This window comes from Paenibacillus kobensis NBRC 15729 (assembly GCF_004000825.1).
GTDB lineage: Bacteria > Bacillota > Bacilli > Paenibacillales > Paenibacillaceae > Paenibacillus_T > Paenibacillus_T kobensis.
Map to the genome: position 1 here is coordinate 1 of NZ_BILZ01000016.1, position 57,671 is coordinate 57,671.

Below are 57,671 nucleotides of genomic sequence, written 5' to 3' on the forward strand. Positions count from 1 at the left end.
GGGCCGCCGGTCAGCGTAATTCGTGTGCCGCCGTCGAAATCCTCAAACGTGACTTCATTGCGGACTTCGATCGGAAATTCGGATGAGAATGGCGGGCGTACTGCGTTGCCTTCTTCGTCAGAGAATGAATTAATGTAGACGATTCGGTTCGGCGCATCGATCTCCTCGTAGACGAAACGTCCCCATAGCGTGTACCCGTCGTTCGAGGACATGCTGTAATGAAACTTTCCGCCCGGACGAAAATCGAGCGTGGCTTGTCCCCAAGTCAATCCGACCGGCCCCCACCAATGTTGGAGATGCTCGATCTCGGAGCAAACTCTAAAAACAAGTTCTCTCGGCGCGTCGAAGGTACGAGTAATGATTAGCTTGCCGTCCTCTGTAATTGTCGTCGACTCATTCTTTTGAACATTTTGATCGTTGCTCATTCGAATTCCTCCATTTGTGTATTTAGATGACAGAAGTTGATTGTTGCATTTGCCCACTATTGTCCCCATTTCATTCTGTTCAGCTCGTCCTTCTGCTTGAACGCAAGTTCGAGATCGATTGCGTACACATTAGCAAGACTGATCGTGTAATAAAGGACGTCTGCAAGCTCCTCTTCGATCGTTCCTTTGATGCCTGACGAGTCTTGTCTGACATTCTTTCTCATGGCTTCCGCCAGTTCTCCAACTTCTTCAATCAACTTCAAGAAATATCCGTTAACGGCTTCCGGAATATAGTCTCTCCCTTTCACATAGGATTGAAGCTCCGCAAGTGTCAAAGGATAGATGGGCCGTTCAATCATTATCACATACGCCTCCGTCGTGGTATTAGTATTGTCGTAAGATAAGTTCGACTTGTCCATATCGGTTTCCTGTAATAAAATACCTATATCAAATAACAAATATGCAGCAAGCCAGACAGACAGGGAAAGCATCCCGGTACGCAGCGCATTCGCGCTTTGTGCCGGGATTTTTGCGTTATACACACAAGGGAAACGAAAGGGTGGCACGCATTGGAGCAAGAATATACGCAGTCAATCGGCTGGATGGAAGAAGAGCGAATGGTTGGCGGTCGGTACCGGATTGTCGGAGAGATCGGAAGAGGCGGCATGAGTACGGTGTACGCAGCAGAAGACATAAGGCTGCCAGGCAAGCTGCGTGCTGTGAAAGAACTGCGCCGGCCAGTGCCGGAATCGGAGCTGTCGGCGGAAGAAGCACGTCTTCTTATGCGATTGAATCATCCGAACTTGCCGCAAATCGTCGATTACATCCCTCCCAATTCGCACGGACTAGAGTACGTCGTAATGGATTATGTACATGGCGAAACGGTGGAGCAAAGACTACACCGGTGCGGCGGTTGCATGCGGTTCGAGGAGATCGCGTCTGTCGCTATTCAGCTGTGCGGAGCGCTCGCCTATTTGCATGACCAGTCGCCGCCGATCATTCACCGCGATCTGAAGCCGTCAAATATTATGATTGATGAGAGCGGCCACGTTCGGCTGATTGATTTTGGTATTGCGCGTTACTATAAGGCTGGCCAGCTGGAAGATACACTGCTGCTCGGCACGCCAGGATTTGCGGCGCCGGAGCAAATCCTGGGCACGCAGAGCGACGCTAGAACGGACATCTATGGTCTCGGCGCCGTCCTTTATTATCTGATAAGCGGAGGAGTTGGTTTCGATATGTTCCCAACCGGTCCTCCTGTCATACGGAACGAGGTGCCTGCGCCTTTCTTCTCTGCAGTTGCCCGAATGATACAAACCAATGCAGAATTGCGCTTTCAGACGATGCGGCAAACCGAAGAGGCTTTGGCTGCGGCCATTCCAGGCGGGCGGGGGGTGAATCGGCTCACGGACACTCGGGGCGGGGATAGCCGAATTCCTTCATTAACGGCGGTACTGTCCGTATCGGCGGGGGCAGGAGCGACATTTTTAACCATGACATTAGCACGTCTGCTTGCCCATGCTGGAACGCCGGTAACCGCCTGCGAGTTGACGGGACAATCGCTTGAATGGGCTGCATTGCTTGGGGTTATGACAGATGGCGATACACTCGGAAAGAACAGTTCGGCTGGCGGAGACGGCGGGTTCGTGCAACGGAAGGAGCAGTCAATCGAATGGTATTGTCAAATGGACGCCGGGCGGATGACGGAGCCGGGAGGGGAGGCAACGGTACGCCGTATCATAGAGCGGACGGTACAGTCGGGAAGAGCGGCTCTGCTCGATTTATCATCCCGATGGGACGATCGGCAAGGGATGTCGTGGCTCAGGCGGGCTTCGACAATCCTTGTGCTTGCAGATCCTTATCCGGCAAAATGGTCCGCACTCCGCCTCCAGAAGCTTCAAGTCGAGCTCGCAGCCGCGCGGGAAGAAGGAGCGGACGTATTGTGGATCGCAAACAAAGATACCTCGTTCAAGCATCGGCGCGAATGGCTGTCTCTATTCCCGGAGGAGCCTTCGGCAGTAGTGCCCCAAATCGATTATTCAGATTCACTCGATCTTATTTGGTCGGGACAATGGCCGACCGAGCGTGCAGCTTACCGGAAGCTGCTCGAACGGCCGCTAGTGCGGGTGCTTGCTGCGATTCGTGCGAAGCAGCCTAGAGCATAGCGTCATTTGGTTATCCACAATGAAGCTCTGTTATGGTACAATGATTCCGGCGCGATGATACAAAGTCCGCACTAATTCTACATTTGAATAAAGAAACGGAGTTCTATACATGAGTTTATTGACTGTCGAGAATTTGACGCACAATTTCGGTGACCGGACACTGTTCAAGGACGTGTCGTTCCGGCTGCTTGCCGGGGAGCATGTTGGTCTGGTCGGCGCGAACGGTACCGGCAAATCGACAATGATGAATATTTTGACCGGGTCGCTTCTCAAGGACAGCGGCCGCGTAGAATGGATGCCTAAGGTCCGCTACGGTTACTTGGATCAGCACACGAAGCTGGAAGCAGGCAAGACGATCCGCGACGTTCTTAAAGATGCTTATTTGCCATTGCTGCAACTGGAGCAAGAGCTCAACGATATTGCAGCGCAAATGGCGGACGCCGATCCGGATACACTGGAGCAACTGCTGGAGCGGATGGGTGAAATTCAAGAAGCGCTCGACATCGGCGACTTCTACATGCTGGACGTGAAAGTCGAGGAGATGGCGAACGGTCTCGGCCTGAACGCGATCGGCTTGGAACGTGATGTTACTGCGCTGAGCGGCGGCCAACGTACGAAGGTTCTGCTTGCCAAGCTTCTGCTGGAGAAACCGACGGTATTGCTGCTCGACGAGCCTACCAACTACTTGGACGAAGAGCATATTACGTGGTTGACCAACTATTTGAAAGACTATCCTTATGCGTTCATGCTGATCTCCCACGAAACGAGCTTCATGAACCAAGTCGTAGATATCGTTTATCATCTAGAGTTTGCGCGCTTGACGCGTTATGCCGGCAACTACGAGAAGTTCTTGCAACTTGCAGATATTAATAAAAACCAACATATTGACGCTTACGAGAAGCAGCAGGAGTTTATAAAGAAACAGGAGGACTTTATCCAACGGAACAAAGCGCGTTATTCCACGTCCGGCCGCGCGAAGAGCCGCGAGAAGCAGCTCGACCGCCTGGATCGAATCGATCGTCCGGAAGAAGCACAGAAGCCTACGTTTGGCTTTAAGGAAGCACGCACGAGCGGCAAGACGGTGTTCGAGGCCAAAGGGCTCGTTATCGGCTATGATCGTCCGCTGCTGCCGCAGATGGACGTCCTCATTGAGCGCGGCGATAAAGTTGCGATCGTCGGCTGCAACGGCGTCGGCAAATCGACACTGTTGAAGACGATTCTTGGCGTCATTGAACCGCTCGAAGGTAAAACATACCGCGGCGACTTCCTGCACCCTGCTTATTTCGCTCAAGAGGCAAAGGCGCCAACGCTGACTCCGCTTGATGATGTCTGGAATGAATTCTCGAGCTTGAACCAGCATGAAGTGCGCGCTGCACTTGCGCGCTGCGGTCTGAAGAATGAGCATATTACACGCGCTCTGAACCAATTGAGCGGCGGCGAGCAGGCTAAAGTGCGCCTATGCAAGCTGATGATGCGCGAAAGTAACTGGATTCTGTTCGACGAACCGACCAATCACTTGGATGTCATTGCGAAAGCCGAACTGAAGCGTGCGCTAACGGAATTCAAAGGTACGGTCATTCTTGTTTCCCACGAACCGGACTTCTATGAGGATTGGGTAACGAAAACGTGGGACGTCGAGCAATGGTCGATGCAAACGCAATAATATAACGGTCGAAGTGTAAAGTTGGCACAGGAGGCATAATAGATGCAAGGTGCTCCATTCGAGACGAGTAACCCGCAATCTCCGGTTCATCCATCAAGTGCCGCACCTGCACCAATCTCGAACCGGGTTCACGCATGGACCGTATTTACAGCTGCACTCAGGCTTGGATTGACATCCTTCGGTGGCCCCGTGGCGCATATCGGCTACTTCCGCGTGTATTATGTCGTTCGCAGGCAATGGCTGAGCGACAGCGAGTTCGCCGATTATACGGCGCTATGCCAGTTTCTCCCCGGTCCAAGCAGCAGTCAGTTAGGGATGGCGATCGGCCTGCGCAAGGCTGGACTGCTTGGAGCCCTTGCTGCTTGGCTGGGCTTTACACTTCCTTCTGCACTGCTTATGCTGCTGTTCGCATTCGGCGTCGGCGCTTCGGAAAGCTCGTTATCCGGCGTGCTGCATGGCCTTGAGCTTGCAGCTGTTGCGGTCGTCGCGCAAGCCATATTCAGCATGGGGCGATCGCTCGCGCCGGACCGGAACCGGTTCACAATGGCTGCTGCGACTGCCGCGTGCGCTTTGTTGTTCCCCGGCATCGGCGGTCAGCTTGCTCCGCTTGCAGTATGCGCCGTAATCGGCGTCGTGTGGTTCCGGACATCCTCTAGCGGGACTAAGCAAGATACGGCTTATGAAGAGCCGCCGGGATTGATGCGCCGGTTCGGCATGCGGATCGCAGCCGCTTCGCTTGTTCTTTTTGCGGCGCTGCTAGTGCTGCTGCCATGGTGGACAAGCCAGACGAATTCGCCAGCTGTCTCCATAGCCGATACCAGTTATCGGGCAGGAGCACTCGTATTCGGCGGCGGACACGTCGTCTTGCCTATGTTGGAGCAGGGGACCGTGCATGACGGACCGAATGGTCTGACGGCGGATCAATTTATGGCAGGCTATGCCGCTGCACAGGCGGTGCCGGGTCCTTTGTTTACTTTCGCTGCTTATATCGGCGCATCAATGGCTTCGGGCTTGAAGGCTGTAGGGCTGGCGGCAGTGGCGCTGGCGGCGATTTTTCTTCCTTCGTTGTTGCTTATTACGGGAGCATTCCCGCTGTGGAACCGTCTGCGCAATCATTCAGCCGCCCGCGGAGCGTTGACAGCAGTCAATGCAGCGGTAGTCGGCTTATTGCTGGCAGCATTTTATGATCCGGTATGGAAGACGGCGGTTCGAGAGCCTCTCGATTTTGTTGTGGCGTTAGGCGCTTTCGCCGCGCTCCAATGGTGGAACCGGCCGGCATGGCAAGTGGTGGCTGTCGCTGCGGCTGTAGGCGCATTATTATGGTAACGTAGTTGTAGTCGGTCGGACATGGAATAATCGAATAACCGAAGAGCAGAAAGCAGGTGAAACTTCATTGAACGAACGGATATTGGTTATCGAAGACGAAGAAGGTATTTCGCGCGTGCTTCAGCTGGAGCTGGAGCATGAGAGCTATACGGTCGGCGTCGCGGCAGACGGACGGACCGGACTTGAGATGGCGCAATCGGGCGAGTGGGATTTGGTGCTGCTTGATGTCATGCTGCCTGGCTTGAACGGCATTGAAGTGCTTCGCAGGCTGCGGCAAGGCGGCAATACGGTTCCTGTCATATTGTTGACGGCGAGAGATACGGTCCCTGATAAAGTGAGCGGCTTCGAGCATGGAGCAAGCGATTATGTGACGAAGCCTTTCGCCATGGAAGAACTGCTGGCGCGCGTACGCAACATTTTGCGTATCTTTGCCCAGCATACGAAAGAATCGGAAGGTTCGGACATCCTGAAAGTTGGCGATCTCACGATCGAGCTGCGGACACGCAAAGTATTCCGCAAGGAGCTGGCGGTTGATTTGACGCCGCGAGAGTTCGAACTGCTGGTCTATTTGGCTGAGCACAAGAATGAGGAAAAGTCGCGCGAAGATATTTTGTCCGAAGTATGGGGATACGATTTTATCGGCGAAACAAATCTAGTTGACGTCTACATCCGTTACTTGCGCCAGAAAGTGGACAAAGGGTTCCGCTATAAGCTCATACATACCGTCCGAGGGGTCGGTTATATGCTGAAGGAGCCGAATGGATGACGCTTCGTAAACGATATACGCTTTTTACGATTTTCTGGATTATCTTTATTTTGCTGCTGTTCAATATCTTCGTATATTTGTTCGTCATCAATATTACGACTCGAAGCGAGGAGCAGTCGCTAACCGATAAGGTGAAGCTGTTGCTTGAGAATGCTCACCCGCAGAATGCGGCGATCTACAACAACCCGAATTTGCTTAATGACTTTTATAATGTGAACGAGCTGATCCGGATCGTAGCTCCTTCGGGCGAAATATTGAATGAGGAAGGCTCCGACAAGGAGTTGATGGATCAGAAGGCAGTATACTACCAGACTCATGATTCCGGATTAATGACGATCGGCGGCAAAAGAGTGCTGTATATGCGCGTTCCGCTATACGACGGACCAGAGCAAGTGGCCAGTCTCGAGATCATGCGGAAGCTGAATTCGCTCGATACGTATTTGCAAATTTTAGTCGTGGCGCTGGCTGTAACGAGCGCGGGCGCGATTTTGTTCGCCATATTCGGCACTTATTGGTTCACCTCCAGGCTGACGTCGCCGATTCAGCAGATGGTATCGACGATGAGAGAGATTGATCGAAGCGGTAAGCTTCGCAAGATCGAATCGAAGCCGGAGGACGATTCCGCCGAGATGCAGCAGCTCGTACGGGCATTCAATCAAATGATTGCACGTCTAGACCGTACGTTTGCTCGTCAGAAACAGTTCGTGGCGGACGCCTCCCACGAGCTTAAGACGCCGCTAACGGTCATTAGCAGCTATGCGGGCATGCTCAAACGTTGGGGCCGGGATGATGCGGCTGTACGCGACGAAGCGATTGAAGCGATCGCGCGCGAGGTTGAGCGATTGCAGAATTTGACCAAGTCGATGCTGACGCTTGCCGATGCGGAGCAGGAGGACTGGCTGAACGTCGAGACGTTCGACCTTGTTCCGATCGTTGACGAGCTTGCAGAGATGATGCATGTGACGTTCGGCAGAACGATCCGGGTCAATGCAGCCAGCGGCAGCGTGAAGATGAAGGGCGACCGGGACAAAATCCGGCAACTCCTCGTCATTCTGATCGACAACGCGATCAAATACAGCAAAGATTCGATTGACGTAACGGTAAGCGCGGTTAAGCAATCCATCCGGCTGTATGTGACGGATAAAGGCATAGGCATTCCAGAGAATGAGATTCCTTACCTGTTCGAACGGTTCTACCGTGTCGATGGTGCCAGAAGCAGGGCGACGGGCGGTGTAGGCCTTGGATTATCAATCGCGAAGCGAATCGTCGATTTGCACGAAGGCCAGATCGAGGTCATTAGTAAACCGGAACATGGAACGACGATTATGCTTCAATTTCCGTTCAGAAGGGCGTAAGCGGAATAGGGAGTCGTTTGTTGCAGGATGAGGTAAGGCGAGTAGAGGGGCTCTGTTGCGGCGGGGCCTTTTTGCTTGTTGTTGTGAAATGTGGACACAAAAAGACGACGTCTTCATCCGGTATCGTCTTGGTGGATTGAATAATCGTCGTCATGTGGGTTCGTGCTGCTATTCGTTATTTGAGGACTCGGCGGGCAGTGACATAATTTTTGGACCAGTAGGCGGAGCCTAGGCTCGAGATTGTCACGCCGCTGCTGCTGGAAGCGTGCAAGATTTTGTTGTTGCCGGCGTAGATCGCAACATGCGATATTTTACTGGTGCCGGTCGTACTAAAGAAAACGAGATCGCCTTTGCTTAAGTCTGCTTTCTTTACTTTCGTTCCTTTGGCTGCCTGTTCAATCGAAGTACGCGGGATTTCAATTCCGCTCTCCTTGAATATGTATTGGGTGAACGAAGAACAATCGAATGCGGAAGTTAGTCCGCTAGGTGCTCCGAAGCGGTAAGGAACGCCCAAATACATCTCGCCAGTGGACAATAGCTGCTCGGATTCAGGCGTTGCAGCCTGAGCCTGGCCGGAGAATCCGAATGCAAGCGCCGTTAATCCGATGGTCGCGCTGAGCAGGATGCCGACAATACGTTTGAGCCATGGTTTCGTGTGCATGTTCATCAATCCCTCCGTAGCTTAAGTTCAGCAATTGTTGGGATAACTATAACATACGGCGAACCGCCTAACGTTTACCAAGAAAAGCGGAAAACACGGTATATCAGCAGTTTGAACGCCTTTATGAGATTTCGGTGAGAAAATTCTCATGGAGGTATGATAATAATGAGAGCGGTGGAAGGAGAGGCTCAGCGTAATGAAATTGACTTTTCGCGGTACCGGCGATTCTATGGGAGTCCCGCGTGTGTATTGCGATTGCGGCGTTTGTGAGGAAGCGAGGGAAAGCGGGACTAACCGGCGCTATCGCTCCGCGCTGCAGATCGAAGATGAGGAGCTTGGCCATACATGGATCGATTGCGGTCCTGACTGGGGCAAGCAGATGGAGGCGGCTGGAGTGCGGCTGCTCGACCGAATGCTGATTACGCATGCGCATTTCGATCATATTGGAGGCCTTGTGGAGTGGGCGGACGCCTGCCGCTGGACGGGAAGGCAAGGAGAAGCGTTCGCGCCAGCGGAGACGATTGGCGAGATTACAGCAAGATTCCCGTGGCTGCCAAGGCAGATCGCGTTCCAGTCATCGGACGACGGAATGACAATCGGAGGGTGGCATATTCGAACTTGGCGCGTGAATCACGGGAAGAATGGTTATGCGTACGCCTTCCGGTTCGATCATTCAGGGTCCGGCACAGCGTGGGCTTACTGCTCAGACGCCATTGCGCTGACCGAGGAGCAGTTGGAACCGCTTTACGGGCTCGACCTGTTAATCCTCGGCACCAGCTTTTACGAAGAGCCATATCCATTCGAGACGCGTTCGGTCTACGACGTTAAGGAAGCGCTCGTATTAATTGAAGAGCTGCGGCCAGGCCGTACGCTGTTCACACATATATCGCATGATATTGATCTGCGGAACAGTTATTCTCTGCCAGAAGGCGTAGACTTCGCGACCACGGGAATGACTGTTACGATATAGAGGTTTTGGTTATACGGAAGTAATGGAAATGCTGCGAAAATTGTCGTCTTGCGTGAATGTGCGGAGGCGATTACAATGATTGATGGACGATACCGGCGCCCATACGCCGGTCGAACAGAATCGGAGGCAATGAGAGAGCAAGTGGACATGGACATTTTCGGCGTGTTCAGTATTATCGGTACGATCGCCTTTGCAGTCAGCGGCGCGATTGTGGCTATGGAGGAAGAGTACGATATTTTGGGCGTATTCGTGCTTGGCCTTGTAACGGCATTTGGAGGCGGGGTTGTACGCAATCTATTGATCGGAATTCCGGTGTCGACGCTGTGGAACCAAAGCGATCTGTTCAAAATCGCAATGATCTCGATGATTATTGCATTCGTGATGCCAGTATCCTGGCTGAAGAAGTGGCGAAGAAGCGAAGCGTTCTTCGATGCGATCGGCTTGTCGGCATTCGCGATCCAAGGTGCTCTCTATGCGACACACATGAATCACCCGGTGAGCGCGGTGCTTGTAGCAGCTATGCTGACAGGCATCGGCGGTGGGATGATTCGCGACGTGCTCGCCGGCCGGAAGCCGCTCGTACTGCGGGACGAGATCTATGCCGTGTGGGCAATGGCTGCTGGCTTGTGCATTTATTACAAATGGTTCGAAACGACGTTTGAACTGCTGTTGTTGTTCGTCATCATTATTGTGATGCGCATGCTGTCTGTCTATTACAAGTGGAGCTTGCCAAAGCGTTCGCTCAAGCATGCATTCTCGCAGTCGGTATACGAGCGTGCTGATCATCATCCGGAACAGGTGAAGCAGGCTGAGGGCGTTCAAGCTCATGCGGTTCTGCCGGTTGAAACAGGCGCAACGTTCGCTGCGGCTGCAGGCGAGTCAGGCGGCGGTTCGGTCAAGAAAGGCTGGTGGCATCGATGACACAGGTATTATTCGTTTGTTTGGGCAATATTTGCAGATCGCCAATGGCAGAAGCGGTATTCCGCCGCAAAGTAGAGGAAGCGGGTCTGACGGAGTCCATTCAGATCGATTCGGCCGGTACAGGTGACTGGCACATCGGCAAGCCTCCTCACGAAGGCACGCGCAAGCTGTTGGATCAACGCGGTATTTCGTATGCAGGAATGCGTGCCCGGCAAGTAACCGGCGGCGATTTCTCGAATTTCGATTATATCGTGTGCATGGACAGCAGCAATGAACAGAATATGAACGACATACGGCGCTCGTTGTCTGAGCAGAACATAGGCGGGGCTCAAATGCTTAAGATGCTTGACCTCGTGCCGGAGGCAGGGATGAGCGACGTGCCTGACCCGTACTATACGGGCAACTTTGAAGAAGTGTACGAGCTCGTCTCGACAGGCTGCGACCGTCTTCTAGCGAAGATTCGTCAAGAACAACAGGTGTAAAAGGAAGGCAGGACCGATTTTCGGTCCTGCCTTTTTCGTTTCTGACATGTTTGACGCCGCAATGCCCCTTGCCCCTCGTAAATCTACTAATCTTGCTCGATGGATGAACGCTATCTCCCGTGAACGAACCATAGAAGCTCTAAAGTGTACCAAAAGAAGAGTTTGGAGTTCTAACGAATCGTGGAAGCGTTATTTAATCGATATGAACCGGATATTCCTCGATCAGGAGCAAATAGCGTCGCTGGAGTTCGTTAGAGCGCCGAAAGCGCTTATTTCGTACAAATAAGGCTTTCTCGATTCGTTACCCCGCTCACGTGACAACGGAAGCGAACACTTCGCAATTACTAGCTGCGAAGCAGCGTCCACTAACTATATCAAAAAATTAAGGCCAGACAGTCGCAAGTGAAATGCGGCTGTCCGGCCTTAACACAATGGAAAGGGTGGGAGGTGTATCTCCTGTAGGAGCGGAGCGTTCGCCTTTGAAATCGTGAAATCACATTGGGATAATTGTTCAGAAAATTCACGATTTCAACAGCGACCGAAAGGAGATACACCTTCTGCCCCTATCGGTCCAAGAAATAAGCAAGCGCCGCCGGTAAATCTTTTTGCCAGAAGCCCCAGGTGTGTTTGCCGTCGCGCTCCAGGTACGTTGTCTTCGCACCGCGTTCCTCGAACAGAATGCGTGCATTACGGTTGAGGGCGACAAAATCATAGATGCCGCGGTCGGTTTCATATGCGTTCTCTTGAAGGCCGACCGTCATGTAAATATCGAGCCAGGCTAAGTTGCTTGCTGAAGCAATCAGATTGCGCGAAGCCGGATAGTAGGCGCCGGATAGCGAGAGAACGCGAGTGAACAATTCCGGATGCTCGAGTGCGATATGGGTCGAGACCGTCCCGCCGAGCGAATCGCCTGCGAGCAGACGTTCTGACGGCTCGCGGCGGACAGGATATTTGTCTTCAATAAACGGAACAAGTTCCTCTGCAAAGAAACGGACGTAATTCGCGTACCGGCTGCCGTCTGGAGAATATTCGTCGGTACGCACGCTTTTATCAACGTCGACACCGACGATAATGAACGGCTCCACGCCTTCATCTAATATGAGTTGGTTAGCAATTGTCGCCACGCGTCCGAAGTTGAAGAAATCTTCACCGTCTTGGCAATATACAACTGGATAGCTTAATACTTCATTGTAGCCCGGCGGCAGAAAAACGCGAAGCTTGCGTTCGCCTTCCGGCAAATACCGACTGGAAACGGTCTCCTTATTCACTGTTCGCTTTAAATATTTGTCTTCCATCGAGTATGGCTCCTTTCGCCCTGCATGAGAACATCTGTTAGTGGGTAAACAATAGAGAGGAAGTGCGGCGCGCCGCAACGTTTTGCTGCTCTGTTGTACTATTCTGTATCACTAAAGTTGTTGTGCTGTTACATATACAATTTCTTTAAAAAACCGCCCGAAACATTAAAAATACGCGGTTTTTATGTTTTTTGCTTTGACCATTTTCTCAAAACAGGTTTATAATAATTCTATAACAGACGCATGCGATATTCAAATATTAATATGAGGTGAGCGTTTACGATGAGCAAAGTGGTGACTAAACAACCGTCTTACGAAGTTCAGTCCGAGCCTGTTCAACCGTTGTCCATTTTGTCGCCGGAAGGCGAAATCGTGGCACCGGATTTGGTTCCGAGTCTGTCCGACGAGCAGTTGAAAGAAATCATGTACCGGATGGTGTTCACCCGTACTTGGGATGAGCGCGCCGTCAACCTTGGACGTCAAGGCCGTCTCGGCTTCTACGCACCGGTATCCGGTCAAGAAGCTTCGATGGTTTGCAGTGAATATGCATTAGTTAAAGAAGATTTCGTTTGCCCTGGTTACCGCGATATGCCGCAGCTCGTATGGCACGGTCTTCCGCTGTACCAAGCATTCCTATACTCCCGCGGCCATCAGCATGGCGGTCAAATTCCGCAAGACGTTAACGTCTTGATGCCGCAAATCATCATCGGCGCACAAGTGCTTCATGCAATGGGCGTAGCGATGGCATTCAAGAAAAAAGGCGAGAAGCGCGTTGCGATCACGTACACAGGCGACGGCGGTTCGTCCGAAGGCGATTTCTACGAGGCGCTGAACTACGCTGGCGTGTTCAAGCTTCCGGTCATTTTCGTCGTTCAAAACAACGGCTACGCCATCACAACCCCGTATGCGAAGCAAACGGCGGCGCTGTCTGTTGCTCATAAAGCAGTAGCGGCAGGCATTAAAGGCGTTCAAGTCGACGGCATGGATCCGCTTGCTGTATATAAAGCAGTATCCGAAGCAGCAGAACGCGGCCGCAATGGCGAAGGCGCGACGCTGATCGAGCTGATTACGTACCGCTACCGTCCGCACTCGATGGCAGACGACACGACGAAATACCGTACGAAAGACGAAGAGAACGATTGGGCTCCGCGCGATCCGCTCGTACGCTTCGGCAAATACCTGGAAGCTAAAGGTCTCTGGTCGGAAGAAGACACGAACCGTGTCAAAGAAGAGGCGAAAGCTACAGTTAACGAGCACATCAAAAAGGCTGAGCAAACCGAGAAAATGACAGTTTCGGGTCTGATCGACACGATGTTCGAGAAAACGCCTCAGCATCTGGAAGAACAGAAAGCTGACTTTCAATAATAACGACTAAACTGCAGAAGGAGGATTCCATCGATCATGGCTCAAATGAATATGTTAGAAGCGTTGCGCGATGCGATGCGCGTTGAATTGAAGCAGGATCCTAACGTTCTTATTTTCGGTGAGGACGTTGGTAAGGTCGGCGGTGTATTCCGTGTAACGGAAGGGCTGCAAGAGGAATTCGGCGAGGAGCGCGTATTCGATACGCCGCTCGCCGAATCCGCAATCGCTGGTATGGCGGTCGGTATGGGCACGCAGGGCTTCCGCCCGATCGCTGAAATCCAGTTCGTCGGCTTCATCTACGAAGCACTGGACCAAATGTTCGTACAAGCTGCCCGCATGCGTTACCGTTCCGGCGGCCGTTACAACTCGCCAATCGTATTCCGTACGCCATTCGGCGGCGGCGTTAAAGCGGCTGAGCTGCATACGGACTCGCTCGAAGGTCTTGCAGTTCAAACGCCTGGTATCAAAGTTATCGTGCCTTCGAACCCTTACGATGCGAAGGGCCTGATGATTTCCGCGATCCGCGACAATGACCCAGTATTCTTCATGGAGCACTTGAACCTGTACCGTGCATTCCGCGACGAAGTTCCAGAAGGCGAATACACGATTGAGATCGGCAAAGCAAATGTCGTTCGCGAAGGTAAAGACGTGACGATCATTGCTTACGGCATGATGGTTCATACCGCGAAGAAGGCAGCTGAAGAGCTGGCTAAAGAAGGTATCGAAGCAGAAGTTATCGACCTTCGCACGCTGCTCCCGCTTGACATCGACACGCTCGTGAAGTCGATCCAGAAGACGAACCGTGCAATCATCGTACAAGAAGCGCAGAAGACGTCCGGCGTTGCTGCTGAAGTCATCGCGCAAATCAATGAGAAAGCCATTCTGCATCTCGAAGCACCAGTTCTTCGTGTTGCGGGTCCAGATACGGTCTATCCATTCGCACAGGTCGAAGATGCATGGCTTCCGTCGCCTGAGCGCGTCGTGAAAGCAGCTAAACAAGTATTGAACTTTTAATGCCCTATCAATCGGGTACGTTTATAGAGCACATGAGGGAGGAACATTCGGATGGCTAAATTCGAATATCGGTTCCCGGAGCTAGGCGAAGGTCTGCATGAGGGCGAAATCGTCAAAATGCACATCAAGCCAGGCGACGAGGTTAATGACGAGAGCATCTTGATGGAAGTACAGAATGACAAGGCAATCGTAGAAGTGCCTTGTCCGGTAGAAGGCAAAATACTTGAAGTGTTCGCGAAGGACGGTCAAGTATGCCATGTCGGCGAAGTCGTTGCGATTATCGACGTAACGGGTGAATTGCCGGAAGGCGCAACGGTTGCAGCGGACAGCGCACCAGCTCCTGCAGCTGAAGCGGCTGCTCCAGCAGCAGCGCCGGCACAAGCGGCAGCAGCAGTTCCTGCTCCACAAGCAAGCAGCGCGCTTGTACTTGCAACGCCAAGCGTACGCAAATATGCCCGTGAGCAAGGCGTAGACATTACGGCTGTAACGGGAAGCGGCAAGAACGGCAAAGTAACGCGCGACGATATCAACGCATTCAAATCCGGCGGCGCAGCAGCAGCACCTGCAGCGGCAGCAGCTGTGGTTGAAGCGGCAGCTCCTGCACAAGCGGCAGAAGAGCAAGCAGCTAAGCCAGCAGCACCTGCAGCAGCGGGAACGGCTCATCGTCCGGAAGAGCGCGTGCCGTTCAAAGGCATCCGCAAAGCAATCGCAAGTGCTATGTCGAAGTCGATGTACACGGCTCCACACGTTACGCTGATGGATGAAGTTGACGTAACTGAACTTGTTGCACTTCGCGCGAAGTACAAACCGTTCGCAGAGAAGAAGGGCGTTAAGCTCACTTACCTGCCGTTCATTGTGAAAGCATTGGTGGCAGCATGCCGCGAATTCCCGATCATGAACGCTACGCTGGACGAAGCGAATCAAGAAATCGTTCTGCGCAAATATTACAACATCGGTATCGCAACCGATACGGACAACGGCCTGATCGTTCCGGTTATCGAAGATGCTGACCGTAAAAATATTTACAAAGTTGCAAGCAGCATCAGCGATCTGGCTGTACGCGGCCGGGACGGTAAGCTTGCTCCGAACGAGATGAGAGGCAGCACGATTACGATTACGAACATCGGATCTGCCGGCGGCATGTTCTTCACGCCTGTCATTAACTTCCCAGAAGTGGCAATCCTCGGCACGGGCCGCATCTCCGAGAAAGCTGTTGTTAAGAACGGCGAAATCGTAGCTGCACCTGTCATGGCATTGTCGCTCAGCTTCGACCACCGTCTCATCGACGGCGCAACGGCTCAAAACTTCTTGAACTACATTAAACAGTTGTTGGCGCAGCCTGAACTGTTCATCATGGAGGTGTAACGTAATGGTAGTAGGAGACGCGTCTCTTGATATCGATACATTAGTCATTGGTGCTGGCCCAGGCGGTTACGTAGCCGCAATTCGTGCAGCACAACTCGGTCAATCCGTCCTTTGCGTAGATAAGGCAACGGTTGGCGGCGTATGCTTGAACGTTGGTTGTATTCCTTCCAAAGCACTGATCTCGGCAGCTCACCAATACGAAGCAGCTTCCCACGGCGAAGCGTTCGGCATTACGGTCAGCGACGTGAAAGTCGACTGGAGCAAAGTGCAAGAGTTCAAAAACGGCGTAACGAAAAAGCTGACGGGCGGCGTTGCATCGCTGCTCAAAGCGAACAAAGTTGAATATTTCAACGGTGAAGTGATGTTCATCAATGCGAACGAAGCACGCGTATTCAACGACCAAGAAGCGCCGCGCTACCGTTTCAAGAACTGCATCATCGCGACGGGCTCACGTCCGATCGAGCTGAAAGCATTCCCTTACAGCGGCCGCATTCTGTCCTCGACAGAAGCACTGTCGCTGCCTGAGATTCCGAAGAGCCTCGTCGTTATCGGCGGCGGCTACATCGGTATCGAGCTTGGCCAAATGTACAGCAAATTCGGCACGAAAGTGACGATCATCGAAGGCGCGGACGCAATCATGCCTGGCTTCGACAAAGATATGTCCAACATCGTGGCGAAGAAGCTCAAAACGAAAGACGTCAATATCGTAACGGGCGCTTCCGCAAAATCGGCTGAACAATCGGCTGACAGCGTAAAAGTAACGTACACAGTTGGCGACAAAGAAGAAGTCGTGGAAGCAGACTACCTGCTCGTAACGGTTGGCCGTCGTCCGAACACGGACGGTGAGCTTGGTCTTGACCTGATCGGCGTCGAAATGACGGACCGCGGTCTCGTGAAAGTCGACCACCAAGGCCGCACGAACATTCCGCACATCTTCGCAATCGGCGACATCGTTCCAGGCGCAGCACTTGCGCACAAAGCGATGTACGAAGGCCGCGTAGCAGCTGAAGCCATTTCGGGCCTGCCTAGCGTTGTCGATTACAAGTGCATCCCTGCCGTTGCATTCTCCGATCCAGAATGCGCAGCAGTCGGCTACACGGAGAAAGAAGCGAAAGAAAAAGGCCACAACGTGAAACTGGGCAAGTTCCCATTCGCAGCGAACGGCCGCGCTCTGTCGCTTAACGGTACGGAAGGCTTCGTGAAGATCGTATCCGATGCGGATAACGGCCTTGTGCTCGGTGCACAAATCGTCGGTATCGAAGCATCGAACATGATTGCTGAGATCGGCCTCGCGATTGAGATGGGCGCAACGCTCGAAGATATCGCACTGACGATCCATGCTCACCCTACGCTTGGCGAGATCGTTCTCGATGCGGCGGAAGTGGCGCTTGGCCACCCAATCCACGTTTTCGTGAAGTAATATATATGAAGAAGAGGTCTGCGGTGAATGTTGCCGCAGGCCTCTTTTTGATGGAAATCTACATATAATATAGTCATCGCATACAATCCAGCTGGCTAATAGGGAAAGGCGGCTTGAGAATGACTCATGAAACAGAACCTGCGAAAAGGTTGAAACGGGCTTCCGAATCCCGCGCCATCCTGACGGAAATCGTATTTCCTTCCGATACGAATCATCTTCAGACGATGTTCGGTGGAATCGTCATGGAATATATGGATAAGGTAGCCGCCATATCGGCTATGCGTCATTCCCGGACATCGGTTGTTACCGTGTCGACGGACAGCATTGATTTTGTGGCGCCGATTCGGGTAGGTGAAGCCATAATCGTCGAGTCGTTCGTCTCGTGGACACATCGAAGTTCAATTGAAGTGTTCGTGAAGGCGGTGACGGAAAATTTGAAGACTGGCATCCGCAATACAGCGGTCACCGCTTTCTTCGTGTTCGTTGCGCTTGGTGATGACGGCCGTCCAACACCTGTACCCGGTATATTACCTGAGACAGACGAGGAGCAGGAACTTCATATTACCGGCCTTGACCGCTATTTGCAGAGGCGGAAGAGGGTTGACGAGCGAAAAGGACAATCCTAAATCAAGATGTTCTCCGGTCTTCGTTGAAGCGGCTGATTATGATACAATTAAGCTATAATGTTCAAGACGATACCATGCAACGATCGGAGAATGATGCAGATGAGTCACAATGAAGAGCAATATTTGCAGCTGTTGCGGCATGTGCTGAACAACGGAACGCGCAAAGAAGACCGTACGGGGACGGGGACGATTTCGACGTTCGGTTACCAAATGCGGTTCGATCTTAATGACGGCTTTCCGATTCTGACGACGAAGAAAGTGCCTTTCCGTCATGTAAAGAGCGAGTTGCTCTGGTTTATGAAAGGCGATACGAATATCCGTTACTTGCTTCAGCATGATAATCATATATGGAACGAATGGGCATTCAAGCGCTGGGTAGAGAGCGATGCTTACGACGGCCCGGACATGACGAATTTCGGTCTTCGTTCGCAGACGGATGCAGAATTCGCTATTCAATATAAAGAGCAGATGGCACGTTACATTAAGCTTATGTTGGAAGATGACCATTTCGCTGCTCAATATGGGGAGCTTGGCGATGTATACGGCAAGCAGTGGCGCGCGTGGCAGACAACACAAGGCGAGACGATCGATCAATTGAAGGACGTCATTGCTATGATCAAGCGCAATCCCGATTCCCGCAGACTTATCGTATCCGCATGGAATCCGGAAGACGTGCCGACCATGGCACTTCCTCCTTGCCATACGATATTCCAGTTCTATGTGGCAGATGGGAAGCTGTCGTGCCAGTTGTATCAGCGGAGCGCGGATATTTTCCTCGGCATCCCGTTCAATATTGCATCCTATGCGTTGCTCACGCACTTGATTGCCCGCGAATGCGGACTAGAGGTTGGCGAGTTCGTGCATACTCTTGGCGATGCGCATATTTATATCAACCACCTGGACGCGATTGAAGAGCAGCTGACGCGCGAGCCTAAGGCGCTGCCGAAGCTTATTCTGAAGGGCGGCTGGGAGTCGGTCTTCGACGTCGAGGTGTCGGACATCGCACTGGAGGGCTATGATGCTCATCCGGCAATCAAAGCGCCTATCGCTGTCTAGCGCTTTGTGATCATTCAGTGAGACAGGAGAGAGGAGCCGACAATGACAATCAGCATGATTTGGGCAATGGACCGGGAGCGGGGCATCGGCATAGACAATAAAATTCCGTGGCGTCTTCCGGCCGACATGGCATTCTTCAAGGCGTATACGACGGGTAAGACCGTTGTAATGGGCCGCAAAACGTTCGAATCGTTCCCTAAGGCGCTGCCGAACCGCCGAAACGTCGTTCTGACACGTACCCCGGGGCTTGCGCTAGAAGGGGCGGAAACGGTCGGTTCGGTCGAAGAGGCGCTTAGCAAATATGGAGCAGCAGAAGAGGAATTGGTCATTATCGGCGGTGCGGAGATCTATGGTCAATTTCTCCCTTATGCAGACAAGCTGCTCATAACGGAGATTGAAGATACGTTTGCAGGCACCGATGCCTTTTTTCCAGCGTATGATGAAACGAAGTGGGCGCTAGCGGAAATGAGAGAGGGCGTGCGGGATGAGAAAAATCCGTACGTTTATCGCTTCCTTACCTATGAAAGACAGTAAATCACGAACATTGAATACAGCTGTCTGTACAACACTCAATGCGTAATAGTACAAATGATTGTACGGATAATCCATTTGTAGAGCCTGTATTATAATGATAATATTTTCCCTATCAACATTCATAACAGTCGTTCTTATGCAAAGATTGTTATTGAATAAACGTTCGATTCCCGCTATAGTTTATTTATTAGAATGGCTCTGAATCGGTACAATATTTACGGGGGAGTTGCGATCATGTCTACACCTACGGGATTTATGGAATATAAACGCGAACTGCCGGCAGATCGCGATCCAATTGAGCGGATTAAAGACTGGGAAGAATTCCATCTTCATATGAGCGACGAAGCGCTTCGCATGCAAGGCGCACGCTGTATGGACTGCGGTACGCCGTACTGCCATACGGGCATAGAGCTTGCAGGCAGCGTCTCTGGTTGCCCAGTCAATAACTTGATTCCGGAATGGAACAACTTAATCTACCGTGGTCTGTGGCGCGAGGCGCTGGACCGGCTTCATAAAACGAATAACTTCCCAGAGTTCACGGGACGCGTATGTCCTGCGCCATGCGAAGGTTCGTGTACGGTCGGTCTGATCGGACAATCCGTTACGATTAAGACGATCGAACAAGCGATCATCGACCGCGGCTTCGATGAAGGTTGGGTCGTTCCTCAACCGCCGAAGGAGCGCACGGGCAAACGCGTTGCTGTTGTCGGCTCTGGTCCTGCCGGACTTGCGGCGGCGGCTCAATTGAATAAAGCTGGCCATCTTGTAACGGTATACGAGCGCGCTGACCGAATCGGCGGCTTGTTGACGTACGGTATTCCGACGATGAAGCTCGACAAAGCGGTCGTACAACGCCGCGTTGATCTTCTTGAAGCGGAAGGCATTACGTTCGTGACGAACACGGAAATCGGCAAAGACATTCCAGCTCAGAAGCTCGTTGACGACTTCGATGCAGTAGTACTTTGCGGCGGCGCTACGAAGTCGCGCGACGTTTCGATGGAAGGCCGTGAACTGAAAGGCATTCATCAAGCGATGGATTACTTGAACGGCACGATCAAGAGCTATCTGGATTCCAACTTGGAAGACGGCAACTACATCTCGGCGAAAGACAAGGACGTTATCGTCATTGGCGGCGGCGACACAGGTACGGACTGCGTTGCGACGGCTCTGCGCCATGGCTGCCGTTCGGTTACGCAATTCGGTACGGTCGGCAAAGCTCCATTGGAGCGCGATGTCGTGAACAACCCTTGGCCTCAATTCCCGAACGTCTATACGCTGGATTACGCGCATGAAGAGGCGAAGGCGCTGTACGGCCAAGATCCTCGTGCATTCTCGGTACTGACGAAGAAGTTCGTCGGCGACGAGAACGGCAACCTGAAAGAGCTCCACACGGTTCAAATCGAGCGTACGGTTGATGAGACAGGACGCCGAATTTATACGGAAATTCCAGGCACGGAGAAAGTGTGGAAGGCGGATATCGTCTTGGTTGCCGTCGGATTCGAAGGTCCTGAGAACACGGTTATCAACGAGCTCGGTCTTGAGCAGGACCGCCGTTCGAACGTTAAAGCGCAGTATGGCAAATACGTTACGAACGTAGATAAAGTATTCGCTGCAGGCGATATGCGCCGCGGTCAAAGCCTTGTCGTATGGGCGATCAACGAAGGCCGTGAGGCTGCTCGTGAAGTGGATAAATATTTGATGGGTTCGTCGATGCTACCTTAATCGGATGATCCAGGCTTTCATAAAGCACAAACGTTCGTTTGGACGTTTGTGCTTTTTTATGTTTTCGACATCAATCCAATTGTGATAAGCTGTTATAGGACATGATAGGTGCTATGTAATGTGCACTGTGCGTAGGAGGCAGTAGTAATGATTCAATACGGTAATGATGATATAACGGAATTGAAATTTGTCGGATTTACGGCGCGGATGGAACGGCGCGATTCGCAATGGGTCGACATTGAACTTATTCCGCAGCTCTGGCCGGGAACGCCTGTACCGGCTGGGATACTAGACCTTTCGATCTACGTCGTAACGACATTAGGCGGGCAAATCGCTCAGATGGTTCCTTACGATGAGGGAACCGATTGCGAATTTCAGTTTACGGTGTCGGAAAAAGAGCAAATAACGGCCTACATAATGTCGGACGATATTCAGGTGCGCATTAGAAATCTCCCCTCCCCAACATGAGGAAAGATATGCTAAAATCGGAGTAATCGCTTTTCAGCCATGATCCGATCTTAGCGGAGGTAGGTCAATGCCCGCCAATAACGCCCTCATATTAACGCAGGCTGAAGTACGGAATATAAGACAATACGTCCAACATAAGTTTTCGGATTTGCCTCTCGACAAGCATGCCGACATTATCGCGGATGCGGTGAAGCGAATCGTCTTCAAACGGCTGCCTGAATTTCCGGACGCTATTCGGCAGCAGTTAACGTCCAGGCTCATCCGAACCGCTCTTGTTGAGCGTGCTGGCCCTGTCGGAACGGACGATATCGCAGAGGCATGCTTGTCGCTGGAACTGCAGGACGATGCTTTGTTCGAACCGTTTCACGCGTGGGTCGAACAGCAGTTGTACGGGACGGTGCATCCGGATGCGCTCCGTGAAGCGCTAAGCAGTGCCGGTCCTGTAACCGATACCGCGAACGGACAAGTTCAAAGGTGGTCATCGATAGCCGAACGATTGATGAAGTCGGCTGAACCGTTCGAGCCTTTACCGGAAGGACAAGCTATCGTTCTGCCTTTCATGAGACCGGAGCTGTTCGGCGAGAGTGGCGTTTCGTCCGATCAGTCTCCGGGGCATCCGACGGGACGATATCGAAGATGGGCGATATACGGAACGCTCAGCGCGGTACTGGTCGCAGCATCGCTTATGTATGGCTGGTCACTGGCTCGTCATTCAGCCGTTAAGCAGCCGGATGTGCCTGTCGTACAGGCCGTTTCGGTGCAGCCTAAGCTGAACTTGAATGAACTGCCGGCAATGCTGCAATACAAGGACGTGAACCGCGAAAGGCTCGTCCAGTATCTCGACTCGAAGGATTCCATGCTGTCGGAATCGGAGTATATGGAGCCGATCTTCGATGCGGCCAAGCAATTCGATATCGATCCGCTTCTGCTATTCGCTATTACCGGTCAGGAGCAAGCGTTCGTTCCTCGCAGCCATAAGAAGGCGGAGCAGATCATTAACAATCCGTTCAACGTGTTCCACAGCTGGCAGGAGTATAACACAACGATACGGAAGTCGGCGGAAGTCGCGGCAAGAACGATCGCGCGGTTAAGTAAAGACCGTCCGTCCGGAACCGATCCGTTCACCTGGATCAACCGTGAGTATGCGGAAGACCCGCATTGGGCGGACGGCGTTCGTTCGATCTGGAACGCAATAACCAAATACGTTCATTAATCAGAAGAACTGATTAAGGCTGCTGCGACGCAGCCTATTTTGCATGAGACGATTGGTGAAGGAGCGATTATTTGAAGACACTTATCATTGCGGAAAAACCGGATATGGGGCGTAACATTGCGGCCGCAATCGATCCGAAAGCGAAAAATTACCGTACGTATCTTGAAGGCGAACAGTATATTATTACATGGGCGATCGGTCACCTGATCGGTCTTGCTGAGCCTGATGCGTACGATGACAAATATAAGAAGTGGAATATAAATGATCTTCCAATTATTCCTGATTCGTTCAAGCTTGTCCCGAACCGGCGGACGATCGATCAACTAAAGGTCATTGCGGAGTTGGCGAAGCGCAGCGATATGCTGGTGAATTCATGCGATGCCGGGCGCGAGGGTCAGCATATTTTCTCCCTCATCCAACGGCACTTGAAGCTGAAACAGCCGGTCAAGCGGCTGTGGATATCCGATCTGACGCCTGAGACCATTCGCCGCGGGTTCGACGAACTGAAGGACGGCTCCGAATATGAGAATTTGACGAAAGCAGCGCGAGTGCGCAGCGAAGCAGATTGGCTGATCGGCATGAACGGTTCGCGCGCTTTTACGACAAAACATAACGTGCTGCTGTCCGTCGGGCGGGTGCAGACGCCGGTATTAGCACTTATCTATGACCGGCAGAAACAGATTGAAGCGTTCACGTCATTAAAATTTTTCGAGCTTGAAGGCCATTTCGCTCAATTGTCTATGTCGTATAAAGGAATGTGGCAGGGAGACCGATTGACCGACCGGGCGAAAGCGGATGCTCTCGCGGCGAAGGTGAAAGGCAAGCCTGCGCGTATAGCTTCGTATGAAGTGAAGGATACAAAGGAATATCCGAACAAGCTGTACGATCTGACGCTGCTGCAGCGTGAGGCGAACGGACGGTACGGTTTCTCTGCGAAGAAGACGCTTGATACAGCACAATCGCTGTACGAGAAGCATAAAGTGATTTCGTATCCGCGGACGAACTCTAACTATGTGAATGAACAGAACATTCCTGATATGCATAAGGCTCTGTCCGTGCTCCAAGGAACGGAATATGACGAGTTGGTCAGAGGTGCTAACCGCAATCTTGTGCATAAAGGAAACAAGTCGATATGCAATCCCGCTAAGGTTGAAGATCACCATGCGATATTGCCGACTCCGCGCAAAGCATCGGGGTTGAATCCCGACGAGAAGAAGCTGTACGATCTGATCGTCCGACGGTTCCTGTCGCAGTTCTATCCTCCCGCTGAATACAAGGTGCATACAGTGCTGACCGAGGTCGAGGGCGAAATGTTCAAGACGACCGTGAAGCAGCTGCTGGAGATCGGTTGGAAGACGATCTATGCCGGCATGCAGAAGGAGAAGGCGAAGCCAGCGAAAGGCAAGGAGAAGGAAGACGAGGAAGACGAAGAGATCGAAATGGACGAGCCTTTCTCGATCGAGCCGAATGCGCCGGTCACTTGCTCGGATGCGATTGTGAAAGAGAAGGACACGCAGCCGCCCAAGCATTATACGGAAGGTACGCTGCTGAAAGCGATGGAAAGCGCGGGCAAGCAGATCGAAGACGAAGAACTGCGCGATGCGATGAAGGATTCCGGGCTTGGAACGCCAGCGACACGTGCAGCGACGATCGAACGGTTGAAGCAGGTCGGCTATGTAGATATGCAGGGCAAGAAAATTATGATCACACTCAAAGGCCGCTCCGCCATCGAGCTCATTCGTGGAGCGGGCGTCGAATTGCTCACTTCGCCGGAGATGACCGGGCAATGGGAGCGAAGACTGAATGAGATTGCGCGCGGGTCAGCGTCCGATGAGCAGTTTATGGAACGAGTGAAGCAGTTCGCGTCCAAAATTGTCGATAAGGTTCGCCTGCAAGCACGTGCGGCGAGAACGTCATTCGAGAGTGAAGAGGATTCACGCTCCAGCGGCACCAAGGGGCGCAAAGGCGCGGGCTCGACCAAGTCGGGACGTGCAGCCAAGGCATCCGAAGCAGATTCGGCATCCGAGGAAGCGGGCAGTAAGAAGGCATCACGAAGCCGAGCGTCAAAGTCGAGCGAGGCGGCGGCCGGCAGCCAAAAGAGCGCTAGTGCCGGCCAGGAAGGTTCCGCCAGCACAGCTGCGCCTGGCGTTGTCGGTACCTGTCCGCGTGCGGGATGCGGCGGCACGATATTCATGGGGCGCAAAGGGTACGGTTGCTCTCATTTCCGTGAAGGCTGCAAATTCGTCATCTGGAAAGAAAGTTTTGGCCGCTCGTTAACGGATACGCAAGTAAAGGCGTTAATCGAGAAGGGGAAGACAGGCAAGCTTAAGCTGACGTCTCCGTACGGCGATCCTTTGGATGGGCGAATCGTGCTTGTCAACCGCGAAACCGGTGAGTTGTCAGTCGATTAATAACATAACAGATATTATGTAAAATATCGCCATTGTAAGGTAAGCAAAGGATACGGTTTCCGAACGTTGCGGACAACGAATAAGGCTTGCGGCACGTCCTGTTTCGGCAGACGGCTGCAAGCCTTATTTATTTACGGTGTTCATTATTGGCGCTGCTCCATATAACGATAAATCGCTGGGGGCACGTCAGGCAAGTGCTGGAGGGTTAAAAATGCGCCGCGGGGCTGAATCGCAATCTCCATATTGTTGTATGCCCATTCCGTATCGATCTTCATGTGAATCGCATGAATGCCGGCAGTTAGCGCAGGCACGACGTCGGTTCGAATGGAGTTGCCGATCATCCACGTATGCTCGCGGTCGAAATCACCTTCCAGAAGGATCGATTCGAGCGCTTCGTTGTTCTTATGCCGGCGTATATAGATACGCGAATCAAAGTATCGTTCCAACTGCAGCTGTTCGATTTTGCGCTGTTGAATGAGCAATTCTCCGCCGGTATACAGATGCAGCCTGTGTCCTGACTCGGCAAGGTTGCTCAGCGTTTCTTCCATGAACGGATACGGTTCAACCGCATGCTCGTATACGCTCTGGCCGAGCTTCCACAAAAAATCTTCCTCAACAGCGGAACGGCTGCGTCCTGTCATATCGGAGAAATACCTGTACGTGTCGATGAACGATTGAGGGAAGTGGTCGCTCTTAAAGCCGAGTACCTTGACGCCTGCAATGTCGATCTCGGTCTGCTTGTCCTTCACCGCTTGTGCCGTCACTTCAGGATAACCTTTGAACCAGGTCACAAGTGAATCGTTGAATTGCTCGATGACGAGGTGGAAGTACTTGTTGCAGTAGACCAGAGTATCGTCTAGATCGAAGAAAATGTTTTGTTTCATCTTGGGCACGACTCCTTTGTCAGAAAAAGATAACCGACGGTACCTTCCTACCACCGTACGTTCATCTGCAAACCAGCCGCCACCGTATGGACGGTCGGCGTGGTTGCGCTTTCCCTCCTGACACCAATCTACCGTATTGGGAGCCTGTTCGTCAAACGGAATAATGATACCCGGCGGAGCAAATGCTAACGAGCGGAGGTGAGGGAATTGCCTTATAATAAAAGCCGTAAAATTAACAATCAGCATAACGAGGCGAGTCTGAAGGAAGAAGCGCAGACGCCGAAGGCGAACAAGCAAGCAGAACGGCCGCCAAGCCTTAACGGCATTAATAAAGAGACGATTTAGTTTTAGCCTAAAAGGCCGCGAGTGGCACCTATATGAGGACGCGGCAGCTTCCATTCCTCGAGTGCAGGTTATCCCTGTTCAGCGTAGGATTGGAGCGAACAAGAAGCGGCATGCCCTTGGTTCGGCATGCCGCATTCCCTCATATACATGGTTAAGCATATTTCAGCTGCTTGGCTGCAAGATCGTTCTTAATATATTCGATACGTTTCCGTACATAGAAATCAAAGCTGTCCCTGCGCAATTCCTTCGGCGCAACCGAAGCGCCGGATTCATTGTCTAGGATGGTGAGCTTGCCGTCGGTATAAAATTTAAACGTGAGATCCCGAAAAGGACTATTCTTCTCCACATAACGATAATTCATGCAGCGCTTCATGATGATACGCCTCCTTTAAATGCATATTATGGGTTTGTTCGAACACTTGTTCTTGTTTTGATTATACCAAACATTTGTTCGGATGGAAACTGTTTTTTGTTTACCGTAAACTAGATTAATAGTTAAACAGAAATCGCTTCCTCCCTTATCGCGCTCCAATAACTTCATTATAAGAACGGAGCGGATAAGCGGACATTCGCGAGTGGTATAAAGGAGATCAAGCTATGATTCGAGTTTCGCATCTGACGAAGCAAATTCCTGGCGGCCCTAAAGTGCTGGACGACATCAGCTTCGAGATTGAGCCTGGCGAGTTCGTTGCAGTGAAAGGCCCAAGCGGCAGCGGCAAGTCGATGCTGCTTCGCTGTCTAGGCATGCGTGAATCGTGGACCAAAGGCACCTATCTTTTCGATGGCAAGGACGTCACGGCCAACCCTCTGACTGGACGAGGCAAAGTCCGGCGTGAAGCAGCATACTTGGAAGAGTCGCCTGTATTGTTCAAAGATAAGACCGGGCTTCGCAACGTCATTATCGGCTCCGTCAACCAGACGCCGTTCTGGAGACGCTGGACCGGCATGGTTCGAAGCGATGATTACATGGGCGCGATGGATACAATCGAGAAGCTTGGGCTGCTCGACAAAGCGCATACGAAGGCGAATAAATTGAGCGGCGGCGAACGCCAGCGTATTGCGATCGCACGTGCGCTCGTTCACGGCGCGAAGGTCATTCTGGCCGATGAGCCGGTAACGGGACTTGATCCGCATTCCGCAGACCGTGTACTTGCTGATCTGAAGCGGCTATGCAAAGAGCAGGGACTTATCGTTATCGCCGCGCTTCATCAAGGCGATTATGCCGAACGGTTCGCTGACCGAATCTTCGGTCTCAGCGGCGGCAAGCTGCTGTTCGATGTGAAGGGCAGACGGCTTACCGAGCATGAACGTCGCCAACTATAAGGGGGGAATAGGCAGTTCAGGCCCAATAAATCGCTAGTCATGAGCGGCTTCGTCTGACGCATACAATGGACCATCTGAATGAATGGAAAGGTGGCTTCCGCATGGCGTTCAAACGACCGTTAGTTATTCGTACTCATCATTCGACTCATCCGAAAGTTACAATGGACATCCCTGTTGTATCCGGCGCATCCAACTCAACTGCCGAGAATCTGATTAATACGGATATTCGAAAAGGAGTGCAGCAGCTCATATCGGAGCAAGGCTCGCTCGAAGATCCGCGATCCGAGATGATCGGCTGGTTCGAGACGAAGACGAACGAGAAAGGCGTACTCAGCCTGTCGTTATACAATTATGCCTATACGGGCGGCGCGCATGGGATGACGCTTCAGAAATCGCTTACGTTCAATGCCGATACGGGCCGATCCTACACGCTGGCTCAACTGTTCAAGCCCGGCACGGATTACGTGAAGAGGTTGTCAGATATCGTAGCGAAGCAAATAGCAGCGAGACAGATCGAGACGTTGGAGCCGTTCAAATCGATTCGTCCGGATCAAGATTTTTATATTGCCGACCGCTCGCTTGTGATCTATTTTCAACTGTACGAGCTTACGGCTTACGTATACGGCTTTGCCTATTTCCCGATTTCAGTATACGATTTGCAAGATATCATTAATGAGAGCGGACCTCTCGGTCCGATGGCGGCTAACGATTAAATGCTAACCATTGCAAGAAGCGGCTGAAGTTCAGTCCGCTTGGATGGGGATAAGCCGCTTCAGTATTACGCCAAAGGGGAGAATCGTGCAGCATGCTGCCTATCATAATCATAGCGGCTGCGGCAGTTGCGGCCGCGCTATTCGTCTTCTTCGTCAACCGTCAGCGGCGGAAACGCGTTATCGATCAAGTGATGGTCGTACAAGCGGGTGAAATTGCGAATGCCGTCCGGCGGCAACCGGCTGACCAAGAAGGGCTTCACTTCTCAGCTGTGAGTGCGGCAGTCGAAGAAAAGGCCACGTGCATAGCCACTGTCGATACTGGGCAGGGATGGATCGAAGACAGCGGCAAGAGTAATTCGATAGAGCGTACGGTCTTAATCGTGGACGATCAGCCAATGCTTCGAATGATGCTTAGAGAAGTGCTCGAATCTTCGGGCATTAACGTAAGCGAGGCCGCCAGCGGCCATGAAGCGCTGGAGCTTGCCGGCCGTAACCAATTCGATCTGCTTCTATTGGATATGAGAATGCCCGGCATGGACGGCATCGAGCTGCTGCGCCAGCTTCGGCAGTGGAACGGCAATCCGAATGCGAACGTACCGTGTGCGTTCATCTCCGCTCTAGGCGATCCGGACAAAGAACGAGAGGCACAAGCGCTCGGTGTAACCGTGTTTATCGCTAAGCCGTTCGATATTTTTACCGTTCGGGATTATGTCACACGTGAGCTGATGATCGCTCATCAGCTTATAGCAGAATAAGATTGGTTTAGGATTAAAGAGAGCTGTTCGTAAGCTTGCCGGGAATTTGGCGGCTGCGGACAGCTCTTTTGCTGTCTGAGAATTGATGTCTGATCATTCTAGTCCGCCAATGTGCTGATTGCGTCCGCTTCTTCATACACTGGAAACATTGAGGTTCGTACAGCAATGAACAGAAGAAGCCGAGGTGAACAGCATGATTATCGGAATGATGGCGTTGGCCGCGTTCGCGGCACTATGTGCATTCGCATTATTCGGCGCAGCGCGGGCGGGAAGCGCAATCCGATCTTCGAGGCATCAATCGTATGGCATATCGACGTACGCCCAGTACGTGCACGACAAGGATGATTTGAACCGGCTTGGCTACCCGCAGCTGCTTCTGAGAAGAATGGGCAGCGTCTCATCGTTCGGGATGTCATTCAATCAGCTAGGCATGCTTGGCGGAGCGGCGGCATTGTATACGATGGCAATCGATTATGGCGGACAGACCGTGGTGGGGTGGGGATGGCTGCTCCTCGGCTTGTTCGGCATCGCAGCGGGTGCTGCGATGGCGGAGCTGTGCTCGGCATTTCCGACAGCTGGAGGGCCTTATCATTGGGCACTGGCGCTTGGCGGCGTCAGGTGGAGCTGGATTACGGGTTGGTTGCATACGTTAGGCAATGCCGCTATGATCGCATTCATGAACTATTTCGGCGCGCAGATGACTGACGGTTACTTGTCTTCGACGCTCGGATATGAGCAAGCAGGCTGGACCACAATCGGTTGGATGGTTGCGCTATATGTTATACAATGGCGGATCAATACCGCACGATTACGCGGGACGCGGACGCTGTTATCGCTGGGCGTCTGGATTGGAATCGGCGGCGCAGTTGGTATCATTGCCTATCTAGCCTGGTCGACTTGGCCGGGAATAGCACCGGTGCAATCGTTATTTGATTCCCGTTATAGTCTGGCGGGAGACGGCGCGTCGAACAGGCTCTCGTCTTCGTCGACCGGTTGGCTGATCGGTGTTCTGCTGCTGCAGCGAATGTTCGTCGGCAGCGAAGGCGCGGCCGCAGGCGCTGAAGAGACGGCTGATCCGCGTGTGCGCAGCGCGTGGTCGGTATTCCTGGCTCCGGTATATGTATTCGTATTCGGCTTCGTACTGCTGTCCATCTTATCGATTACGCTTCCGCTAAGTACCTCATGGGGTTCAATATCATTTGCCTCTTGGATAGCATCGGCTGTAGGTACTTGGAGCGGTTGGGAGCCGCTGCTTATCTTGCTTTGCATGGTGTCAATTGTGTTTTCTAGTCTTCAGGGAATGAATGCGCTGTCGCGTTCTTTATTCGCCATGTCAAGGGACGGAGCGCTGCCGGACCATACAAGGCTAAGCCGGGTATCGGCGCGTACCGGGAAGCCGACAGCGGCAATCACCGCCGCGGCGATCATCTCCGGTTTCATTGGCATCGTCTTTTTCAGTCTATACGGCGGCGGGGAAGATGGGCTATTAACGATAGCGGGCTTTGCAATAGCAGCCATTCAATTTGCATGTGCTATCCCGATCAGTCTGCGCCTATTCAAAGAACGGAAGCGGAAGGAGCTGCGCGTCGCTCCGTGGCAACTCGGGCGGGCAAGCACGGCTGTTCACTGGACAGCATGGCTCGGTATGGTCATTAGTGTGATCGGCTGCGTATTCTTGATCAATCTATACGCTGGGGCTGCGTTACTAATCGTAACAGCGGTCGCATGGATGGCATCGCTGATTCGAGGGGAACGGTTCGAACGAAAGCTTCAATTGTCATCGAGACGTACCCGTGTGGAGCTGCAACGAATTGAAAGAAAATTCGGACCGCTCTTTCTGGACGGGAAATGAGCAAAAAGATATTTCCCGGGGAAACGCATAAAAATACACAGTTGTCAACCTTTCGACAGCGATTTCATGACAAAATTGTGACAATAGTTGTCGAAGCATAGGTGACGGAATGCCGCATTTGCCAACGTTTGGCGTTTCTCGGTATAATGAGCGCAGATTATTACTGCGAGCAATAGGGGGGAAATCGGGAAATGAAGCGTTCGAATGTGACGATTATTTCCGTGAACGTTGGGATGCCTGCCTCGTTGAACCATGGGGAGAAGGTCGTTCAATCCGGCATACGCAAACAGCCGGTTCCAGGCAGTATTGCAATAACGGCAGGCGGATTGCCTGGGGACGGTCAGGCTGATCTCATCAATCACGGGGGGCCGGACAAGGCGGTATGCGTCTATGGATATGATCATTATCCTTATTGGGAAGAGCGGCTGGGCCTATCTCTAGAGGTCGGATCATTCGGTGAAAACTTTTCACTCTCGGGTTGGGATGAGATGGACTGGTGCATCGGCGACCAAGTACGAATCGGGACGGCTTTACTGCAAGTCAGCCAGCCGCGGCAGCCATGCTTTAAGCTGGGTGCAAGGCACGGTGTGCCCGAACTTGGAGAGTGGGTAGCGGAGACGGGATATACCGGCTTTTATTTAAGGGTGTTAAACGACGGCGTCGTACAGGCTGGAGACGAGGCGGTCATCGTTGACCGTCATGCGGCTTCGATTACGATAGCCGAGGCCAACCGGGTTATGCATCACGACAAATCAGATACCGATGGCATTCGCAAACTGCTTGCTGTGGAAGAGTTGGCTGGAAGCTGGCAGAAGACGCTGCAAGCACGTCTAGCACGGCTTACAGGCGCGTCCGTTACGGAGAAGGAGCATTAATGGCGGCTGCAAACCATCACTTCTCGAATCAACAACAGGATGACACTGTAATTGTAACTGGAGCGGCAGGCGGCATTGGTTCCGCTCTTGCTGCCGCATACGCATCAGCCGGACACCGCGTCGTCTTATCCGACCGGAATGCGGAGGCTGGACAACGAGTGATGGACCGGATCATAGAGAAGGGCGCGAGTGAGGAGCGGATGATGTTCCATGCTGCTGATCTTCGCCGCCCTGAGCAGATCGGCAGGTTGTTCCAGACGGCGGCAGAACGTTTCGGTTCCGTGGACGTGCTTATTAATAACGCCGGCTTCGGACATACCGTTTCCCTTTATGAGTTGTCAATCGAACAGTGGGACGACGTCATCGATACGAATTTGCGCGGAACGTTTCTATGCTCTCGCGCTGCCGCTACCCTCATGAGGGGGCAGAGAACAGGCGGGCGGATCGTCAATATTGCTTCGACGCGAGCTGCGATGTCGGAGGTCAATACGGAAGCGTATGCTGCTTCCAAGGGCGGGATTGTATCGTTGACGCATGCTATGGCGGTATCACTCGGTCCAGACGGCATTCGCGTGAACTGCATTAGTCCGGGCTGGATTGAGACAGGGGATTACGATGCGCTTCGCGAAGCCGATCATATCCAGCATCCTGCCGGACGTGTCGGAAGGACGGACGATATTGTGCGCGCATGCTTCTATTTGACCGACCGCGAGAACAGCTTCGTAACGGGTATCAATTTGACTGTGGACGGCGGAATGACGGTCAAGATGATCTACGAGCCGTAATAATGGCTTCAAACTTGTAGAGGGACGGATCGTCAGAAAACAACCGCAATATATTAACGGCATTAATTTTTAATGGTGCAAACAAAGAAAGGGTTTATACGCATTGATGAACAACGGAGATATGGATTCGCGAGAAACGCTATTAAGCGGCTGCACGGATGCACAGCGTATTGAACGCGACATTGCCGACAGCCTGCAGCAGTATGGCTTCGGCGACTGGACGGCTGTCGCCCGCCAATCGGGCATGAACAATACAACGCGTCTCATTGAAACGGATTCTGGACGATATGCGCTTCGATTGTACGACAACCATCAAGATCGAGGAATCGTTACGCTGGAGCATGAGATGCTTCATTATTTAACGTCATCAAGTTTCTCGCTGAAAGTACCGGAACCCGTTCGGAACAGCACGGGCGATACGATTACCGCATCGTCAAGCGGGAAGCTTGCATCGTTATTCCGCTATATCGAGGGAGAGCGCCCGTTATCCCGCCATGAGGCGCATGTCCGTTCGCTTGGCCGAGCGACAGGGATGCTTAGCGCGTCGCTTGCTCAATTTCAATCCACACATGCCCCAATCTACAAGCCGTACTATGAACTTGATCTATCCTATTCGGACTGGAGCGATGAGAACGTACTTGCATTAGCGGATCGGTCGAAACTCAGGCAACCGGAGATGGAATCGGTACGTCACCTTCTGGAAACAAGACGGAGCATGAGCACCTTCCTTGAATCGGTACGCTCATTGCCTCATCAATGGATTCATGGCGACTTGAATTTCTCCAATGCTGTAGCGGTTGAAGAAGAAATCGTCGGCGTGTTGGATTTCGAGTTTTGCACCGTTGACTTGCGTGCTATGGAGCCTGCTGTTGTACTCGTCGATTTCATCCACGCAGACCGTTCGGACGAGGAGAGAATGGCATACTTATCGCATTATGCTGTTGGGTATGGCTCGGCCTGCAAGCTGACGAGAGACGAAACGGATGCGGTACCCGGCTTGATGAAGCTGCGTATGCTGGACGTTTTTTTGCATTTTGCAGGAAGAAGATCGGATGAATTGGATGAAGTATCGGTATGGGAAGGCCAGATTCGCCATGCCGATTCCGTCTGCCGTTGGATCGATTCGTACGAGCCGGTAATGAAAGAAACGCTTCGTTCATCCTTAAGCGAATGATTGTACAAGCTTCCGCCATATACTGTTCTTGTTAAGGGATATGGAACGGAGGGTGAACGGTGATGAGTACGGCGCAGTTACTTGGTTACGGAGAGCAGGATCGGCTGGTCATCGTGAATGCGGATGATTTCGGCCTATGTCATGCCGCCAATGAGTCCATCAGCAGGCTGTTGTCAGCCGGATACGTGCAATCGTCAACGATAATGCTGCCTTGCGGATGGGCGAGAGAGGCGGCGCAATGGAGCGCGAGAAATCCAAGTCTCGACGTCGGCATCCATTTCACATTCACAAGCGAGTGGGATACCTACAAATGGGGACCGGTGTGTCGCACGGCTGCAGTCGAATCGCTGGTTACGGAGGAAGGGTATTTTCCGAAGGACGTGAAGTTGTTTGAACGGCAGGCCGATCCCGAACAGGTTAAGACGGAGCTGATTGCCCAAGTCGAGATGGCGCTCAAGCTGGGGCTGCGGCCGACGCATGCTGACAATCATATGGGCAGCTTGTATGGGCTGGAGACAGGACGCGATTTTCTAGCCCCCGTGTTCGAGGTATGTGCCGCCTATGGTCTGCCTTTCCGTCTTCCACGGAACTTGCTGACCGAGACCGGCCAGGTCGCGCCGCCCGAATTGGCGGAAATCGCGAAGAAGCGGGCGGAGGAAGCGGAGTCGCTCGGCGTCGTCGTGCTCGATTATTTGCTCGGCTTGCCGTTCGCGATGCAGTTCAACGAGACTTATGAGTCGTATCGGGCTCAGTTTATTCAAATGCTAAGCGGACTGCGGCCAGGCGTATCAGAAATTATTATTCACCCGGCCGATCCGACCGATGAACTGAACTCCTTCCATACGCAGGCTGAGAAGCGGGGATGGGATGTCAGGCTTCTGCAGGATCCGGAGGTTCTTCGCACCTATGAGGAGCAGCGGCTCATTCGCGTTGGATGGCGAGAGCTCCAGCAGCTGCAATCGATATTACAGAACGGACACGACTGAGAAAAAATACAACCTTCGCTTTATGGCAGCATGAGCCGTATTCGCGAAGGTTGTATTATTAATGCTGTTAATAATCGGCGGGCAAGTCTGATCAACGCGCTGGTTTCTCCTCCATTTGAATCGCGATATGGTTGGCAATCCACTGCCCGTGGTATCGTCCGGTCTCGATGAACACTTCGTTCGCTTGCTTGCGGGAAGCTACGACACCGGCTAGATATACGCCAGGCACATTCGTCTCCATCGTCGATTCATTGAAGGTCGGGCTACCGTCCTCTTCGAGTGTGACGCCGATTCCTGTAAGGAATTCTCGATCGGGATGGAAGCCGGTCAACGCGAGAACAAAATCATTCGGCAGCTTCTCCTCGCCTTCTTCATTCTCGATCGTTACCGAAGCGGGTTCGATATGTACGACGCGGGAGCGGAACAGCATTCGAATTCGGCCTTTATTGACGAGGCTTTCGAAGAGCGGAAGAACCCAAGGCTTAATGCCAGATGCGTAACCTTCGCCCCGGTAGATGACCGTGACTTCGGCTCCGACTCGCTCCAACTCAAGTGCTGCGTCGATCGCGGAATTGCTGCCGCCGATAATCGCGACCTTCATTCGGGTATAGGGATGGGCTTCACGAAAGAAATGGCTTACTTTGTCCAGCTCTTCACCTGGTATACCGAGCGTGTTCGGATGATCGAAGTAGCCAGTTGCGACGACGACTCGGTCGCAGCGGTATAGGTTCGTGATACCGCTGCGTTCGGTCGAATGAACGAGGAATGTACCGCCTGCTTCTCTCTCAACTTGAGTAACCGTCTCGTAGGCATTCATGCGAATGTTGTGCCGAAGCATAACGGTCCGGTAGTAGGCAAGTGCTTCTTGCCGCGTTGGCTTGTCGCCCGATGTTGTGAATGGGATGCCGCCAATCTCGAGCAATTCCGGCGTGCTGAAGAAACGCATATAGACCGGATACTGCGAGATGGAATGGACGATGTTACGGCTCTCGATGATGAGAGGATGAAGGTTAAGCTGCTGCAGCGCAAGCGCGGCAGCTAGACCGCAAGGGCCGGCGCCGACGATGATGACATGTTCCGATTGGATTGGGGTCGCTCCTAGCATGATGGCAATTCAGCCTCCTGGATCAGAATTTAGATGAATCAATTGTACCGTTGCAATGCTCCCGGGCGCAAACCGAATACAGAAGCTGCCAATAAATCAACGAATGGTACTGGGTACGAGCTCTCGAATCATGTATAATGATGTTGAAATGTACGACTGGGAGGATGCTAGATGCGACGGCGTTTTGTAATTGAAGCGGTGATGGTGGCCACCTACGGGCATTTGCTCGTGCCAAGCCGTCCGGTTGATTATGTTGTTCCTTATTCGACGATTGCCGAACTGTATGATATGAAGGACGGTGCGGAGCCTGTCATGGAGGATCCGTCTGACGATAAGCATGTAAAAGAAAAGATCGGCGAGTTGATCGCCTTCTTCGAGGATCCGTTAAACCGCAAAAAAATCGAACGGGCCCTGCAGGTGCCTTGGCGCGAGAGCGCGCCGCTTCTCTTGGACGATATGATTCAGTTCACGATCGTTCATTCGCTGGACAACGCGCAATACGGGGAGATGTTCGATCCGATCGAGACAGAGATTCTGCTAGCGGGAATGAAGCTGAATACGCCGATTCTCTCCGACCAGATCGAGTTTCAGGAACGGCTCATCGATGCGGAAATTCCGGTGCAAATCTATGATATCGAAGATTTCGAGTTCGCGGTCGAAGGCGGTATCGGACCGGAAGATTTTATCGAGCACCGGGATCTATAACCGTTATTTTCGAAATGTTATAAAATAAAAGGGTTGCGCGTCTTTGGATTGGATGCTAATATTTGCTTGTGTTAACGACGAATAATAACGACGGATACGAAAGGGGGGACTGAACATGCGTAATCAGAATCAAGCCGCATTTAATGCTTTTCAGATGCAGAAACAACGGTTTAATTACGCTTTTACAGGCCCTTCCTTTTCGTATGATTGCGTATAACGGGGATTGCTGTCTCTGTTTGCCTAGTCGTGTGCGAGAAGACCTGGAGCCTTATTGGCTCTAGGTCTTCTTTGTTTTTGTTGTTGCCGTTCGAAGGGGAACGTCTAGAGAGGAGAGATAAGAATACGATGGCAACGTTATTGCGATTGTTGAAGTATGTAAGACCGAGTGCCAAGTGGGCGGCTGCGGCGTTGTCCCTCATGCTGCTTGCGACTGTCATTGACCTGTTGGCGCCTTGGGTATTGCGCAAAGTGTTCGACGACGGCATCGGCAAGCGGGATATGGCAGTCGTCATGCTCCTGACGCTCGCGTTGTTCGGCCTGCAGGTGATCAAGAGTTTGGGTTCGTTCGCGCAGGGCTATACGCAGGAGATGGTCGGGCAGAATGTCGTCTTCACGCTGCGGAAACAAATGTACGCACAGCTGCAGCGGCTGCCTTTTAAGTATTATGACAAGGCGCAGACCGGACAGTTAATGTCGCGAATGACGGGCGATATCGAAGCGGTCAAAAATTTCGTCGGCTTCGGCGCCATGATGCTGATTACCGGTATATTCACGTTCGTCGGGACGTTGATCTTCATGTTGTCGATGCAGTGGGAAGTAACGCTGCTCGCGCTCAGTCCGATTCCGCCGCTGCTGGTCGTCATGTGGGCCTTCAGCCGGAAGGTCGGACCCGCATGGGGCAATATCCGCGAACAAATGGGACGGCTCACGACGACGCTGCAGGAGAACATCTCCGGCATTCGAGTTGTGAAAGCGTTCGCGCGGGAAGATAAAGAGCAATCGAAGTTCGCTGAACGCAATGAACAAAATTTCGAAACGAACATGTACCGGGCGAAGCTGGAAGCAACGGCGTTCCCGCTGATGGGCTTCATGGGCGGATTGACGTTTCTCATCATGATCTGGCTCGGCGCTGTCTACGTCGCCAAGGGCGAAATGACGCTCGGTACGTTCATGGCGTTCCAATGGTATACATGGGGCTTGATCTGGCCGCTTAACATGCTCGGCTGGCAGATCAATATTTTTCAACAGGCTTTGAAAGCGGCTCCCCGGGTGTTCGAAGTGCTGGATACGGAAGTGGACATCGAATCTCCAGACGGCGGCGGTACCGATACCTCATCGATGAAGGGCGCTGTGTCATTCGACCGGGTGACCTTTGCCTTTGATCCCGTTTCGAAAACGTCTGAGAATGAAGGGAAGCCGGCTGCCGATCAAGAAGCAGCTGCAGCGGCAGAGGATGACAGCGACAGCGAGACTGCTGCAATCCAGCCAGTCCTTCAGAACATCAACCTTGACGTTCAACCAGGTGAAGTGATTGCGGTTCTCGGTGCGACCGGATCGGGCAAAAGCAGCTTAATCGCTCTACTGTCCCGCTTCTACGACGCGACGGACGGGACGGTCCGAATCGATGGCATCGATGTGAGAGACTACAATTTGGAAAGCCTCCGGCGAAGCATCGGCATCGTGCCGCAGGAGACGTTCCTGTTCTCGGCATCGATACGCGACAATATCGCATTCGGGTTCCCTGATGCGACGCAGGAGCAAATCGAGAATGCGGCGGTTCGCGCACAGATCCATGATTTTATCGTCAATATGCCGTACGGCTACGATACGTTGATCGGCGAGAGAGGGGTCGGGCTGTCAGGCGGCCAACGCCAGCGTGTCGCACTTGCGCGCGCGATTCTGATGAATCCGCCGATCCTGGTATTGGATGAAGCAACGGCAAGCGTGGATACAGCAACGGAGTCGGCCATTCACGAGGCGCTGCTTGAAGTCATGCAAGGCAGGACCACGTTCATCATCGCCCAGAGGCTGTCGTCCATCCGCCGGGCAGACCGTATTATCGTGCTGGATAACGGACGGATTGTGCAGCAAGGAACGCATCGCGAGCTGAACGAGCAGGACGGATTTTTCCGCAGGCTGTTGGAGAAGCAGGAGATGGCAGCGGCGTCGGGGCAGTAAGAAGCCGAATCATTCATTAAAAAATTAATAGCATTAATATTAAAAACTTCTATTTTATCGCAGAGGGGGAATACCGTGAGTCAAGTCGAATGGGATTCGGAAGACGAGCTGGAGGAGAAGCCGTTTCAGCTCAATTATTTGAAGCGGCTGTTCCGGTATGTACTGCCGTATAAACGAACGCTCAGTGTCGTTGTCGGCATCGTGCTGCTGAACATGGGACTCAGCCTCGCCGAGCCGCTGCTGCTCGGGTTTATTATCGATGATGGGATTATGAAGCAAGACTACGATTTTATTATGTGGACCGGTATCGCACTGTTGAGCTTCCGGTTTATAGGATGGCTGTTCGGATGGCTGCATACGAAGTTGATCAACTTCACAGGCCAGCGGGTGCTGTTCGATTTGCGCCAGCAGTTGTTCAATCATCTGCAGACGCTCTCGTTCCGGTTCTTCGACGGCCGTCCAGCCGGTAAAATCATGTCGCGTATCACGAACGATACGAACGCAATTGGCGAATTGATCAACGGCGGACTAATTACGACCGTAATGGAAGTCACGCATTTGCTCGGCATCGTCGTCATCCTGTTCTGGATGGATTGGCAGCTTGCGCTGTTGTCGTTCATTACAATGCCGCTGCTTTACCTGATTGTCGGTAAGCTGCGTCCGAAGATTGAAGGCTCATGGTCGAAATCGCGCCGGACGATGTCTGCGATTAACGGCAACGTGAATGAGACGATACAAGGCATTCGCGTCGTGCAAGCTTTCTCCCGTCAATCGGTTAATAATGCTAAATTTAACGCCATTAATACGAACAATAAACAAGCATTCATGCGCGCAGTACGGTTGGAATCGACCGTATGGCCGCTGGTCGAGCTGATCGGCATGCTCGGTACATGTATCGTTATCTGGTTCGGCGCGAAGCGCGTGATGGACGATGTGCTCACAATCGGTTTCGTCATGGCGTTCATCAACTACTTATGGCGGTTCTGGGGACCGCTCAGCGCATTGTCCAAGGTGTACAGCCAGCTGCTGTCGGCGATGGCATCGGCAGAACGGCTGTTCGAGATATTGGATACGGAGCCCGAAATCCGGGATGCGGAGCAAGCGAAGGAGCTTCCTTCGATCCGCGGCGAGGTGGAATTCCGCAACGTCTCATTCCGTTATGGTCCAGACAAACCGGAAGTTCTTCATGGTATTAATCTTCGTGTGAAGCCGGGTCAACGCATCGCGGTTGTTGGTCCGACCGGTGCGGGCAAGAGTACGATCGTCAACTTGCTGATGCGCTTCTACGATTCGACGGACGGTCAAGTGTTGATCGACGGGAATGATGTGAAAGACGTTACGCTCGACTCGCTGCGCCGTCAGATGGGCATCGTGCTGCAGGACTCGTTCATTTTCTCGGGCACGATTGAAGAAAACTTGCGTTACGGCAATGAGGATGCGACGGACGAAGAACTGCTGGAAGCGGCGAAGAGCGTTCGGATCGACCAGTTCGTCAAGAAGTTCGCGGATGGTTATCAGACGCAGGTGGAAGAACGCGGCAGCAAGCTGTCCGTCGGACAGCGGCAATTACTTGCTTTTGGCCGTGTGCTGCTGAGTGATCCACGTATCCTTATTCTTGACGAAGCGACATCCAGCGTCGATACGGAGACAGAGCAGCATATTCAATCGGCGCTTACGCGCGTATTGGAAGGCCGAACGGCATTTATAATCGCGCACCGATTGTCGACGATCCGTGATGCGGATCTCATAATCGTCGTACGCGACGGCCGCATTACGGAGCAAGGAACGCACGATGAGCTAATGAAAACGAGCGGTTTATATGCGAATCTCGTGCAATCGCAGCTGCTGATGCAGCAATCGTTCAACGAAACGTTAACCAACAAGACCGGCTAATGCTTCGATGATGATGTCAACCGTATTAAAACGTGTGTTTCAGCCGGACGGCATTACGATCTGTCAGAATGGCGGCAAATTTAATGACCTCAATCATTATCATATGCACCTTATTCCAAGATACGAGGGGGACGGCTTCGGATGGAGCGATCCGCTCCATCCGGACGGCGCCGAGAATCGGCTTCGCGTGACGAGGGACAAGCTGCGGGATGCGATGATGGCCTAAAACAAAGGTATGCGGTGGTAAAGATATAATTGCGACACTGGGCAGTACTATGAACGAGAGATAAATAAGGGCCGATCCTTCGCCGTAAGGCAGAGGAGTCGGCCCTTGTTCATTAACTCAACCCGAACGCTTCGGCTACGAGACGGTATGACCGGATGCGCGCTTCGAAATTGTGCGTGTTCGTGACAATCATCAGCTCATCCGCATCGTAACACTCGCGGATGGCGATCAGCTTCTGCTTCACAACATCCGGAGTGCCAACGATGATCTGGCTCCGGCGGCTGTTGATCAGCTCGATATCGATCTCGTCGTACGGGTACGACTGTGCTGTCTCGACGGACGGGAAAAACCGGAGTTGGCCGCCGCGGTGAAGCATCAAGAAGAATAAGGATGTGCTCGCCGCGAGCCGTTCGGCTTCTTCTTCTGTATCGGCGCAGACGACATAGACAGCTGCCAAAGCATGCGGCTTATCGTTAAGCGCCGAAGGCTTGAAGTTGTCCTTGTAGCTGCGAACGGCCGCTTCACCGCCCTGCACGCCGAAAAACTGGGCGAAGCCGAACCGAAGTCCGAGCTGAGCAGAAATCCTTGCGCTCTCGCCGCTTGAGCCGAGAAGCCACACCTCAGGCGCTGTATCGATGATCGGCGAGGCGAACAAATTTGGAAACGGATGCGTTGGTCCGACTTGATCATACAAATAATCAATAAGATCGGATATCTGCTGAGGGTACCGGTCGATGGAAGTATATTTGCCTTCCTGAAGAGCGCGCGTGGACAATGGCATACCGCCTGGTGCGCGCCCGAGTCCGACGTCAATTCGGCCAGGGTGGAGCGCTTCGAGCAGGCGGAAATTTTCCGCGACTTTATAGGTGCTGTAATGAGGGAGCATGACGCCGCCGGAGCCGAGCCTGATGCGTGACGTATGCGCCGCGAGATGGGCGATCAATATTTCCGGACTGGAATGCGCCAGAGCGCCGGAAGCATGATGCTCGGATACCCAGTAGCGGTAATAGCCGAGCCGGTCGGCTTCGATCGCCAGCTGTGTCGTTTCTCTTAGGGCGTCGGCAGCTGTACGGCCTTCGGCGACCTGTGATTGGTCTAGTATGCTAAGCTTCATGTATGGTTCACCTCATAAATTGGAATTTGTAGAGCAGCAAAAAAGGAATAGGAAGTGCCTGTTCCTATGTATTGTGATCGATTGCTTCCGCCATCGTTCTGTCGGTCAGATGAGCATAGATTTGCGTCGTCTCTGGCGATGCATGGCCAAGCTGCTCCTGCGTCTTATAAATGTCGTTACGCAAATAGTAGTCGGTCGCGAATGAATGCCGCAATTTGTGGACGGACAGGTACGGCTTGCCGAACCTTTTGGCATATTTGATGACCATCTCTTGAATGGCCCGCTTCGTCATGCGAGAACCTTCCTTCTTGCCGTTTGCAACGGCGAGGAAGAGCGCTTTTTCCCGCTTAGGCGCATTGTAGGACGTATCCCGTATGCTCATGTAGGCACTCAATTGGTCGACTGCTTCCTGGCGGAAATAGACGGGCGTCTTGAATGTGTCGTCATTTTTACCTTTACGGAAAACGTACGTCAGCTTCTTCTTCAAATCGATGTCTTCGACATTCAAGTTAACGACCTCGGAGACACGCAAGCCGGAGTGCAGAATGAGACTGATTATGCAGGCGTCGCGCACTTTGTTCAATTGATAGCTGTATATGGCTTGCTTGTTCGAAGCAACGTCATTCTCATAGTCGCGCTGCACGTAGGCCATAAATTCATCGATCTCTTGCTCCTGCAGCAGCTTTCCTTCTAGCTTCGCCGCCGTATCCTTCGGTTTATGCGTCCGCTTGATGGACACTTTGGCCATCACATTCCGTTTCAGCAGCGGGTAAAATTGTTCGTCCTCCGCGATCTGGCTCAGATAATGAAACAGCGAACGGAGCGAGGAGAGCTTGCGGGTAACGGTCACGCGCATATTCGTATGCTCGGTCCGGGTCATCAGGAACATACGGAACGAGTCGATGCTGTCCATATGCAGCCGTTCCAGTTCTTCAAGCTTTATATCTTTGACAGAAGGGCCTTCAGCAAGCCCTTCGGCGAGCAGATAAGAGAAGAACGTATCATAATCCCGCACATATTCAAGCAGCGAGGAAGGGGACAGATCGGGCAGCTTAAAGTTAATAAACTTCTCGACATACCACGGCATGAGCGGCACTTTCTTATCCAGCTCCTGGCGGTCCTTGATCTTAATGACGTTCATGACGGGTCAACTCCTTACAAAAAATAAGTAACGTCCGCTTCTTCATTATACGCCCGTAAGATCGAGCAGAACAACTATTCGGCCATCATACGGAGGACATTGTCGAATTTAGAGGACGACCTGTTTCATTGAACCGCACAATGCTGGTATAATAAGGAGAATGATAGGCTTCCAGGAGTTGATATCCGTTGAAAATAGCGCCGCTGCAACCGTTTCATCCCGTAATCGCTGAATGGTTCGAGCAAACCTTCGGCCAGCCGACCGACGTGCAGGTGCGTGCTTGGAGGACGATTCAAGACGGCAAGCATACGTTGATCGCTGCTCCGACCGGGTCGGGCAAAACGTTGGCTGCGATGCTGCCTTGTCTGGATGCCGTAGTCCGTGAGAAACTTAATGAGGGCAAGTCGTCGGGCACGGCGGCAGGCAAGCTGGAGCGAGGCGTGAGGGTATTGTATTTGTCTCCGCTGAAAGCGCTTAATAATGATGTGTTCTACAATTTGGCATCGTTTATTGAATCGATCGACCGTGCTGCAGCGGAGCGGGACACACATTGGCCTGGCGTTCGCTGCGCGGTGCGGACTGGCGATACGCCGTCGTCTCAGCGCGCTTCGATGGCGAAGCGTCCGCCGGATGTGCTGCTGACGACGCCAGAATCGCTCTATATACTGTTGACATCGGAGAGTGGCATATCGATGCTGCGAACCGTCTGTCATGTCGTCGTCGACGAGATTCACGACTTGGCAGCTGACAAGCGCGGATCGCATCTGTCGCTGTCGCTTGAACGGCTGGTTCAGCTGTGCGGACATCCGATTCAACGGATTGGCGTCTCCGCCACGCAGAAGCCGATGTGGCGGGTTGCCCGGTTCTTGGGAGGCTGGCAACCGGATTCGGATTCATCTACAGACGATTCACAAAGAGCTATTGATCCGCATGAAGTTCGAGATTCGAGTGCGGTTGATACCGAGTTAGACTCTGTTGCTTCGGCAGACCCGCTTGCTGAGCAGCAAATTCACCCGCTTGGCTATATGCCAAGGCCTGTTGCGATCATCGAAAGCACGATGCGCAAATCGATGCAAGTGGTGTTGACGATGCCCGACCAATCGAAGCCGATGACTTCCCGCGAGGCGGTCTGGCAGCCCATGCTGCAGCGGCTGTTCGCATTGATGGAGGGTTGCCGGACGGTGCTGATCTTCGTGAACAGCCGCAGGCTGTGCGAGCGAATCTGCTTGCGCCTTAACGATGCCGCAGGCTACGAATTGAGCCGGGCGCATCACGGCAGCCTAGCGAAGGAACGTCGGCTTGAAGCGGAACGGATGCTGAAGTCCGGCGAGCTGCGCTGCATTGTCGCGACCTCGTCGCTGGAGCTCGGCATCGATGTCGGCCATGTCGATCTTGTCATTCAAGTCGATCCGCCTTTCAATGCGGCTTCGGGCATCCAGCGGATCGGACGGGCTGGCCATTCGGTTGGCGACATAAGCCGTGGAGCGATCATCGTGCGGCACCGCGGCGCGCTGGCGGAGTCGGCGGTGCTGGCCAGGCTTGTCGCGGAACGGGACATCGAGCCGATCCATATCCCTCGTCATCCGCTGGACGTTCTGTCTCAACAAGCGGTGTCGATGGCAGCTGGGCGCGATTGGACCGTACCGGAATTGTACGAGCTTGCCGTTCGAAGCGACAGCTTCGCGGCGTTTCCTTATGACAGACTTATTGCTATGCTTCAAGTACTGAGCGGATTGTATCCGTTCGCGAGACCGTTGCTCGACTGGGACCGGGATACCGACACGATTAGCGGAAGACGCAGCAGCTCGATCGCGGCTCTGACCGGAGCGGGTACGATCCCGAGCAGCTCCGCATATCCGGTCCATCATTTGGACAGCCGGGTGCATCTAGGCGAACTGGACGAGGAGTACGTGCAGGAGAGCCGGGTCGGCGATGTCTTTCAGCTTGGCACGAACAGCTGGATGATCCGCAAGATAGATAAAGACCGCGTGTACGTGACGGAAGCAGCGAACAGTTTCAGTGAAATTCCATTCTGGCGCAACGAGGCCGGCGGCCGTTCCGTGGAACTGGGCCTTACAATCGGTGCGTTCATCCGCGAGTTGGCCGATAGATTGAAACTTAATGACGGGAGCGCGGCGGATACGACCAAAGCGGAAAAACAGCCGGCCGATCCTTCCGTAACGGATTGGCTGATGAACAGCTACGGGATGGACGGCGCATCGGCAGAGACGCTGATCGGTTATATCCAATCGCAGCATTCATTCTGCGGATTGCCGACGGACTGCCGAATTATGGTAGAGCACTACCGCGACGTTTCGAACCAGACGCATATTATTGTACATAACTGGTTCGGCCGCAGGCTCAACCGCACGTGGCTGCTCGCGATCGAACGCCAATTCGAGCAACTGCTGCCCTACAAGCTGTATGGCAATGCGAAGGACAACGGCATTGAATTCGTTCTCCCGGATTGGGACCCTTCATGGCTCCAATCGATCTGGCAAGTCACGCCTGGCAATGTGCAGTCTCTATTAACGGATGCGGTTACCGGTTCGCCGCTGCTAGCCATCGCTTTTCGTCATCTGGCAGAAACATCGTTGTTATTGTCGCGCAGCTTTACGCGGACGCCGCTGTGGCAGAAGCGTCTTCGCAGCGAGGAACTGCTGCGGGAAGCAATGCCATATGCCGAGCGGTTTCCATATTTAGAAGAAGCGATGAGAGAATGCTTGCACCGGTATCTTGATCTGGACGGTCTGCGAGGCATCCTCGAATCGATCGGAAGCGGGCAATTTGAATTCGTCGTACGTGAGACGCAATATCCTTCTCCAATGGCGACGCAGTTCATAGCTGAATATGTGAATATGCGGATTTATGAAGGGGATGGATTAGATGACGTCATCCGAATGCAGCTGTTGAACGTAAGTAAGGAGCTGGCGGGCAAAGTGTTCGGAGATGACGCCGTACGCCGAGCATTATCGGAGAACGTAATCCAGGCGGAACGCGAGCGGTTATTAGACGCAGGCAGCAGGTTGAACAGCCCGGATGACTTGCTGGCGATGCTTAAGAGCCGGGGAGATATGGGCAGCGAGGAGATCGTACGGCTGGGAGGCGAAGCTGCGTTAACGTGGGTGGCGGAGCTAAGCGGACGCGGAGCAATCGTTCTTGTCGATCTAAGCAGCCGGGAATCGGCGGCGGAGCCGCATCGAACAATAGCCGCCGATACAGAGGCCTCGGATGAGGCTAGGGGCGGTTCAGACCGGACCATCCGTTGGATTTGCCGCGACGAACAAGAGATATACAGCGGATTCCCGGACGATCCCGCTTCGGTTGCTTTTATTATTGGCCGGTTCGCAGAGCATCAATTATCGTTCACGGAGCCGGAACTATGCGACCGGTATCCAGTATTGACGCTCCAGTCTGCCCGGGAGGCGGTCGACTCTCTGCTTGCGCATCAACGGATTGAACAAGCACCTTTCGCTTCGGGACCGGACGAGAGGCTGTGGACAGGCCGGCGTACAGCGGAGAGGATGATTAGGCTATCGATCCGCGAAGCGCGCGACAAAGCGAAGCCGGCACACCCGAACCGGTGGTTCGTTCAGATGGCGATGCGCCAGCATGCGCTGAGCGGCACGCAGCTTCGCGGCGAGGAGGGGCTGCGGACCGTCATCAGCCGGCTGCAAGGTCTGTACTTGCCGCTGACACATTGGGAGACGATCATTTTTCCGTCTAGAATGGTCGATTATCGGCCGGAGCAGCTGGATTTGCTGTGTGCGACAGGTGATATCATTTGGCTAGGCAGGCAGGACAATGGGGAAAGAGAAGGCCGGATTGCTTTCTTCTTAGCAGAGAATAAACCGTTATATGCGCCTTATGTGTCGGGATTGGCCGGGAAGACGTCGTCGAGACCGGAGCTGCTGGCTAAACTGCGTGCCGGAGGAGCTAGCTTCTTGACGAAGCTCGCCCGGGATGCCGGCGAGACGCCATCGGACACGCTCGACAGCCTGCTGGCCCTCGTCTGGGAAGGACAAGCGTCGAACGACCAATTCGCCCCGCTCCGTCTGCATGCCGGGAAGAAGAAGAGCGATTGGGCACGAAGCGGCTCTGGACTCGGCAGATGGTACTGGACGGGCAGTTTATCGGAGGACTCGGCAAGTACATCTGGCCCTGGCGATCAGCCCAAAGCACCGCAAGAACGTCGTACGGATTCCTTATCGGGTCAAGCGAATCCGATGGAGTCGTCGGCCATGCACTGGGTAAGGCATCTGCTGGACAGCTGCGGTATCGTGACCAAAGAACTCGCTGCCCAGGTGACGCCGTTCGCTTGGGATCAGCTTCTTCCGGTGTTACGTCAATTGGAAGAGTGGGGCACGATTACGCGCGGCAAGTTCGTCGACGGCGAAGCATCGATGCAATTCACGACGCCGGAAATTGCGGAGACGATCCGCTCGCCTGTACCGGAATCGGCGGATCGCAGCGTAACGGTGCTGTCGTCGGTCGATCCTGCTAATCCATACGGACTTATCGCAGATTGGCCGGACGATGAGTCTTGCTCCTTCGCACGTAAGGCTGGACATTATCTCGTGCTGCGCGGCGGGGAGTGGCTGTATTGGATCGAGAATAACGGCCGGCGAATCCATACAATAGGACGCGCTGCAGCGGAAGAGGATTCCTCCTTGTTCGAGCTGCGCATGTCGCTGGCCGCTATTCTTCGCCGCCAGCGGCTTAGCAAGATTGTCGTCGAACTCTGGAATGGCAGTTCCATTCTATCGACGGATCAGGGCGGCGGGCTGCTAGGAATAGGGGCCGAAAGAGACGGTCAGCGTCTCGTATTCTGGCCCAGCACATTAAAGTAGAGCGAATCACGAACACCAATACAACCTTGAGGGAGAGTTCGACTATGAGTGTTAATACGATCCAGCAGTTGGCGGATCAAATTCGCCGAAATGTCAGCCAAGTGATTGTCGGGAAAGAGCAAATTGTGGATCAGTTGATTATCGCGCTTATTACGTCCGGTCACGTCTTGCTTGAAGACGTGCCGGGCACCGGTAAGACATTGCTCGCCAAGTCGCTGGCACGTTCGATTGACTGCGGCTTCAAGCGGGTGCAGTTCACGCCGGATTTGCTCCCGTCCGATCTTAGCGGCATTAACTTCTACAACCAGAAGTCAGGTGAATTCGAGTTCCGCCCAGGTCCGTTGTTCACGAATTTGCTGCTCGCTGACGAAATTAACCGCGCGACGCCGCGAACGCAATCCAGCCTGCTGGAATGTATGGAAGAGCGGCAGGTGAGCATCGACGGCACGACGCATGTGCTGCAACCGCCATTCATGGTTATCGCGACGCAGAACCCGATCGAGCAGCAAGGTACGTTCCCGCTGCCGGAAGCTCAGCTCGACCGGTTCTTGTTCAAGCTGAACATGGGATATCCGACCACAGAGGAGAGCATCAGCATTTTGAGCCGGTTCAAGGAGAGCAAGCCGCTCGAATCGCTGCTGCCGGTGGCGGATCCAAGTGCAATCGCCGAAGCGCAGCGTGAAGTTGTGAAAATTACGGTGAGTGAGGATGTGCTTCGCTACATCGTCGAAATTGCAGAGCGTACCCGTAAGCAAGAGGAAGTCGCAACCGGCGTCAGCCCCCGCGGCATGCAGGCGCTCATGGGCGCTTCTCAGGCTCGGGCAGCGCTGTCGGGCCGCGGCTACGTAACGCCGGACGACGTGAAGCAGCTGGCGGTTCCGGCCCTTGCACACCGTCTCGTGCTGAAAAGCTCCGCAAGGGCTAGAGGCGACCGCGGCGCTGCCGAGCGATTGATCGAGCGCGTGCTCAGCAGCGTCGAAGTGCCGGCCGAGCCGCTTCGTTCTTAGGAGCGGGAAGCTTATGGCGGCATATGGATTCATTCTGATTGGAATTATCGTTATTTATATTCAGCACGTCATTTTCCGCAAGCTCGCTCTTCGCCGTCTTACCTATGACCGCCAGTTCGACCGAACCGTATGCTTCGAAGGCGACGAAGTGCGGATGGTGGAGACGATTGGCAATGAGAAGCGGTTCCCGCTTCCATGGCTGAGGGTCGAATCGCTTCTAAGCTCGTCGCTGCGCTTTGGTGCCGACCCGTCTGCGAATCTGGATATTAGCACCGGACAATTTATGCAGAATCATAAAAGTTTCTTCAGCCTTATGCCGTGGCGAAGGATCCGAAGATCGCACCGTGTGACGGCAGCGCGCCGAGGCGTATATACGCTGTCGACGGTCACTTTGACCGCAGGTGATTTGTTCGGCATTAGCGCAGAAGCGAAGCAGTTCACATTCACGGAACGGATTATAGTCTATCCGCTGCCGGTCATGCCGGACGATCTAGAGTTGCCGGCACGCAGCTGGCAAGGAGAGTTGTCGGTGAAACGGTGGGTCGTCGAAGATCCGTTCCGGAGAATCGGCGTTCGGCCTTACCGGCCAACTGATTCGCTGCGGTTCGTGAACTGGAATGCGACGGCTAGAACGGGCCAACTGCAGGTTCATCAGCTCGATACGACAGCTGATTACGCTGTACTCGTCGTATTGAACGTGGAGGATCACGCTGATGTATGGCGGAACATCGTTGACTTGGAGACGATTGAAAGCGGCATTCGCACCGCTGCTGGCATAGCGAATGAATTGATTCGAAGCGGCATGGAAGTCGGCTTCGGCAGCAACGGTTGTCTGGACGACGAACGGCATTCGACGGTCTACGTTCCGTTGTCTGGCGGTGAACCTCATCTATACCGGATATATGAGACGCTGGCGCTGCTGCAGATTGAAAGATTAATGCCGATTCATGAGTATCTGCAGCAATTGGCGGACAAATTGGACACCGCAACCGATATTATTGTTCTTACGACGTATACCGATGACCGCGTCTTGGATGCGGCTGAACAGTTGGAAGCAGACGGACATCGCGTCGTCTATCAGATGCTCCACACGGAGAGCGAGGCGAAAGTATCATGAGTACCGCCGTTCGAATCCGAACATCTGCTGCCCATATAGCGCTTCGATCGCTTTTTATAGCGCTGCTGCTGCTTCCGGCCATTATAGCGCTTGCGTTATACGCAGTGCCGGATGATGCGCGCTTGCAGTGGATCATTGCCGTGCCGGTCGTATTCGCCTCTGGCGATGCGATGGCAAGAGTATTCGCCGGCAAGAGACGGTGGCTGGCAGACACCGCTGCCGTGCTCATCGTATTGGCCTATGATTATTGGACGTATGGGACGACGTCTATCGCTGTGTTGAGCGCCATCGTATATGCCGCCATCGTGGTATCCGGTACGTTGCGGCCGCGTGACGGATCCATCTGGTCCGTACCGCCTGCCGTATTCATTACTTCCTTCTTCCTGTATGCTATCGTTTCGTTCGTCTTGCAGAAGGAGCCGGATTCCTCCTTCTATTCGCGGATGCTGAACATAGGCGGCGCAGTGACGCTTATTCTCGCCTTATTCTTGTTCAACCGGAGCATGGTGCGTAAAGAGTCTTATTCCGATAATAACGGCGGAACCGTATCGAAATCGATACTATGGCAGAATCGGATACTTGTCGGAATTCTAAGTGCCGTTGCGCTGATCGTATCGTTTCTGTCCGATATTAGCGGATGGATTCGCCGGATGTTCGAGCAGTTCATCAATCAATTAAAAAAGTGGCTGGACTCACAACCGCCTGCAGCGAAGCCTGGACCGATATCGGACAGCGGTGAACAAGCCATCATGCCGCTTGATTCGGCAGAACCGAATCGATGGATCGAGCTAATAGGCACGGTCATGCAATATATCGGCACCGCATTAGCCGTCGCGGCTATCCTCTGGATGCTTTACAAGATTATACGAAAAATGCCGTTCCTCGCCCGTATGATCGAGAAGTGGGTTCAGCGTATGATGGGTAAGGAGCGTCTGGCAGCCGAGCAGGCCGGCTATGCGGACGAAACGGAGCAGATCGATCACGCTCCGCTTGCTGACCGGTTCCGGCGATTCGCCTCGGGGTTGATCCCAGGACGCACAGCAGATGAATGGGACCGGCTGCCGGACAATGCATCCCGGATTCGGTATTTGTACCGTTCAGCTATGCAAGCACGCCAACGTGAAGGCTATATCGCGAAGGTTCATTTGACTCCTAGAGAAACGGCGCGGGATCTGCACGATACCGGATCCGCTATGCGAGAGCTCCCAGAGACGATCGTTAACTTGTATGAACGTGCTCGATATGGCGGCCCTGACATCCATGACGACGAAGCAGAGGCAGCGCGAACGCTGGAGAAACCAAGCAAGAAGCCTTAATAACCCGTATGACCGTTAGCAGCCCTTCCGCCATCCTTACAGATGATGGAAGGGCTGTTTGCGTTGCGGCGTTTATCGGATTTTGTCGAAGGTAATACTGGATAGAAATGACTTTCACGCAGAAACAGACAGATGGAGGTGAGCGGGCAATGACAGCGTCGTCACAACAATCGAACCAGTCGTTTAACCCGCTCGCAACCGTACTGGACCGGCAGCTGGATGCTAATCTGCTTGCGATTCGAACGGCAACCGGCGGAAGCAGCGACATTGTATTTCGCGACTTGGTGCTCGTCAATCACCGGAAAGCGGCTATCATCTATACCGAAGGCTTGGTCGATACCCAGCAGCTTCAGCAGTTCATAATCGAATCGCTCACATTCGATTATGGCGAGCAGACGACGGAACAATTGCCGGAGGCGCTCGAAGAGCGTCCCTTCATCGAAGTGCTGCTCCAATCGGTTCTGAGAGCCGGCAGCATCATGCAGCATTCCCGGTTGGACGAGACGCTCAAAGCGGTCGTTTCCGGTATCGCTGTTCTGTTGATTGACCAATATGATCGTGCAATTGCGATCGATCTTAAGCGTTATCCGGATCGAGCGATCAGCGCTTCGGAGACGGAGACAGTCGTCCGCGGGCCGCGGGATTCCTTCACGGAGAACGTTCGGACGAATACGGCACTTATTAGACGAAGAATCAAGCATCCGGATTTAAGGATTGAGACGCTCAGTATTGGACGAATGACTCAGACGAATGTTCAGATCGTCTATTTGAACGGCGTCGCCCGTGAGAGCGTTGTTGAAGAAGTTCGAAGCCGGCTGAACCGGATCGATGTCGATGCCGTATTGGAGAGCGGCTATATCGAGGAGATGATTGAAGACAGCGCCTTCTCGCCATTTCCGACCATATATCACTCCGAGCGTCCCGATGTCATATCAGCGGAGCTGTTGGAAGGCAAAATAGCTATTATGGTGGACGGCACGCCGTTCGTTCTCGTCGTACCTGCGCTGTTCGTCTCATTCTTTCATTCTGCAGAAGATTATTATCAAAGGGCGGATGTGTCGAGCCTAATACGGGTGCTTCGTTTTATTGGCGTATTCTTTACCCTTCTTGGGCCGTCGTTCTATATTGCGCTCACATCTTTCCATCAGGAAATGCTGCCGACACAGCTTATCGTAAGCCTCGTCGCACAGCGGGAAGGCATTCCGTTTCCTGCATTCGTCGAGGCGTTGCTAATGGAAATTACATTTGATATTTTGCGCGAGGCAAGTGTACGAATGCCAAGAACGTTCGGCTCGACCGTCTCGTTCGTCGGTACGCTTGTTATCGGTCAATCGGCAGTTGAGGCGGGCATCGTCTCGCCGGCCATGCTGATCGTGGTTGCCGCGACGGCAATCTCAAGCTTTGTCATACCGGAGACGAGCATGTCGGTCGCGCTTCGTCTGCTCCGTTTTCCGCTCATGATCTTAAGTGCGACTTTCGGCTTGTTCGGCATGATGGCAGGCATTATTATTCTGGTTCTGCACTTGTGCAGTCTACGCTCGTTCGGCGTTCCTTACATGAGCCCGTTAGCCCCTTTAATAAAAGAGGATGTATCGGATACGCTGTTCAGGCTGCCCATGTGGGCGAACCGCTATCGTCCTCGCCAAATAGCAGCGGGGGACGGCAAGCGCTCTAACTCGTCTATGCCGAAACCGAATGCAACGCCGAATCCGAATAATGGGAACTCGTCCTAAGGAGCGTGTAACACCGATGGCACGTATGATTGGAGCGGGCTTCGTCGTGAAAAGTCTAATACTCGTTGTGCTGCTCGTTCCGGTGGCTGGCTGCTGGAGCAGCAAAGAGCTCAACGAGCTTGCCATTACGATGGGGATGGCTATTGATCAATACGAAGGCAACAAATTCCTTGTTACGGTGCAAGTCGTCGATTCCGGTGAAGTATCGGCGTCCAAAGGTACGCTTGGCCGGTCTCCTGTCATTCTGTACCGTGCGAAAGGCGATACGGTTTCAGAAGCATTGCAAAGGATGTCTACGTCTAGTCCGAGAGCTATTTATAATTCGCATCTGCGCGTGCTCGTGATCGGCGAAACGCTTGCCCGCAAGGGGATCAAAGATGTGCTTGATTATATATCGAGAAACTGGCAATTTCGCACCGATTTTCCCGTCATTATCGCGAAGGGAGCGCAAGCGGGCGATACATTGCGCGTATTGACGCCTATCGAATCCATTCCTGCCATACAAATGTTGAACGCGATCGAAAATTCTAAAAAATATTGGGCGCCGACAGTCGCCATCCATTTTGATGACCTTATTCGTGCGATGGTGAGCAAAGGCAGACAAGCAGTCGTCACCGGGATTCTACTGACTGGAGATGCGGAAGAGGGCGGCAAACGTTCGAATCTTGCAACGACGCTGCCGAAAAGCCGCCTCCGGTTAATTGGTTTGTCGGCATTCAAGAAAGATAAACTAATCGGCTGGCTGAACGAAAATGATAGCCGCGGGTACAATTTTATTATGGGCCAAGTGTATAAATCGACCGGCAATATTACGTGCGATGACGGCAAGCTTCTTGCATTGGAAGTGCTCAACGAAAAATCCAAGCTAAAAGCTTCTTTCCAAGGAGGGAAGCTGCGATTAGCAGCTGACATGAAAGTCGAAGCGAAAATTGCAGAGGTCGCCTGCGATATTAAATTGACACGAGATGAAACGATCCGTCAATTAGAAGCAAAGGCAGAGAAGCGCCTGAGGGAGATTGCTCAATCGGCATTGGATCGGATACAGCACGATCTTAAGGTAGATGTCTTCGGATACGGCGAGGTCGTTCATCGGCATTATCCGAAGTATTGGCGTCAAGTTAAAGCGAATTGGGACGAGCAATTCAGCAACACGCCCGTTGACCTGCAAGTCGATGTGAAGATTCGGCTTCTCGGCACGGTAACGGAAGCGCTGGAACGTGTCGATTAATCCGCGGGAGGCAGGTGCACAAGATGATTAGCGTAATCATATGGATTTGTTTGACCTCGATTGGACTGACTTTTCTGCAGTGGTTATTGCTCTTTCGGAAAAGGAGGGGGACAATCAGCGAACGTGTCGTATTCGGGGTCATCATGGTTGCAGCAACGGCACTCAATATCATGTTGTTGAATGACTGGATGACAACTTCTCCGCTCATTGTGCTGCGAGCGATATTCGGGCCTGCCTCTCAAATGCTGCAGCATTGGGGACTTGTCGGAAAGGAGTAGTGTGGTGTGGTGGAAGAAACAGTAGGAGTTCGGCAAATGTCGATTCTCGTATTTCATTTCATGCTCGGGACGTCGATACTCATTGCGCCTTCGAATATGGCGTTCGTAGCGAAGCAGGACGGTTGGCTAGCATCGATCTTAGGCATTGCTCTCATGATGGTGACTGTGTTTCTGTATGACTCGCTTATGAATCGGTATCCTAAGAAGACGTTGATCGAGATTATAGAGATTGTATTAGGGAAGTGGATCGGCAAAGTAATCGGGCTTGTAATGTTCGGCTATCTGTTTCTGCTCACATCGTTTCTCGTCCGAGTGGCAGGCAGCTTCATTACAACGCAGGTCATGCCGGAGACGCCGATCGAAGTCGTTCATATTGTACTTGCTATCATCGTCATGATTGCCGTTGGCTATGGCATTGAGACGATAGCGCGAGCAGCGGAATTGCTGTTCATGCCGGTGCTGTTCTTGTTCGTGCTGCTGGTAATCTTCCTAATGCCGGATATTCACTTCGACAATTTGCTGCCCATTATGGAGCGCGGACCGAAACCGATTGCGTTGGCTGCGTTCAATCTGTTTACCATCCAAGAAGTGTTGGTTTTCCTCATGCTCTATACGAACCTCAGTAAGCCGAACAAGTTCCGCAGAACCATGCTGGCGGGCGTAACGATTGGCGGGGGGGCGATCATTCTGACGGTTACCTTATGTATTCTGGTGCTCGGTTCAGATCTGACGGAGCGCAACATCTTCGCAAGTTATTCGCTGGCCAAAAAAATTTCAGTCGCCAAGTTTTTGCGAGTCGACGCTTTCATGGCGATCATATGGCTTATTGCATTGTTCTTCAAAACAGCAATCAGTTTCTATGGAGCTGCAGTTGCTTTGAAGCAGACACTGTCCTTGCATCGGTACAAAGTGCTCATACTGCCGCTCGGATTTCTTATGCTATGGCTGTCCATTATCGTGTACAGCAGCATTGTAGAATTTCTTAATTTTACGCCGGCGATCTGGTCACTGTACAGCGTTTGCCATGTCGTACTGCTTCCTATTCTGTTAATCGTAATCGATCGAATTCGGTTCGGTAATACACCTGGCGGGAAAGCGAAGCTGCAATCCGTACCGCCGAGCGGAGGTACGGCTGCTGATCCGAATCGAAATGCCAATGCCAGTCCGAATGGGAATGGGAGTGGGAGTGCAGTGATTTCGGCGCCAAATGAATAAAGCCGTCCGACGAATTCGTCAGACGGCTAATTGCATGAATGGCTTATTCGATTAAAGCGATACCGGCTGCTTATCCGCTGCGAAGCGGTACAACGATTCGACCTTGTCTTCCGTCAACTCACCGCTGTTATCGAACACCGTAATGGAAGAAGCGGGAATATCCCAGTTAATCTCAGGCACGAATTGTACGCGGGTAGCGAACGAATCCCAATTGTTGAGTTTCCACTGGTCGCGAACAGTTTGACGGTCGATGATGCGGTTCTTCTGCATCTCCATATCCGTCAGCGTGACGACGATCACTTTCACATCGACGTCGTTACGGGTCAATCCTGCGGATGTGATAACGTCTTCGATCCATTGCCTATTCTTAAGCTCGGCTGTGAACGGACTGATCATGAAGACGTTCTGGCCAGCAGCGAGATTCTCAATGCAAATGTCCTTCGTCGTATCATATTCAAGGTCACGAAGATTTTTCTTATAAAATTCCGAATCGCGGTCGCGAGGATCAAGACCGTTCTGAATGAGCATATGCTCGACGAAACGTCCGCCTACCGTGTCACGGTCGAGGAAGGACGCTGGGATTCGGGTTGCGAGCTTGCGTGCAACCGTTGTCTTGCCAGTACCAGCAACGCCTACGAAGAAGATTAGTTTCTGCAAAATATGGAGCCTCCACATGAATAATAGATTTATATATTGTAACATTAATTGTCTAATAGTAAAATAGCACATCCTGTAAGGATAACGTTGTCAGTCGTTAGTTGGTACGAGAAATGTGCAATTCGATCGGTTAACATAAACAAAATTATGTTAGATATAGAAGACTTGTTCCAAAAGCAAGAAAAGCTAGCGACGGAAATAGCTCATAAGAATAAAGGCAGCTTAACGCGTTACCGGGATACGGAGCGGTACTCGCGCGGAGACATGCCCGTCCATCGGCGGAACTGCTTGCTGAAGGTAGCGGCATCCTCATAGCCAAGCCGGACGGCAATTCCTTCCACCGTAAGGTCAGGGTCGAGCAATAGCAGCTTAGCTTCGCGAAGCATGAGGGAGGAGCGGAATGCCCGCGGCGACATGCTGTACGTCTCGCGGAAGACTCGTCCGCAATAAGCGACGCTGTAGCCGAGCGTACGGGCGATGTCCGCAATCGCCGCTTCGCTGTCGTCGCCTGCCTCCCGGTCCAAGACAGACAGCTCGATTCGGCGGGCGATCGTCTCGGCCAGACGCGTTGTCTGCAGCGAGACGGGATGCTTCTCGCCAGTCTCGGCGACGTCTTCAGGTGATGTTTCAGATAGTGCAGCGAGCAAGCCGTAAACAGCGGATAATGTCTTCATCCGGTCCGATGCGGTTTCGGCTTTCGTACCCGTAGCAAGCTCGATCAAGCGGGCGACGGCTGGACCGATGCGGCATTCCAAGGGAGAACCTTCCGAATACAGACCACGATCAAGCGCGAGAAGCGTCCGGCGCAGCACCGGGTCGTCTACGAGAAAATGCATGCAGAAGTAAGACATCGTCCCATGCCCGTCCGCAACACACTCATGATGTTCCCCTGGACGGACAAGGAAGATGTCTCCGGGACACTGCTCGTACACCGTGCCTTCCCGTGTGAAACGCTGCATCCCTTCGGTGACGACATTCAACTCGAACAAGGAA

The 57,671-nt window shown here is 52.8% G+C and carries 51 protein-coding genes (1 of these 51 running past the window's edge); 40 read left to right on the forward strand and 11 right to left on the reverse strand.

Annotated elements, in window-relative coordinates:
* Both PKO01S_RS11675 and PKO01S_RS11680 read right to left on the reverse strand, forming a co-directional pair.
* Nucleotides 1-425, reverse strand: a 425-nt coding sequence (locus PKO01S_RS11675; RefSeq protein ID WP_164779578.1) for an SRPBCC domain-containing protein, incomplete at its 3' end; no start/stop codon positions are given.
* 56 nt (nucleotides 426-481) lie between these two features.
* Nucleotides 482-784 (reverse strand): MazG nucleotide pyrophosphohydrolase domain-containing protein, encoded by a 303-nt coding sequence (locus tag PKO01S_RS11680; RefSeq protein WP_218031477.1) that lies wholly within the window; start codon nucleotides 782-784, stop codon nucleotides 482-484.
* A 210-nt stretch (nucleotides 785-994) separates the two neighbouring features.
* Here PKO01S_RS11680 and PKO01S_RS11685 point away from each other — a divergent pair, with 210 nt between their 5' ends.
* The 5 genes from PKO01S_RS11685 (at nucleotide 995) to PKO01S_RS11705 (ending at nucleotide 7,700) form a co-directional block, all read left to right on the forward strand.
* Nucleotides 995-2,590, forward strand: coding sequence for a serine/threonine-protein kinase (locus PKO01S_RS11685; RefSeq protein WP_127531524.1), 1,596 nt, complete (start codon nucleotides 995-997; stop codon nucleotides 2,588-2,590).
* Nucleotides 2,591-2,699: 109 nt separating this feature from the next.
* Nucleotides 2,700-4,253 carry an ABC-F family ATP-binding cassette domain-containing protein gene (locus PKO01S_RS11690; protein WP_127531525.1) on the forward strand — a complete coding sequence of 518 codons (1,554 nt, stop codon included), beginning with the start codon at nucleotides 2,700-2,702 and terminating at the stop codon, nucleotides 4,251-4,253.
* A gap of 42 nt (nucleotides 4,254-4,295) precedes the next feature.
* Nucleotides 4,296-5,579 carry a chromate efflux transporter gene (chrA, locus tag PKO01S_RS11695; RefSeq protein WP_127531526.1) on the forward strand — a complete coding sequence of 428 codons (1,284 nt, stop codon included), beginning with the start codon at nucleotides 4,296-4,298 and terminating at the stop codon, nucleotides 5,577-5,579.
* Between the two features lie 67 nt (nucleotides 5,580-5,646).
* Nucleotides 5,647-6,345 (forward strand): response regulator transcription factor, encoded by a 699-nt coding sequence (locus PKO01S_RS11700; protein ID WP_127531527.1) that lies wholly within the window; start codon nucleotides 5,647-5,649, stop codon nucleotides 6,343-6,345.
* Nucleotides 6,342-7,700, forward strand: a complete 1,359-nt coding sequence (locus tag PKO01S_RS11705) for a HAMP domain-containing sensor histidine kinase (protein WP_127531528.1) — start codon at nucleotides 6,342-6,344, stop codon at nucleotides 7,698-7,700. The genes PKO01S_RS11700 and PKO01S_RS11705 overlap by 4 nt, the downstream gene beginning before the upstream one ends.
* Before the next feature lie 175 nt (nucleotides 7,701-7,875).
* On the opposite strand, the gene PKO01S_RS11710 is transcribed toward PKO01S_RS11705, so the two are convergent.
* The gene (locus PKO01S_RS11710; RefSeq protein WP_407669645.1) at nucleotides 7,876-8,361 is read right to left on the reverse strand and encodes a C40 family peptidase; all 486 of its coding nucleotides are present in this window, start codon (nucleotides 8,359-8,361) and stop codon (nucleotides 7,876-7,878) included.
* Nucleotides 8,362-8,557: 196 nt separating this feature from the next.
* Here PKO01S_RS11710 and PKO01S_RS11715 point away from each other — a divergent pair, with 196 nt between their 5' ends.
* From PKO01S_RS11715 to PKO01S_RS11725, 3 genes are all read left to right on the forward strand, one after another.
* The gene (locus PKO01S_RS11715) at nucleotides 8,558-9,331 is read left to right on the forward strand and encodes an MBL fold metallo-hydrolase (RefSeq protein WP_246070543.1); all 774 of its coding nucleotides are present in this window, start codon (nucleotides 8,558-8,560) and stop codon (nucleotides 9,329-9,331) included.
* 75 nt (nucleotides 9,332-9,406) lie between these two features.
* Nucleotides 9,407-10,252 carry a trimeric intracellular cation channel family protein gene (locus PKO01S_RS11720; RefSeq protein ID WP_307719829.1) on the forward strand — a complete coding sequence of 282 codons (846 nt, stop codon included), beginning with the start codon at nucleotides 9,407-9,409 and terminating at the stop codon, nucleotides 10,250-10,252.
* Nucleotides 10,249-10,734, forward strand: coding sequence for a low molecular weight protein-tyrosine-phosphatase (locus PKO01S_RS11725; RefSeq protein ID WP_127531530.1), 486 nt, complete (start codon nucleotides 10,249-10,251; stop codon nucleotides 10,732-10,734). The genes PKO01S_RS11720 and PKO01S_RS11725 overlap by 4 nt, the downstream gene beginning before the upstream one ends.
* Nucleotides 10,735-11,297: 563 nt before the next feature.
* Here PKO01S_RS11725 and PKO01S_RS11730 read toward each other — a convergent pair.
* Nucleotides 11,298-12,029, reverse strand: coding sequence for an alpha/beta hydrolase (locus PKO01S_RS11730; RefSeq protein ID WP_127531531.1), 732 nt, complete (start codon nucleotides 12,027-12,029; stop codon nucleotides 11,298-11,300).
* Between the two features lie 294 nt (nucleotides 12,030-12,323).
* On the opposite strand from PKO01S_RS11730, the gene pdhA reads away from it, so the two are divergent.
* The 11 genes from pdhA (at nucleotide 12,324) to PKO01S_RS11785 (ending at nucleotide 25,223) form a co-directional block, all read left to right on the forward strand.
* The gene (pdhA, locus tag PKO01S_RS11735) at nucleotides 12,324-13,394 is read left to right on the forward strand and encodes a pyruvate dehydrogenase (acetyl-transferring) E1 component subunit alpha (protein WP_407669647.1); all 1,071 of its coding nucleotides are present in this window, start codon (nucleotides 12,324-12,326) and stop codon (nucleotides 13,392-13,394) included.
* A 36-nt stretch (nucleotides 13,395-13,430) separates the two neighbouring features.
* Nucleotides 13,431-14,408: an alpha-ketoacid dehydrogenase subunit beta gene (locus tag PKO01S_RS11740; protein ID WP_127531533.1), complete on the forward strand. Its 978-nt coding sequence runs from the start codon at nucleotides 13,431-13,433 to the stop codon at nucleotides 14,406-14,408.
* A gap of 51 nt (nucleotides 14,409-14,459) precedes the next feature.
* Nucleotides 14,460-15,773: a dihydrolipoamide acetyltransferase family protein gene (locus tag PKO01S_RS11745; protein WP_127531534.1), complete on the forward strand. Its 1,314-nt coding sequence runs from the start codon at nucleotides 14,460-14,462 to the stop codon at nucleotides 15,771-15,773.
* Between the two features lie 4 nt (nucleotides 15,774-15,777).
* Nucleotides 15,778-17,193 carry a dihydrolipoyl dehydrogenase gene (lpdA, locus tag PKO01S_RS11750; RefSeq protein ID WP_127531535.1) on the forward strand — a complete coding sequence of 472 codons (1,416 nt, stop codon included), beginning with the start codon at nucleotides 15,778-15,780 and terminating at the stop codon, nucleotides 17,191-17,193.
* A 119-nt stretch (nucleotides 17,194-17,312) separates the two neighbouring features.
* Nucleotides 17,313-17,819, forward strand: a complete 507-nt coding sequence (locus tag PKO01S_RS11755) for an acyl-CoA thioesterase (protein ID WP_127531536.1) — start codon at nucleotides 17,313-17,315, stop codon at nucleotides 17,817-17,819.
* A 99-nt stretch (nucleotides 17,820-17,918) separates the two neighbouring features.
* Nucleotides 17,919-18,875 (forward strand): thymidylate synthase, encoded by a 957-nt coding sequence (locus PKO01S_RS11760; protein WP_127531537.1) that lies wholly within the window; start codon nucleotides 17,919-17,921, stop codon nucleotides 18,873-18,875.
* 42 nt (nucleotides 18,876-18,917) lie between these two features.
* Nucleotides 18,918-19,409, forward strand: a complete 492-nt coding sequence (locus PKO01S_RS11765; protein ID WP_127531538.1) for a dihydrofolate reductase — start codon at nucleotides 18,918-18,920, stop codon at nucleotides 19,407-19,409.
* Nucleotides 19,410-19,643: 234 nt separating this feature from the next.
* The gene (locus PKO01S_RS11770; protein ID WP_127531539.1) at nucleotides 19,644-21,131 is read left to right on the forward strand and encodes a glutamate synthase subunit beta; all 1,488 of its coding nucleotides are present in this window, start codon (nucleotides 19,644-19,646) and stop codon (nucleotides 21,129-21,131) included.
* 147 nt (nucleotides 21,132-21,278) lie between these two features.
* Entirely contained in the window at nucleotides 21,279-21,599 is a 321-nt protein-coding gene (locus PKO01S_RS11775) for a hypothetical protein (protein ID WP_127531540.1), read from the forward strand.
* A gap of 67 nt (nucleotides 21,600-21,666) precedes the next feature.
* Entirely contained in the window at nucleotides 21,667-22,812 is a 1,146-nt protein-coding gene (locus PKO01S_RS11780) for a lysozyme family protein (RefSeq protein WP_127531541.1), read from the forward strand.
* Nucleotides 22,813-22,883: 71 nt separating this feature from the next.
* Complete coding sequence (locus PKO01S_RS11785) at nucleotides 22,884-25,223, forward strand: type IA DNA topoisomerase (protein ID WP_127531542.1); 2,340 nt, start codon at nucleotides 22,884-22,886, stop codon at nucleotides 25,221-25,223.
* A gap of 143 nt (nucleotides 25,224-25,366) precedes the next feature.
* Here PKO01S_RS11785 and PKO01S_RS11790 read toward each other — a convergent pair whose 3' ends face one another.
* On the reverse strand, nucleotides 25,367-26,107 hold the full coding sequence (locus PKO01S_RS11790; RefSeq protein ID WP_127531543.1) for an HAD family hydrolase: 741 nt from the start codon (nucleotides 26,105-26,107) through the stop codon (nucleotides 25,367-25,369).
* Between the two features lie 207 nt (nucleotides 26,108-26,314).
* On the opposite strand from PKO01S_RS11790, the gene PKO01S_RS28775 reads away from it, so the two are divergent.
* Nucleotides 26,315-26,452 carry a hypothetical protein gene (locus PKO01S_RS28775; protein WP_164779579.1) on the forward strand — a complete coding sequence of 46 codons (138 nt, stop codon included), beginning with the start codon at nucleotides 26,315-26,317 and terminating at the stop codon, nucleotides 26,450-26,452.
* 151 nt (nucleotides 26,453-26,603) lie between these two features.
* Here the strand turns inward: PKO01S_RS28775 and PKO01S_RS11795 are convergent, their stop codons facing one another.
* Nucleotides 26,604-26,825 (reverse strand): hypothetical protein, encoded by a 222-nt coding sequence (locus PKO01S_RS11795; RefSeq protein ID WP_127531544.1) that lies wholly within the window; start codon nucleotides 26,823-26,825, stop codon nucleotides 26,604-26,606.
* 224 nt (nucleotides 26,826-27,049) lie between these two features.
* Between PKO01S_RS11795 and PKO01S_RS11800 the strand changes: the two genes are divergently transcribed.
* The 8 genes from PKO01S_RS11800 (at nucleotide 27,050) to PKO01S_RS11835 (ending at nucleotide 34,915) form a co-directional block, all read left to right on the forward strand.
* Nucleotides 27,050-27,775, forward strand: a complete 726-nt coding sequence (locus PKO01S_RS11800) for a phosphonate ABC transporter ATP-binding protein (RefSeq protein ID WP_127531545.1) — start codon at nucleotides 27,050-27,052, stop codon at nucleotides 27,773-27,775.
* Nucleotides 27,776-27,876: 101 nt separating this feature from the next.
* Entirely contained in the window at nucleotides 27,877-28,488 is a 612-nt protein-coding gene (locus tag PKO01S_RS11805) for a DUF3298 and DUF4163 domain-containing protein (RefSeq protein WP_127531546.1), read from the forward strand.
* 92 nt (nucleotides 28,489-28,580) lie between these two features.
* A complete protein-coding gene (locus PKO01S_RS11810; RefSeq protein WP_127531547.1) occupies nucleotides 28,581-29,243 on the forward strand; it encodes a response regulator in 663 nt (220 codons plus the stop codon).
* A gap of 193 nt (nucleotides 29,244-29,436) precedes the next feature.
* Complete coding sequence (locus PKO01S_RS11815; protein WP_246070544.1) at nucleotides 29,437-31,095, forward strand: amino acid permease; 1,659 nt, start codon at nucleotides 29,437-29,439, stop codon at nucleotides 31,093-31,095.
* Between the two features lie 191 nt (nucleotides 31,096-31,286).
* Complete coding sequence (locus PKO01S_RS11820) at nucleotides 31,287-31,970, forward strand: MOSC domain-containing protein (protein ID WP_127531549.1); 684 nt, start codon at nucleotides 31,287-31,289, stop codon at nucleotides 31,968-31,970.
* The gene (locus tag PKO01S_RS11825; protein ID WP_127531550.1) at nucleotides 31,970-32,755 is read left to right on the forward strand and encodes an SDR family NAD(P)-dependent oxidoreductase; all 786 of its coding nucleotides are present in this window, start codon (nucleotides 31,970-31,972) and stop codon (nucleotides 32,753-32,755) included. Before PKO01S_RS11820 ends, PKO01S_RS11825 begins: the two co-directional genes overlap by 1 nt.
* A 106-nt stretch (nucleotides 32,756-32,861) precedes the next feature.
* Nucleotides 32,862-33,929, forward strand: a complete 1,068-nt coding sequence (locus PKO01S_RS11830) for a phosphotransferase (RefSeq protein ID WP_246070545.1) — start codon at nucleotides 32,862-32,864, stop codon at nucleotides 33,927-33,929.
* A 62-nt stretch (nucleotides 33,930-33,991) separates the two neighbouring features.
* A complete protein-coding gene (locus PKO01S_RS11835) occupies nucleotides 33,992-34,915 on the forward strand; it encodes a polysaccharide deacetylase family protein (protein ID WP_127531600.1) in 924 nt (307 codons plus the stop codon).
* A 91-nt stretch (nucleotides 34,916-35,006) separates the two neighbouring features.
* Here the strand turns inward: PKO01S_RS11835 and PKO01S_RS11840 are convergent, their stop codons facing one another.
* Entirely contained in the window at nucleotides 35,007-36,020 is a 1,014-nt protein-coding gene (locus PKO01S_RS11840; protein ID WP_127531552.1) for a YpdA family putative bacillithiol disulfide reductase, read from the reverse strand.
* A gap of 171 nt (nucleotides 36,021-36,191) precedes the next feature.
* Between PKO01S_RS11840 and PKO01S_RS11845 the strand changes: the two genes are divergently transcribed.
* From PKO01S_RS11845 to PKO01S_RS29340, 4 genes are all read left to right on the forward strand, one after another.
* The gene (locus tag PKO01S_RS11845; protein WP_127531553.1) at nucleotides 36,192-36,725 is read left to right on the forward strand and encodes an ADP-heptose synthase; all 534 of its coding nucleotides are present in this window, start codon (nucleotides 36,192-36,194) and stop codon (nucleotides 36,723-36,725) included.
* 345 nt (nucleotides 36,726-37,070) lie between these two features.
* Complete coding sequence (locus PKO01S_RS11850; protein ID WP_127531554.1) at nucleotides 37,071-38,903, forward strand: ABC transporter ATP-binding protein; 1,833 nt, start codon at nucleotides 37,071-37,073, stop codon at nucleotides 38,901-38,903.
* 75 nt (nucleotides 38,904-38,978) lie between these two features.
* Entirely contained in the window at nucleotides 38,979-40,796 is a 1,818-nt protein-coding gene (locus PKO01S_RS11855; RefSeq protein ID WP_127531555.1) for an ABC transporter ATP-binding protein, read from the forward strand.
* Nucleotides 40,797-40,803: 7 nt separating this feature from the next.
* A complete protein-coding gene (locus tag PKO01S_RS29340) occupies nucleotides 40,804-41,022 on the forward strand; it encodes an HIT family protein (RefSeq protein WP_407669646.1) in 219 nt (72 codons plus the stop codon).
* Between the two features lie 112 nt (nucleotides 41,023-41,134).
* On the opposite strand, the gene PKO01S_RS11865 is transcribed toward PKO01S_RS29340, so the two are convergent.
* Both PKO01S_RS11865 and xerS read right to left on the reverse strand, forming a co-directional pair.
* Complete coding sequence (locus tag PKO01S_RS11865; RefSeq protein WP_127531556.1) at nucleotides 41,135-42,136, reverse strand: LLM class flavin-dependent oxidoreductase; 1,002 nt, start codon at nucleotides 42,134-42,136, stop codon at nucleotides 41,135-41,137.
* Nucleotides 42,137-42,200: 64 nt separating this feature from the next.
* Nucleotides 42,201-43,277, reverse strand: coding sequence for a tyrosine recombinase XerS (xerS, locus tag PKO01S_RS11870; protein WP_127531557.1), 1,077 nt, complete (start codon nucleotides 43,275-43,277; stop codon nucleotides 42,201-42,203).
* 188 nt (nucleotides 43,278-43,465) lie between these two features.
* Here xerS and PKO01S_RS11875 point away from each other — a divergent pair, with 188 nt between their 5' ends.
* The 8 genes from PKO01S_RS11875 (at nucleotide 43,466) to PKO01S_RS11910 (ending at nucleotide 56,021) form a co-directional block, all read left to right on the forward strand.
* Complete coding sequence (locus tag PKO01S_RS11875) at nucleotides 43,466-48,127, forward strand: DEAD/DEAH box helicase (protein WP_127531558.1); 4,662 nt, start codon at nucleotides 43,466-43,468, stop codon at nucleotides 48,125-48,127.
* A 5-nt stretch (nucleotides 48,128-48,132) separates the two neighbouring features.
* Entirely contained in the window at nucleotides 48,133-49,134 is a 1,002-nt protein-coding gene (locus tag PKO01S_RS11880; RefSeq protein ID WP_281278845.1) for an AAA family ATPase, read from the forward strand.
* A 13-nt stretch (nucleotides 49,135-49,147) separates the two neighbouring features.
* On the forward strand, nucleotides 49,148-50,251 hold the full coding sequence (locus PKO01S_RS11885; RefSeq protein WP_127531560.1) for a DUF58 domain-containing protein: 1,104 nt from the start codon (nucleotides 49,148-49,150) through the stop codon (nucleotides 50,249-50,251).
* On the forward strand, nucleotides 50,248-51,567 hold the full coding sequence (locus tag PKO01S_RS11890) for a DUF4129 domain-containing protein (protein WP_127531561.1): 1,320 nt from the start codon (nucleotides 50,248-50,250) through the stop codon (nucleotides 51,565-51,567). The genes PKO01S_RS11885 and PKO01S_RS11890 overlap by 4 nt, the downstream gene beginning before the upstream one ends.
* A 149-nt stretch (nucleotides 51,568-51,716) precedes the next feature.
* The gene (locus tag PKO01S_RS11895; RefSeq protein ID WP_127531562.1) at nucleotides 51,717-53,300 is read left to right on the forward strand and encodes a spore germination protein; all 1,584 of its coding nucleotides are present in this window, start codon (nucleotides 51,717-51,719) and stop codon (nucleotides 53,298-53,300) included.
* A 16-nt stretch (nucleotides 53,301-53,316) separates the two neighbouring features.
* Nucleotides 53,317-54,528, forward strand: coding sequence for a Ger(x)C family spore germination protein (locus PKO01S_RS11900; protein ID WP_164779580.1), 1,212 nt, complete (start codon nucleotides 53,317-53,319; stop codon nucleotides 54,526-54,528).
* A 23-nt stretch (nucleotides 54,529-54,551) separates the two neighbouring features.
* On the forward strand, nucleotides 54,552-54,806 hold the full coding sequence (locus tag PKO01S_RS11905) for a hypothetical protein (protein WP_127531564.1): 255 nt from the start codon (nucleotides 54,552-54,554) through the stop codon (nucleotides 54,804-54,806).
* A gap of 9 nt (nucleotides 54,807-54,815) precedes the next feature.
* The gene (locus tag PKO01S_RS11910; protein ID WP_281278846.1) at nucleotides 54,816-56,021 is read left to right on the forward strand and encodes a GerAB/ArcD/ProY family transporter; all 1,206 of its coding nucleotides are present in this window, start codon (nucleotides 54,816-54,818) and stop codon (nucleotides 56,019-56,021) included.
* 51 nt (nucleotides 56,022-56,072) lie between these two features.
* On the opposite strand, the gene PKO01S_RS11915 is transcribed toward PKO01S_RS11910, so the two are convergent.
* Both PKO01S_RS11915 and PKO01S_RS11920 read right to left on the reverse strand, forming a co-directional pair.
* Nucleotides 56,073-56,678, reverse strand: coding sequence for an AAA family ATPase (locus PKO01S_RS11915; protein WP_127531566.1), 606 nt, complete (start codon nucleotides 56,676-56,678; stop codon nucleotides 56,073-56,075).
* Between the two features lie 230 nt (nucleotides 56,679-56,908).
* Nucleotides 56,909-57,671, reverse strand: partial view of a helix-turn-helix domain-containing protein gene (locus tag PKO01S_RS11920; protein ID WP_127531567.1) — the 3' portion only. The gene runs 140 nt beyond the window's last position; 763 of the gene's 903 nt are visible here — the last part of the coding sequence; its start codon lies off the right edge, out of view — the gene reads right to left on this strand; its stop codon occupies nucleotides 56,909-56,911.

Coding starts and splice junctions, on each gene's coding strand:
- PKO01S_RS11680 (WP_218031477.1), bottom strand. CDS start 784: ATGATTGAACGGCCCATCTATCCTTTGACACTTGCGGAGCTTCAATCC.
- PKO01S_RS11690 (WP_127531525.1), top strand. CDS start 2,700: ATGAGTTTATTGACTGTCGAGAATTTGACGCACAATTTCGGTGACCGG.
- chrA (WP_127531526.1), top strand. CDS start 4,296: ATGCAAGGTGCTCCATTCGAGACGAGTAACCCGCAATCTCCGGTTCAT.
- PKO01S_RS11705 (WP_127531528.1), top strand. CDS start 6,342: ATGACGCTTCGTAAACGATATACGCTTTTTACGATTTTCTGGATTATC.
- PKO01S_RS11710 (WP_407669645.1), bottom strand. CDS start 8,361: ATGCACACGAAACCATGGCTCAAACGTATTGTCGGCATCCTGCTCAGC.
- PKO01S_RS11715 (WP_246070543.1), top strand. CDS start 8,558: ATGAAATTGACTTTTCGCGGTACCGGCGATTCTATGGGAGTCCCGCGT.
- PKO01S_RS11720 (WP_307719829.1), top strand. CDS start 9,407: ATGATTGATGGACGATACCGGCGCCCATACGCCGGTCGAACAGAATCG.
- PKO01S_RS11725 (WP_127531530.1), top strand. CDS start 10,249: ATGACACAGGTATTATTCGTTTGTTTGGGCAATATTTGCAGATCGCCA.
- PKO01S_RS11730 (WP_127531531.1), bottom strand. CDS start 12,029: ATGGAAGACAAATATTTAAAGCGAACAGTGAATAAGGAGACCGTTTCC.
- PKO01S_RS11740 (WP_127531533.1), top strand. CDS start 13,431: ATGGCTCAAATGAATATGTTAGAAGCGTTGCGCGATGCGATGCGCGTT.
- PKO01S_RS11745 (WP_127531534.1), top strand. CDS start 14,460: ATGGCTAAATTCGAATATCGGTTCCCGGAGCTAGGCGAAGGTCTGCAT.
- lpdA (WP_127531535.1), top strand. CDS start 15,778: ATGGTAGTAGGAGACGCGTCTCTTGATATCGATACATTAGTCATTGGT.
- PKO01S_RS11755 (WP_127531536.1), top strand. CDS start 17,313: ATGACTCATGAAACAGAACCTGCGAAAAGGTTGAAACGGGCTTCCGAA.
- PKO01S_RS11760 (WP_127531537.1), top strand. CDS start 17,919: ATGAGTCACAATGAAGAGCAATATTTGCAGCTGTTGCGGCATGTGCTG.
- PKO01S_RS11765 (WP_127531538.1), top strand. CDS start 18,918: ATGACAATCAGCATGATTTGGGCAATGGACCGGGAGCGGGGCATCGGC.
- PKO01S_RS11770 (WP_127531539.1), top strand. CDS start 19,644: ATGTCTACACCTACGGGATTTATGGAATATAAACGCGAACTGCCGGCA.
- PKO01S_RS11775 (WP_127531540.1), top strand. CDS start 21,279: ATGATTCAATACGGTAATGATGATATAACGGAATTGAAATTTGTCGGA.
- PKO01S_RS11780 (WP_127531541.1), top strand. CDS start 21,667: ATGCCCGCCAATAACGCCCTCATATTAACGCAGGCTGAAGTACGGAAT.
- PKO01S_RS11790 (WP_127531543.1), bottom strand. CDS start 26,107: ATGAAACAAAACATTTTCTTCGATCTAGACGATACTCTGGTCTACTGC.
- PKO01S_RS11795 (WP_127531544.1), bottom strand. CDS start 26,825: ATGAAGCGCTGCATGAATTATCGTTATGTGGAGAAGAATAGTCCTTTT.
- PKO01S_RS11800 (WP_127531545.1), top strand. CDS start 27,050: ATGATTCGAGTTTCGCATCTGACGAAGCAAATTCCTGGCGGCCCTAAA.
- PKO01S_RS11805 (WP_127531546.1), top strand. CDS start 27,877: ATGGCGTTCAAACGACCGTTAGTTATTCGTACTCATCATTCGACTCAT.
- PKO01S_RS11810 (WP_127531547.1), top strand. CDS start 28,581: ATGCTGCCTATCATAATCATAGCGGCTGCGGCAGTTGCGGCCGCGCTA.
- PKO01S_RS11815 (WP_246070544.1), top strand. CDS start 29,437: ATGATTATCGGAATGATGGCGTTGGCCGCGTTCGCGGCACTATGTGCA.
- PKO01S_RS11820 (WP_127531549.1), top strand. CDS start 31,287: ATGAAGCGTTCGAATGTGACGATTATTTCCGTGAACGTTGGGATGCCT.
- PKO01S_RS11825 (WP_127531550.1), top strand. CDS start 31,970: ATGGCGGCTGCAAACCATCACTTCTCGAATCAACAACAGGATGACACT.
- PKO01S_RS11830 (WP_246070545.1), top strand. CDS start 32,862: ATGAACAACGGAGATATGGATTCGCGAGAAACGCTATTAAGCGGCTGC.
- PKO01S_RS11835 (WP_127531600.1), top strand. CDS start 33,992: ATGAGTACGGCGCAGTTACTTGGTTACGGAGAGCAGGATCGGCTGGTC.
- PKO01S_RS11840 (WP_127531552.1), bottom strand. CDS start 36,020: ATGCTAGGAGCGACCCCAATCCAATCGGAACATGTCATCATCGTCGGC.
- PKO01S_RS11845 (WP_127531553.1), top strand. CDS start 36,192: ATGCGACGGCGTTTTGTAATTGAAGCGGTGATGGTGGCCACCTACGGG.
- PKO01S_RS11850 (WP_127531554.1), top strand. CDS start 37,071: ATGGCAACGTTATTGCGATTGTTGAAGTATGTAAGACCGAGTGCCAAG.
- PKO01S_RS29340 (WP_407669646.1), top strand. CDS start 40,804: ATGATGATGTCAACCGTATTAAAACGTGTGTTTCAGCCGGACGGCATT.
- PKO01S_RS11865 (WP_127531556.1), bottom strand. CDS start 42,136: ATGAAGCTTAGCATACTAGACCAATCACAGGTCGCCGAAGGCCGTACA.
- xerS (WP_127531557.1), bottom strand. CDS start 43,277: ATGAACGTCATTAAGATCAAGGACCGCCAGGAGCTGGATAAGAAAGTG.
- PKO01S_RS11885 (WP_127531560.1), top strand. CDS start 49,148: ATGGCGGCATATGGATTCATTCTGATTGGAATTATCGTTATTTATATT.
- PKO01S_RS11890 (WP_127531561.1), top strand. CDS start 50,248: ATGAGTACCGCCGTTCGAATCCGAACATCTGCTGCCCATATAGCGCTT.
- PKO01S_RS11895 (WP_127531562.1), top strand. CDS start 51,717: ATGACAGCGTCGTCACAACAATCGAACCAGTCGTTTAACCCGCTCGCA.
- PKO01S_RS11900 (WP_164779580.1), top strand. CDS start 53,317: ATGGCACGTATGATTGGAGCGGGCTTCGTCGTGAAAAGTCTAATACTC.
- PKO01S_RS11905 (WP_127531564.1), top strand. CDS start 54,552: ATGATTAGCGTAATCATATGGATTTGTTTGACCTCGATTGGACTGACT.